Source organism: Halopenitus malekzadehii, from assembly GCF_900108505.1.
Taxonomy (GTDB): Archaea; Halobacteriota; Halobacteria; order Halobacteriales; family Haloferacaceae; genus Halopenitus; species Halopenitus malekzadehii.
Window position 1 is genome coordinate 1 of sequence record NZ_FNWU01000002.1, and the last position, 57,671, is coordinate 57,671.

A 57,671-nucleotide genomic window follows, 5' to 3' on the forward strand; every position below is an offset into this window, starting at 1 on the left:
GTCGGCTCTCGAGCCGAGCCATTCACCAGCTGGCACAGTAGCCAGTTGTTACTATACGTCCACGAACTCGTTCGCCGAGTTCAGTGGGCGTCTGGATCGCACGTATACACGGTCGTCATCGAATCACCCCGGGTGTGAACGGGCGTGTTCGTCGAACCCTTCCTACCCACGGTTTCCCGGGGTAGTGCATCGGTCGTTGCTTCACTCCCGGTTGCGACCGACCCCACTTAAGGGGACGGTTTCAAGCCGGGCGTGGTACATGGACCCGCTGGGATTCGAACCCAGGGCATCCTCCTTGCAAGGGAGGCACTCTCCCACTGAGCTACGGGCCCGCCCACCGTGCGGTGGGCGTGGTGTGTGTCTGTGTGAGCTCGATGGTCCATCGGTGTCCGGCCTGGCGGCGAGGCGGGCGCGGGATCTGCAATACGCTGCAATGAGTGGTGAGCTCGCCCGTGTGGGCGAGTCTCGGTCTGTAGGAGGTGATCCAGCCGCAGATTCCCCTACGGCTACCTTGTTACGACTTAAGCCCCCTTGCGAAGCCCAGATTCGACTCCCTCTCGGGAGCCTCATCCGGACCTCACTCGGGTGCTTTGACGGGCGGTGTGTGCAAGGAGCAGGGACGTATTCACCGCGCGCTGCTGACACGCGATTACTACCGAATCCAGCTTCATGTGGGCGAGTTGCAGCCCACAATCCGAACTACGATCAGGTTTGTGAGATTACCGTCTCCTTTCGGAGTTGGAACCCATTGTCCTGACCATTGTAGCCCGCGTGTTGCCCAGCACATTCGGGGCATACTGACCTACCGTTGCCCGTTCCTTCCTCCGTGTTGGCCACGGCAGTCTCCGTACTGTCCCCAGCCACGATGAGTGCTGCTGGCAAGTACGGATGCGGGTCTCGCTCGTTGCCTGACTTAACAGGACGCCTCACGGTACGAGCTGACGGCGGCCATGCACCTCCTCTCTGTAGCTCGTGGCGAGGTCATCAACCTGACCGTCATTACTACAGTCGATGCTGGTGAGATGTCCGGCGTTGAGTCCAATTAAACCGCAGGCTCCTCCGGTTGTAGTGCTCCCCCGCCAATTCCTTTAAGTTTCATCCTTGCGGACGTACTTCCCAGGCGGCCTGTTTAGCGGCTTCCCTACGGCACAGCACCCGCTCGTAGCGGGGGCCACACCTAACAGGCATCGTTTACGGCTAGGACTACCCGGGTATCTAATCCGGTTCGAGACCCTAGCTTTCGTCCCTCACTGTCGGATCCGTTCTCGCGACGTGGTTTCCCCATCGGCGGTCCGTCCAGGATTACGGGATTTCACTCCTACCCTGGACGTACCCGTCGCGCCTTCCGGTCCCTAGCCGGGCAGTTTCCGCCGGGCGCCCACGCGTTGGGCGCGTGGATTTCCCGACGGACTTGCCTGGCCAGCTACGGACGCTTTAGGCCCAATAAGATCGGCCATCACTCGAGCTGCCGGTATTACCGCGGCGGCTGGCACCGGTCTTGCCCAGCTCTTATTCGTCGACCTCCCTACGGTCGAGAAAAGCACAGGCACTATGCCTGTGCACTCAGGGTCCCCTTATCGCACTGGCGTGCAGTGTAAAGGTTTCGCGCCTGCTGCGCCCCGTAGGGCCCGGAATCTTGTCTCAGATTCCGTCTCCGGGTTCTTGCTCTCACAACCCGTACCGATTATCGGCACGGTGGGCCGTTACCCCACCGTCTACCTAATCGGCCGCAGCCACATCCTTCGGCGCCGGAGCGTTTCGAGCTTTCGCCATTCCAGGCTGAAAGCTGTATGACGTATTAGCCTCAGTTTCCCGAGGTTATGCGTCTCCGAAGGGTAGTTTGGCCACGTGTTACGGAGCTATATGCCACGAGTGTGAACTCGTGCGACTAGCATGGCTAAATCGGACCCTGATAGCAATGGCCTCCGGCAGGATCAACCGGAATGAATTCCTCGTGCGTGATTCCCCGCACGAGGGGGTGGCGGGATGTCGAACGACCAGATGGTCGTTGTCGATCACCGTTGTATTGCATGGTCCGTGCCCGGTGTCGCCGGCAGTGCCGGATGACACCGGACCATCAAGCTCACATCAGATGTCGGCTGACGGCGGACCGCAGAGGCGACATCCTCATTCAGTGTGGACTCGATGATTCAGGCCGACCGGGCATAAACCCGTCGACCTGAGATCGAGTCCGGCGAAGCCGGGCCGAGTTGAACGGCCCGAGTTCGCGTCGCGTTCTTCGCATTACGTTCCGAGTAGTCGCCCATACATAAGGGCGTCGGAACGAGTTATCGACCGACCGCGGAGCGGTCGACCGGTCGGAGCGCCCCGCGGATGGGGCGTCCGTTGCATTTCTGTCGAGGAGTGGTGATTACTTAACGCCGTCGTTCGATCGGCGCCGCGTCACCCGGTTCCATGGGCCGTCATCCCGCCGACCACGGCGACGATATCCGACCACCGGCGGCGGCGATCCGGGCAACGATCTGGGCGACGCATCGACGACGACGACCATCCCGACCGTTCATATGAGAACAACGCTCGTCAAATCCCGATAGAAAGCCGGTAGAAGGCGTTAAAACCGGGTTTTCGGAATCATCGTTTATAACACCGGCGTTTATAAGGGGGGAGCACACATATAAAGGCGAACAATGACGAATCCCGCAGAGTCGATCGAGATTCAGAACGTGGTTGCATCGACGGGGATCGGGCAGGAACTCGACCTGGAGGCGCTGGCGGAGGACCTTCCCGGCGCGGACTTCAACCCGGACAACTTCCCCGGGCTCGTCTACCGGACCCAGGAGCCGAAGGCGGCTGCACTCATCTTCCGATCGGGCAAGATCGTCTGTACGGGCGCAAAGAGCATCGACGACGTCCACGAGGCGCTTGGGATCATCTTCGAGAAGCTTCGAGATCTCACCATCCCGGTCGAGGACGACCCGGAGATCACGGTCCAGAACATCGTCTCGAGTGCGGACCTCGGACACAACCTGAACCTGAACGCGCTGGCGATCGGCCTCGGGCTCGAGGACGTCGAGTACGAACCCGAACAGTTCCCCGGGCTCGTCTACCGAATGGACGATCCTGACGTGGTCATCCTGTTGTTCGGCAGCGGGAAGATCGTCATCACCGGCGGGAAACACACCCACGACGCCGAGGAGGCCGTCGAGGAGATCGTCGATCGCATCGAGGATCTCGGTCTCCTCGGATAGCACGGCCTCGAGACGGGTCCGGATCGATGATCGGCGACCGACGGCGACGATCCGCCGTAATACCTTTGAGAGTGGACGTCGATGGATCAGGTAGTGGCATCCCGACGAGACGGATCGGGAGCCGGCAAGGCTCTCGATATCGTTCCGGGCGCCCCTGCGGGCGCGAACGAGGGGGCGTCCTCGGCATCGCACGCACGCCGGTCCGCGGTCGATCCCCCGGTCCGGGATCCGACCGCGTACGCGTTCACCGACCACTTTCTCGACCGCGTCACCCAACCCGGACGGTACGTGACCTTCGATGCGGTCCGTGAGGCGATCGTCCACGGACAGCTTCGGTGGAGCACCACCGACGGCTGGCGGTTCGCGTACACCGACGATGGGGTTCGATACGTGATCGTCGTCGAGGACACGGAGACACCGTCCCCGGTCGTCGTCACCGGGTGGACGGAGATCGTCGACCCGGAAGCCGCGCGTACCGCCCGTCGGTTCGACGCGACCGACGTGGAGACGATCGAGCTTCGGTCGGCGCTCAGCGCTCGGTCGGAGGAACGGATCCCCGACGAGATCCGTCCGCGGGAGGTCGATCGACCCTTCACAGTCGGAAACCACCGGGTTCGAACCGACATCGGCGACGGATACGTCGTGTGTGCGGACTGTAACGGTCGGTTTCGGTCGAAGGCGACGCTCACGACGCGTCACTGTCGGTAACGACACTCAATGAGCCCCGGCGACTCCTCGGTACCGAGCCGGCACGCATTTGCGCGAGCGCCACCATCGATCACCGGATGAGCGACGGCACAGACGAGCAGGACGCCGACGGAACGGCGGTCGCCGAAGAGTCGATCTCGCGGGAGACGTTCTTCGACGCGTTACAGGCTGAGGGGCGACCGGTGGCGACGGCCCAGCAGGTTGCTCGCCGGCTCAGTGTGACGCAATCGGCCGCACGCGAGGGGCTCGATCGGCTGGCGTCCGGCGGGGACGTGGCTCGCGTCGACGTGGAGTCGGATCCGGTCGTGTTCTATCCGGCACGGTGGAACGACCTCGCGGCCCGCGAGCGAGTCGTCACCTTCCCGACCCGTCGGGAGATCGTGGTCGACCAACCGACACAGTACACACGCGCGCAGCTGTCGCAGTTCGCGCACCTCGTCGACACCTCGGGGACCGATCCCGGGACACGCGGGTACCTCTACCGGATTCGTCAGGAAGACGTCTGGGCAGCGCCGTTCGACGACGTGTCGGGGCTGCTCGCGAGCCTTCGGTCGGTACTGCCGAACAGACACGACCATCTCGAGGAGTGGATCCGCGACCAGTGGAAACGCGCGCACCGATTCCGGCTGTACACCCACGAGGAGGGCTACGTCGTCCTTGAGGCGGCCAGCGAGTCCCTGCTCGGCACGGTCGCCGAAGACCACCTCGCCGAGGACCACCTGCGGGCGCCGATCTCCGAGACGGAGGCGTGGGTCAACGAGTCGGCGATCGCCGCGATCAAGCGATCGCTCTACGAGGCCGGCTATCCGGTCGAGGACGACAGGGACCTCGAGGAGGGGGATCCGATCGACGTCGAACTGGCGGCGGATCTTCGGGACTACCAGGAGGGGTGGGTCGAAACCTTCCTCGAGAAGCGTTCCGGCGTCTACGTCGGCCCGCCAGGGTCCGGAAAGACGGTCGCGGCGATCGGCACGCTCGCGGCGGTCGGCGGCGAAACCCTGATCCTCGTTCCCTCACGCGAGCTGGCCGAGCAATGGCGAACGGAGCTGCTCACGCACACGACCCTGGACGCCGAACAGATCGGCCAGTACCACGGCGGGGAAAAGGCGATCCGGCCGGTGACGATCGCGACCTACCAGACCGCCGGGATGGACCGCCATCGACAGCTGTTCGACACTCGGGAGTGGGGACTGATCGTCTACGACGAGGCTCACCACATCCCGAGCCCGGTCTTCTCGCGGTCGGCGGACCTGCAGGCGAAGCACCGACTGGGACTGTCGGCGACGCCGGTCCGGGAGACGGGCAACGAGGACGAGATCTACACCCTCATCGGGCCGCCGATCGGCGCCGACTGGGACGCCCTGTTCGAGGCCGGGTTCGTCCAGGAGCCCGAAGTCGAGATCCGGTACGTCCCCTGGCGCGATGACGACGCGCGCAACGCGTACGTGAGCGCGGACGGGCGCGAACGATACCGGCTCGCCGCGAGCAACCCGACGAAGGCCACGGAGATCCGCAGCCTGCTGGAGGCGCATCCGGGCAAGAAGGCGCTCGTCTTCGTCGAGTATCTCGATCAGGGCGAGCGGATCGCCGAGGCACTCTCGGTCCCGTTCATCAGCGGCGAGACGCGCCACGCCGAGCGATCCCGCCTGTTCGAGGCGTTCCGCGAGGGCGACCGGCACGTGCTCGTCGTCTCCCGGGTCGGCGACGAGGGTATCGATCTCCCGAACGCGGAGCTCGCGATCGTCGCGTCCGGGCTCGGCGGGTCGCGCCGTCAGGGCGCACAGCGAGCCGGCCGAACGATGCGTCCCACAGGGTCGGCGCTCGTGTACGTGCTCGCGACGCGCGGATCCGCCGAGGAGGAGTTCGCACAGCGGCAGATGCGTCATCTGGCACAGAAGGGGATCCGCGTTCGAGAGACGACCGTCGATTCGTGACCGGTCGTCGCCTCATCGAGCGAGGCGACGTCGTCGCTGCCCGACCCACCGTCACCGCCTGCGGCGCCGTCACTCCGCCGACTCGTCGATCACGTACCGCAGCGGCTCCTCGTCGACGAGCCGTGCGTCACCGGTCGCAACCAGATCCGTGAGGTGGCTCGCGGCCTCCCCGGCACCCATCTTGGCGTGGATCCCGTACAGCTCGCCGAAGAGGTCCTCCGCGATCTCCCACGGCGTCGCGGGATCCGGCGATCGCTCCGTCAGCGCATCGCGGACGTTTCCTCGACGTTCGCCGTGGTGATCCCGGATCGTTCCGATCCGATCGTCGAGATCGAGCGGCGTGCCGTGTCCCGGATACGCCGTCGTCGTCTCCGGGTCATACCGATCGTCAAGCCGGTCGAGCGTTCGGCGATAGGTCGACAGTGGATCCTCGAGGCGCGTATCTCCCCCGCCGACGTTCGGCGTGTACGTCGCGAGGACGGCGTCCCCGACGAAGAGGGCGCTCCGATCGTCGTCGCGCTCGCGCGTCTCGCCTCCATACGTATCGCTCTCGTGATCACCCTGGTCGGCGATTCGGTCGTGGAACGCGACGTGCCCACGCGTGTGCCCGGACGTGTCGATGACCTCCAAACCGGCAATGACGTCGCCGTCGTGAAGGTCGGACACGGGCGTTCGATCGGGCATCGGTGAGGGCGTGTCGCCGTCGACGACCGCCTCGACGGTCTCGTCGGGAACGCCCCAGTCTCGGAGCGCAGCCGCGTCACGATCGAGGCGACGATCGCGCGCGGTCGCGTACTCCCGGACGAGCGGGGCGTCGTCGGAACCCATCCACAGCGTCGCGTCGGCTGCGTCAGCGATCCGCGGCGCCGATCCGGCGTGGTCGACGTGCCAGTGAGTGACGAGGACGTGCTCGAGGTCTTCGAGGGCGAGACCCGTGTCGTCGATCGCCGACAGGAGCGTCTCGAAGGCCGCCTCACCGGGCGGGCCGGGGTCGATCAGAACGCCGCGCTCGGGTAGCAGGTACGCGCTGTTGGCTCCCTCCGGACTGCCGGCTCCAAACCCGATACGGACGACGTCGGCAGTCATCGTGGCGATCCTCCAGGCGTGGGAAACGGCATAGTCATTAGCCGGCTGTGGGTTCGCGAACGGGTTACGCCTGTCGACCGAGGCGTTGACCGGGACCGCGGTCCGCCCGGTTTCGACGGTGCGATCGACCCACGGGGACGGGACGAAAGAGAACCCTTAAGTCCGGGTCGTCACCTACGTTGGACCGTACCGGACTTAGCTCAGCCTGGTAGAGCAGCCGACTGTAGATCGGCTTGCCCCCCGTTCAAATCGGGGAGTCCGGATCCTTCGTCTTCCAAACCGGTAGCAGCTCGCATCCGTCGACCAGTCTCCACACAGCCACGGTACCCACACGATGGGGCCGATGGGCAAGAGATCAGTTGGTAGTCGGGACGTGACCAGGGATCGGGTTCCCGACGACGGTCGTCCCAGCACGTTCCCTCGCGACACGGCAAAGCGCCCCACGGCGGCCGTGAAACGGAACTGTTTTAATTCGGTCAATCATACCGATGGATGCGTTCAGACGAACGCGCTACACGCTCCGATGGTGTAGTCCGGCCAATCATATTGCCCTCTCGAGGCGATGACCTGGGTTCGAATCCCAGTCGGAGCATCCTAATCCGACTACCTTCTTGCGGTTTTGGCCTGCGTAGGCCAGCTATGATCGACTCAACGCTCAGACCAAGCAAATTCGAAGGATTCACACACAGCCACGCAGTCTTGCGATTTTCCGATTTCGCCGGGCTATCCGGTTCGCAGGAACCAGAGACGACATCGGTGCAGTCGTGCGATTCCGCAATTTGCCCACTGAAACCGGATTCGCAGGGTCGACTCCAAAATCGAAGGACGGTGGTCAGTTTATGATCGACCTCGATGACTACCCTGTCGTCACGGAAAACTCTGAAGAATTCCTCAATCATCGACAACTGCTGGACTATCGATCCGAGCGCGAAGAGTGCCTTCGCTGGTTGCTCACGTTCGGGAAGAAGCCCACCGAAGCAGTCGGCTACGCGAAGGGAACTGTGAAACCCCGTTGCTACCGGATGGATCGATTCTATCGGTACGTCTGGGAGCTCGAAGGCGGCTATACGGTGAATCTCACTCACGACCACGCCGACTCGTGGATGAATCATCTCGCTCAGCGTGACGTGAGCGCGGCCCACAAGCGGAACTGCCAGAAGGCACTCCTTATGCTATACAAGTGGCTCCATCACGAACGAGGGCTCGGCGAGTGGGAACCCGAGTTCCGATTCTCCGCCGACAGTAGTTCAAAGCCACGCGACTACCTTACGAGAGATGAACGACGCGCCATCCGTGACGCTGCCTTGGAATACGGATCTGTTCCATCGTACAATAACCTCACTCCCTCGGAACGTGATCGTTGGAAACAATATCTCGCCCAGCGGTTCGAGAAACCCAAGTCCGAAGTGACTCCTGAAGACTGGGACCGCGCGAATGGCTGGAAGTTTCCGTCTCTTGTCTGGGCCAGTCTCGACACTGGACTCCGTCCGATAGAAGTCGAACGGGCTGCGGTATCTTGGGTCGACACCGACAATAGCGTGTTACGTATCCCGAAGGAAGAGAGCGCGAAAAATAGAGAACATTGGGTCGTTGGAGTGAGAGATAAAACAGCTGAAGTCCTCTCGAAGTGGTGCCAACAACGACAAAATTACCCAGAGTACGATGATACTGACACCCTCTGGCTGACTCGTAAACAGAACCCGTATGGGAAGTCAGCGCTTCGTGGACTATTGCACCGGTTATGTGAAATTGCCGGCATCGAGATTGAGCATCGACAGATGAGCTGGTACACGATACGTCACTCTGTTGGCACTTATATGACGAGAGAAGAAGATCTTGCGGCAGCGCAGGCTCAGCTTCGTCATCGCTCCCCCGAGACGACGATGAAGTATGATCAAACGCCGGTTGAAGATCGACGAGATGCTCTAGATCGGATGGGTTGACATCCCCCTCCGTATACACGCGGAAGAGGATGTCAAGAAGGAAAAGCTGGGCGTGCGACCGGAAGGTCGCCGCCCAGTGCTCTGTCGGAAACACAGCTCATCATCCGACTGCCCAGTGACCAGATCCAAGAAATCACGTCTTACAAGCAGCGCTGCGTACGGTGAGATCTTCACCACGTGTTCGTCGCTCGTGTCGAACTCATCCAAGTTGTACTGCGTCTTCAGCTCACGGAACAACACCTCAACTCCCCACCGACAGCGGTAGATCTGCGCCAAACACAGATCGTTATTCACACGAGATCGATAGCCGATGCGAACTGATTCGTCAACTACTGTTCACAGCGGGTGAGGATGTTACTCCTGTTGAAACAATTAGGTTGTTCTCACGTATTTCTCCATATTGTTCAGAACGTTAGGTTGTTCTCGCTTTACTGTAGAGCATACAGTTTTGACTTGATGACAGAACTCACACGGCGAACTGCGATACGAGTTTGTAGCGGCTCAGCACTTGCGCTGATCGCTGGCGATGGGATACTCACCAATTCGTCTTGTTTCTGACGAGGAAACCGGTATGTCACGCAGCGACTCAGGTGGACTTTTCCACGCAGTGAAGCGAATGTTCTCCCCAGTATCAGCTTGGGCACCCCAATCGTGGGTTGTTCAGCCACGGCCACGTACTGCTGGGTATATTCTGATATTGGCGACTGGGACCGGCCTCAGTGTCACCGGTGCCCTGCTACCGGTTCATTTGTCGTGGTGGTGGCTCGATACCGCTGGGCACGTAATTGGAGGATTCACGCTTACACTCGGGTTGCTGATTCTGTTTTCCCGAATGTACACCGCAATTGGCGTCGTGATACTCTCACTCCTTTGGGAAGCAATTGAATGGAGCATTGGGTACCCGTTTCACGTCACACCTCTCGATACAAAGTTAGACCTACTTGCTGGATGGAGTGGATTAACTGTCGCACTTCTCGGTACAATACTCTATCAGTCTCTCGTCGATCGTATACGTCTTTGACATCCTTCCCCCCAAAGGGCGAGGATTCTCTGTACTTGGGCCGTGACGGATGAAGGATATCAAGCCACGTTCGACACCCCAGTTCGAGTTTCTAATGGATACTTTGAAGTGCCAAGAATCGCATTACTCCGGTACGGTCAGGTCGGAACGGAGCGGATTCCGAACGACCTTCGGAGGTCGGTCGAGAGAGCTTTGCTCTCTCGTGATGACGAAAATTGAAAATTTTCGAACCACGGCCGACCCGCTCTCGTAACGAGGTAGTATCCGAAACGCCGACGCGGTGAACGCGAATCTTCGAAGGGTTCGTCTTGTACCCGTCGGCCTATGCAAGCCTAACGATAACTTCGAGTCCCGCGACGTGTCAGCGACTCCCTACTAGCACAAACAACAGATGGGAGTCAACGACGCTGAAGAAAGGAGTAACGGTCACTTGGCATAGCCAGACAGCCACCGACCACGACGGCTGGGTTAGCTGCGAACTCCCGTCAAGTGGCGGAGTCGTGGTTGCAAACCTGAAACTCTCACCGCTCGGGATTCCGCCGCCTGAAAGCGGGGGAGGATGTCAAGAGTATTCGCGTACTACACGCTAGTGAGAATGGATGAGGTTACCAATGCGTTGTACGTGGGATCGATCGACGATGCTGGCGACCAGTCACGACTTGCGGAGCATCGCATCTCGGTGATTATTTCACTGACGTTTGCGGAACCCGAAACTGGCTTTCCGCCTGACGTGACCGTTGTACGTCTCCCGATGATGGATGGTCCCCAAAATGATCACCAGACATTTGTCAGAGCTGTCAATGAAACACTAACCAGGTGGGAAGCAGAGAACCGTGTGCTTGTCCACTGTTCAGCTGGTGCATCACGGAGTCCGGCGGTTGCTGCGACTGTCGTCTCACTATCGACTGACCGAACGCTGGAGTCTGTCTTCCAGCAACTGAAAGAGGAGCGTGCTGCGGTTGAGCCGCACGAAGCGCTGCTTCGACAGGCTGCCAGTGTCTCCAACCGTGGTAGAGAATACGTCGAACAAGCCAAGAGAACGCGGGACTAACACACTCATCGATCATTCTTCGTCAATGTCATCAACGGGTGATATCCCAACGCTCGGGAATCATCGCCCTTCAGGGCGGAGAGGATGTCAAAACCAATATATCTTATAAGAAAACTCCAAATTCACCTAACCGCGCTGATGATGATAAACACACCTGGTTCTTGTGGGTTCGAAGTAGGTGCACCCGCTCGGTAGTGATTCGCTCGCGCAAGCGCTCGTCAGAAATAGTTGAGCATTTAACCATTCCCCCGCCAGATAACACAGTCCCCCGAATGGTCGACGTCCTCCTCGTGGAAGACACCGATATGCAGCGCGCACTCCTGCGCGGGTTTCTCACCCCCGAACACACGGTCGTGGGGGTCGCCGAGACCGGCGAGGAGGCGATCCGCAAGGCGGACCGCACCGCCCCCGACGTGGTCGTGATGGACATCGACCTGCCCGGCACCGACGGGATCGAGGCCACTCGGACGATCAAACGGGCCAACCCTGAGGTCGCGGTCGTGATGAGCACCGCGATGGTGACCGAGGAGATTCGCGACCGCGCCACCGACGCCGGGGCGGACGCCTACCTCACCAAACCCTTCAGCAAGGACGACCTGCTCGCCACGATCGACGAGGCGTGTGCACGTTGACCGTGGTGAATACTACCGCCCAACACCAACGCTACACGCCAACACACCGAACCCTTCAAACCCTCGAATTCGGCACGTTAGGGTGCCCTAACTAGCCGATACCGGACATTAGGATCCTCTAACTACTGGGTAGGCCGGGCTTACAAAGGGGGTAGGGGTAGATGTATGATATAGAGACGCCGGCCGGGGGCACCGACGCCCGCCGCGCTGACGCGTACACAAGGAGATAACAACTATGGCACGACCCAAAGGAAAGCTGCTTGCGCTGGTATTGGTCTTCGGAGCGATCACGGTCGTCACGGCCACGGGCGCATTCACCACGGTGGAGGCGGAACGGACCGCCGAAGTGAACGTCGCCGGTGACGCGAACGCGCTCGTCGGGCTCGAACCCGGTAGCGGTGCTGGGGCAGACGGATACGTCGACGATAGCGGAGATGAGATCCAGATCGATTTGTCGGGGGGAAGTGACTCTCAGGGTGTGAACCTGAACGCCACAACGGAGTTCGATAACATACTGCAGATATCGAACAACGGCGAGAACGAGGTCAACATCTCCGTCAACACGAACGGTGACAATGAGCAGTACGTGAGCGTGTACAACGGAACGGACTACGACGACAGCTCACAGGAGATCACGAACGGAACGAACAACGCCACCGTGCCGTCCGGAGAGATGATCGAAGTGTCCATCCGGATCGACATCACCGGAGATGACACGCTCTCGAAGAACGATGAGCTCCTCAGCAACATCGAGATCGTCGCCGAGAGCACGGGTAACTAACCCAGTCTCCCCTCACAACGATTCGGCTCGCCCTCACTGAGCGACGTTCGGTATCACGTCTCTCCTGACGGAGGACGGTTCATTACACCACCACTAGCCACCACGCCACAATGAAACTCCGCTCCATCACCGCCGCGCTCGTCGTACTCTTCGCGCTCGGCGCGGTAGTGGCGACCGGAGCGGTGCTGGGGACCGCGGGCTCGCCGACGGAGTCCCTTTTTAACGGCGAGCCGGACGTCGAATTCGGCGCGGCCAACGGGACGAACGGGAACTACGTCGTGAGCGACGACGACGGCGAGCTCCGGATCGACCTCACGGATCCGGGCGTGAACGCGGAGGCGTACACGACCGTCGACCGGGTCTTCTACCTGCACAACCAGGACACCCAGGACGTCCTCGTGTGGGTGACCCACGACGGCGGCGAGCGGGTCTCGATGGCGAGCGACGAGGGCGGCCGGCCGATCGAGGGCGAGGAGAACGCGGTCACGCTCGCGCCGGGCGAGCGCGTGGTCGTGAACGTCGGCCTGGACAGCCGGGGGATCGAGGAGGGCGACCGGCTCCTCACGAGCGTGACGATCCACACCGGCTACGAGCTCGAGGAGGAGGTCGGCGACGGCAACGACACCGACGAGAACGCGTCCGACGGCGGCGGTGGCGTCGGCGGAGGCGGTGGCGGCGGTGGCGGCGTGCCGGACGAGGAGACCCCGGAAACGACGCCCGGCGAGGAGGGCGAACGGGACGAACCGGGTGAGGAGGGCGAACAGCCCGAGGGCGACGCGCCCGGCGAGGACGTGATCGACTCCGAGACCGGCGTGGAGGTCGAGTTCGAGGGCGAGACGGAGGATGGAACCCCCGACGTGGACGGCGGTGAGGGATCCGACGCCGATGCCGGGATTACGGTCCGTGAACTCTCGAACGAGGACCTCGATGCGATCGACGCCACCGCCAGGGACGGCAACCCGCGAGCGGTGATCTCGACGGCGGAGGACGAGGACGGCGACGGCGTCAACGACGAGAGTGACGACTCCGAGGGGGACGCGATCGACCTCGCGGAAGGCACCATCGTGACGAACGTCGGGAAACCGGCCCGGCTCTCGGGCGAGCGGTCGACGATCAGCGTTTCGAGCGGGGTGACGGAGCAGGACCGGATCGTGCGCGCAGTGGACATCGAGCCCCCCGAGAACCGCCGGGACCGGCCGGCCACGGTGCGGCTGCGCGTCGACCGCGACCGGTTCGGCGACGCCGACCCCTCGGGCGCGACCCTCGGCCACCGGACCGAGACCGGCTGGGAGCTGCTCGACACCACCGTGACGGAGACGACCGAGGACTACGTGGTCGTGTCGGCGCGCACGCGTAGCTTCTCCCCGTTCGCGGTCTTCGTCGACCCGGACGTCACCTACCAGTGGACGCTGCCGGACGGGACCACCCAGAGCGGCCGAGTGCTCGAGTACACCTTCGCGGAGCCGGGCCAGTACGATGTCGGACTCACCGTCCGCGACGCCCTCGGCCGCGAGAGCTCGACCACCCGGACGGTCATCGCCAACGACGTGCCGACCGCCGAGGTCTCCGCGGAGTACGACCGGGCGGCCGAGGTGGCGACCCTCACCGCGGACGTCGAGAACGAGGTCGGCGACGCGACGGTGACTTGGACGTTCGCCGACGGGACCACGAAGACCGGCAAGACGGTTACCCATCCCCTCGAGCCCGGCGAGCACGTCGTCGACGTGCGCGTGGCAGACGAGTACGGAGCCGCCACGGAGACCACCGAGCGCGTCGCGGTCGCGACCGGCTGGTCGGTCGTCTCCGAGCTCTCGGCGCTGGGCATCGGCAGCACGATCGTCTGGCAGACGCTCCTGTCGCTGACCGCCCTCGGCCTCATCGTCGCCGCCTACCGGTACCTCCCGTGGGGACGCATCATTCCCGAGGGTCGCGGCCCGCGGATCACGGTCCTCGAGGATCCCCGGGTGACCCTCGAGACGAACCGGTTCGAGATCGGCGCGCTGACCGTCGTCGATCCGCAGGTCGCGCTCGACACGATCTCGATCGATATCGTCGACGAAGAGGGGACGGAGATCGTCCGCAAGCGCCTCGAGATCGTCGGCGATCGCGAGTACACGGCCGAAGACGAGACGATCGTCGTGCCGCCGGGAACCGACCTCGACCCCGAGGGGAACTACCGGATCCGGGTGACCGCCCGCAACGTGCGCGACCGGACCGGGTCGCTCGAGGGATCGTCGATCCGGATCGTCTCCACGCTCACGGACCCGGTGCCGGCGGTTTGATCCGGCGGTTTGCTCCCCGCGGGGAGACCGGCCACTGCGGACCTGTCGATCTGGGTCAGCGGTGACCGGACGTGGTCCGATGGTCGTTCCCGATGAGCTACCAATCGCTGAATATCTACATTATATTAGCGGCTTCCCGTTTGACCTCTGGTAGTGGGTGCACGTATTTTTCAGCAGAGGCCCGGCTCTTCTGCCGAAGTTGATCAGCGACCACCTTGAGACTCTTCGTCTCAGCGAAAACATATGTTCCAATACTGTGCCGAAACGAGTACCAGACCAGATTTCGACCCTGGCTTTTGATTCCGGCTTCATCCATTAGGTTCCGAAGAAGGTCATTCAATGTCCCGGATGAGTATGGGTTCCCCTTGCGAGTTAGCCAGATCACATCGCGCCCATCGTACAGTTCCATCAACTCGCGCTGGTCTAACCATTTGTCCAACGCGAGGGCACCTTCATCAGTCAAATCAGCCCGCCAGTGCGTATCATTCTTCGGAGCTTCACCCTCCGGGATATAGATTGTTTTTTCAGATGGTTCGTACCACTGGACTTTCATCCTACCAACAAGGTCGGGACGCCATCCATGACTGCGTGCTGTCCGGATGAGGGATGGGATATGCCAATCGTTATTGATTCGGTCCCAATCATCGGGGACAACTGTCTCTTTTGGCTTTCCGAGTTCTTGTGCGATGTGTGCCTTCCAGCGGTCGCGTTCGTCAGGTGTTAGATTATTGTAGCTTGGGATGGATTTGTACGTAAGCGAAGTTTCCCACAGTTGCTTTAATTCAGGTCGCGTGAACGGATCCGGCTTGTTCTCCTTTTTCGCTTCGGCATCTGAAAACTCGTACTCTGGAGTCCAGTCGACATTCTGGAACTCAAACCAGTTCCTCAATGCGTCATTGAATTTTCGCTTCGATCCCTCTGCGTATGGTTCACCGTTACCCTTGCAGAATTCGTCTACCTCGAGTGCGCGATTAACTTTGTCAGCGTCATCGGTCGTGATCTCTGTCTTTATCTCGTGCTGGTTCCAGAACCACTTCACAGCTCGGTGAACGCGGTAAACCCGCTTCTCAACTGCAGTATCAGCATATCCGACTTTCTTCTTAGGGTTCTTGCCTTCTTTCTGGAGATAGTTAGCGAACCGAGCAAGTTTCGCGGAGTATATCTCAGACTGACGATTGTTGAGCAGTGATAGCTGCTCAGAAGAGATGACTTCTGATTGATCCCCCGGATTAGAGCTCACAGAGAACCACCTGCAGGCGTGTCTGGCCCCTCTAGTGATTCGAGAATGCGGTGGTTGAGACCAACCAAGAGGACTAACCTTATTTTCCCGCTCCGATACTGGTTCGTCATCGAACTGTGCCGCGGTATTATCCAGGGTGGTTTAAAACTCAGGCTTATACTCAGTATCCACCCAAGATACTGAGCGAAATCATCTACGTACGAGTGATCGAATAACACCTACTCTGTCTCTTTAGAGCCTGAAACCCCGATAAATGACTGTTTCGTTTAATTCATCGGTGTATTCCCTACGTGGGCCAATCTGCGGATTACTGTCACAGAATTAGCAACTGGTGCTATCAGAAATGCACAAAACCGAAAGAAAGCGTAGATATCAGTTGGAAATTCGGATACGTGAGGACAGATTACGTTCCGTGCTGCGTTGCTACTGCTGCCAAGAGTTCCTACAGTTGAGTCAGAACATCACGATGTGACTGCACGTGCAATATGGACCAGATCGATCTCGTATCCTTCAGTTATCCCCATCTGGATATGGTGATCTGTCTTGTCAGAATGTCTTTCCATTATTGCTGAATACGTCTCAGTGACTTCCTGAGTTTGATTTGAATCCCGTGAATCATCTACAATCAGCATCTCATCAATTCCATCACAGTCGTCGCAGAGAACGTATACCAAGGTCTTTTGACCCGGATCCACCACATCAACTCCACACCTGCTATCCGAATCAATCTCATTACAGTTCGTCATAAGCTGAATAACTCTCCTGATTTACGTTCAGACGCTTCGGTCTCGCTAATTTCACTCACATTCAGTTCGTGTAGCTCGGAACAGCCCTTTCCTGGACAGCCTCTAACTCCTGATGGATACACTCCGCTTTCCTGGTCATAGATCCACTCAATCGTCGCCAAACACTTCTGGCACTTGTACGTAATTAGATGCGGCATATCTTCCACTCCGTTATATTGTCATTCTTACTGTGGACGGTACTGAGGGCGTCCGGAGCGAGTAGATCGTTCGAGTCAACCATTCGATACACACTGAGCCAAACGGGGTGGAATGCCTTCAGCAATTGCCGATTGAGTCTTACTGAGACCTCGGTCCGCCGAGGCTGTGTTCAGAGAGAGACTCGTCAAAAAGCAACTGCGCGACAGGAGATGTGATTGCGACAGTTGTTGCCAATGCTAAGAAGTTCCGGTCAGGACGTATCTTTTTCTGATCTGATTGATATTCGATCACACCTAGACTATCAAGCTTTGGGAGATGCGTCTGAATCAACGCAGTATAGACGTTATGGTACCTTGACCCGGTCGCAGAATCCACGCCCGTGTCCTCTTCGACAGCGACGATTTCACGGGCCAGTTGACTTGCGTCTATCATTTCTACCTCATCCGCACTGTCATAAGATAAATGCCGGTTTGACGACAGCATCCGGTCTGCGATGAGTGCGACGATTAATCGTCGACGCGAGGCACGAAGTGCATGGTGCAGTGCCGATAGTGATGGATCAATGTAGCACTTGGGCTGAGGAGTTCGTTGCATTATTCGCTCACCCCTGATGGCGAATTCATAATGTTGATCGCTTGCTCAATGCCGAGGAGCAGAGATTCAAGTTGGTAGACACCGACCTCTGGCTGAACCTTCTTTCCACGTTCGTCGTAGGTTATCACACCAGCTTCGTCAAGTTTCGATAAGTGGTGTTGGATCAGGCTGATATACACCGTCTTTCGATCCGTAGACTCGTTGAAGGTATCCTCAGCGATGTGCTCGGCAACGTCACCAACTGGAATCTGGGGGGTCTCATCCCCGTCGTGGTCACGAACCAGGGCTGCGAGGATGAAAATAAACCGGCGGCGGCGCTTAGAGCTGATGATTTCGTAGACATCGTCTAGATTAAGGCTATACTGTTTATGTTGATCCGGCTGATCACAATCGTGGCTATCACCGCAAACGAACGCGGTCTCACCAGTACAGAGTTGTTTACAGGTCTCTACATCTCGATTGATCGGAACGCCGAATTTTTCACGATCGGCGTGCGTAGTGTCGTCTGCCGTCATACTCGGCGGCACAGGGGTCGGTGCTAGGACACCGGCCCCGGCTTTCTACCGAGGCATCCTGCGCCTATCTGTGTCGACACTCAGTTATCAACTTAAACATACGCTTTTCAGATATGTGGTAGCATCTGGATGGTTTCGTGACACTCTCCAAGACCAGTCGGCCCCACTGCTGAAATTCGTAGCCAAGATCGCGGCACTCTGTGTTAGCGTTAGGCTGGTTGCTCGACGGACTTGTCGACTTGGCGTGCGTGCCGGATGTATGCGTCCAGCCGCTCGAAGAGGTCGGACCGCTGTTTGATCACGGGTTCGAGCTTCCGCAACGCTTGGAGATCCCGGGCGGTTACCTCACCGTCGACGATCATATCCAGCAGGTTCGCCTCTTCGACGATCGCCGGTGTTGCTTGGATCTCCAGCGCGTCAGCGGGGATCGCAGTCCCGCACCAGATACATTCGTCTACGTGGCGCTCTGTCCAGCGGCCACACCCTTCACAGCGCACCGGCGCGATGTTCGTCGTCTGGGCCCCGGGATCGATGTCAACGCCGTCAGCAGCGGCGATACGCTCCTCGGAGCTTTCGTCGAACTTGACGATGTAGTGACGGGGTGAATCTGACTCGCGTGCCCAGCCAAACCGGCGCTCAAGATCGACCTGACTGATGTAGGTCTTCGCGGCGAGATCGCTCGCCCGACTCCGGCGGCAGTGCTGGCCGGTCAGTTTCTTCTGGATATCCGTCTTCTCTTTAGCCGTATCGAAGGGCTTGGTGAACTGGTTGTAGGAGATGCGGTCGTAGACATCTCCGTATCCCGACCGTATGTTGGCCCACAGGGGCATCTCGGGTTGGAGCCCGCCATCGACATTGTGGCCGGGGTGGTTTTCGATCCACTTCACGAGGAATGGCGCACCCGGATGCATATGGACCTCTCGGCTGCCAGTCTTCGTGTCCTCTGGAATTGATAACCGGACAAAGCCGTCCTCGACCTCAACCTCTTCGATCATTAGCTTGTGCAGTTCGGTTTCTGGACGGCCACCGGCAGACCAGCACGTTGCGACTATGGCCTTGTCGCGGATGTTATTCTGGACTTGAATAGCCTTGATCACCTCGGTGGGGTACCGCAGCACGTTCGACGCTTTCGGTGTTGGATCCGCGGGCCCGTTGTTCAGGGTGAGCTTCTCAAACCGATCGGGCTGGTCATCGCCGGGGGTCATCACCTCGCCCCAGATCTTGAAGCAGGCGTAGCGCGTATCCAGCGAGTTCTTCAAGTAGTGGTCATCCATCCAGTCGGCGACAGCATCAACGGCCTGCTCGCCGTCCTCACCGTCCAGGAGTGTCTCCTCAAGAGCGACATCAACGTGTTTGCTCGTGAGGATCATCGTATCGAGCAACGTTAGGATTCGCGCCTTTCCGAAGCGGTTTTCGTCGCGGTTGATTGTTTGAATCCGGTTGTAGAATTCCAACAGTATACCCCGGTCACGGTCGTCGATCTCGGGGTCTGTACTGCCGTCCGACCCAGCATCTGGGTCGATCCGGACGATACGCTTTTTTATTTTCCTCTGTTTACTCACCATGGCAGCGCACCTCTTGGAACCAGGCTCGCGCTTCACCACGGCGTGTGGATGTTCGATACATCTGCACGCCAACTTATCGCTTGCTAATGTAAAAAACTTAGTAGCACCAGTCATAATACTGAAACAGAGGGTACTCCCTCTTCTTGGTTGATTCTATAACGGGGTTAGAGAGACTTTCCTGTACATTTCGCCGAAAAACGCACATCACTCCTTGGACTAGCTACTTATAAACCATCTCTTGACTTATTCTAATGATTACCTATTTATACCCTATGGAAGTCTGGGTTTTTTAATGTATCATCTGAAAGCTGCGCTGGTCGACGAAAGCCGGGCATCACGGCTCGAGAGCGTCCTTTCGAGGACCCAGGTACCGACGCTCGCTAGGAAAGCAACTGAGGCGTGCCGTCACTCTTTCCCCTAAAACACAAGTACCAGCCGCCATACGTTTCGTCTATTATGACCGAGCAGAGTGTATGTGAGTGTACACCCGTGGTAGGGACACGGTTTGAGGATGAACGCGGACGTCCTCCGTCTCTGGCAATTATCGAAGCGGTGGCAGCAGCCGAGGGTGTCGACCCACTGGAACTTGACGTACTGTCCGACACGATCGATTTAGAATCGATCGACAAGTTACTCAAAGGCTCCGACGGTACGCCGATTCATATCCAGTTCTCCGTTAATGAGTGGGACGTTTTTGTTCGTGATGACGGTGCTATCCGGGTATGTGACTCAAACCAGGTAACCGATCCCGCATCGGTGTTCGAAAAACCGGTCCGTGATTGATGGGCACTCTTCAGCGACCGGCTGTTTCATCCCGCTTTGTGTCTGAAGAATAGAATTCCAATAAGTTGGTCATCAGGATTGAATCATACCGCTACATACAACATCTACCTTACAGCTCCTCAAGGAGGCTAAATCCTTCAGTCACGAGCGTATTAGCCTCTTCTAGGTTGCCTGCTTCGGCTTCCCGTGCGCCTTGGACGAAGTTGTCGAACGCTTCGATAACTGTTTCCGCAGTTCCTATCAGTCGGATGCTTTCCTCGTTGAGATTTTGCGGGAGATGATCGTTATCGACGGCAGCCTCGAACTCAGACTTCGCTTCCGTGGCTCGTTCCTGGCCGGTCTCCCACTCTTTACGAGCCTCGATAAATTCCTCATTCTCGTAGTGTCCTTGTCCGGCTTCCAAGTGAACGAATGCGAGGTGTATGTTTTCATAGCCAAGTGCATAGCTTTCGGCTCCATCGAGTGCCCGTCGATCTTCAAGATCAAGGTGGTCGAGTGGGTCGCCCGTGTATTCAAGTTCCGGCTCGTCGAGCGCTCCAGTATCGATTTCCGAGAGAAGGATACCCATATCTTCGATCACGGTTCGAGCGTCTTCGAGTACAGCCTGCGCTTCGACGAAGCTATCGGCGGCTCGTTGGTGGAGTTCGTTATCCCCGAACGATTGTGCTTCTGAGATCACCTGAAAGAAAACGTTCACGCTCTCGTAGTACGCTAAGCTCAACTCCTGAAAATCAGCGACGAGTCGCGCTTGATCAATTCGGATGCTGAGAGTAGTCGACTGCTCTGTGTTTTCTTCAGCAGCGGCAAGCTCTTCACGAGCTATCGTCACTCTTTCTTGAAGGAGGCTTACACGATCAGGCTCGAACGAACTTGCTGCCCACTCATCTAGTTGCTCTTTGTTCTCGACGAGCATCTCTGTTGCAGCCTCAAAGTGCGTTACCGCTTCTTGGTTTGGTGTGGGAGAGACAGTCGGAGAAGCAGTCTCAACGCTTGTTGGAGTATCCCCGCTACTGTCCCCACCACCGTTACACCCGGCAGTAACGCTACTTACCCCTATGGCAAGAACGGAAAGGTATTCTCGCCGTTTAGTCGAGATACTCATACCCTACATCACAATTATTAATTATATAAATTTACCGTGTGTTACTCAGAATTCTGTTGATCAAATACAAGCACGATCATACGTCTGATTCAGCGGCGCAAACTCGGAACCGAAGACCGTGGATCGTTCAGTACAAAAGGGGAAATTCAGCACCGACAGCGGAGTAACTCCAACTGACCGAATCAGGCATCCGGGTCGACTGCGACATAATTGTAAGACTGATAATAGTGAAAAATTTCAATAGATAGCCTGTCTAAATTGCGTTTATGAGTGGTGGGAGAAATCCAGAGGAATTAGCGGACGCAGCTGAGGGGGATATTGACAGTGATAGCCTCTCGAAAACAGGGAGTTTCGGAGGAACGTATCTGTACGACCAACCATTAATGGAGTATCTGGAGGGTGACGAACGACCAGCCTATCTGCTTCGGAGTCTAAATCAAGATCTTGAAGTTGACGAAGATGGAGCGAGTCGGGAGATTCCTGAGACCGGTGAAGAGGGTGGTTCCGAGGGGCGTCGCTATCTGCTTGCCACTGATCAACGATTGCTCTACGTGGCGGGGCAAGAAGAGGGCGATAGAGTTCGGGTATTCGACTACGATGACATCACTGCCGTCGATTGGGATGAATCATTAACTGCGGGCACGCTTTCGTTCACCGATTCGGATGGAGCTACGTACCGCTTTTCCACTAGCGGGGACGCACCGGAACTCCCTGGGACAGCCGATTACATCCGCCAGCAAGCTCCCGCAGTTGACCCGATGGACTCACGAGCTCCCGATAGGGAATGGAATCCGTATCTGGCAGCCGGCCTTGCGCTTCTGTTTCCACCGCTGGGATACCTCTACACACGAGAGATTTGGATCGCATTTGCAAGTTCAATAAGGGTTGTTCTGTCTTACATCGTGATACTCGTGGTAGGAGCGTACAACGCTTTTGTTGGGTCGTTCATTATCCCCGGGCTACTTCCACTACTTACCGCTTTGCTTGTCATTGCCGTATTTCTATACTTTCACGTTGGTCTCGCTAGAGAGGTATACCGTGACACGATTGCACTGAACAACGGCCGCCGTGAGCACACTGTTATTGATGATGCGATGGGCGGATTTGAGGAGAATGATTGAGTGCCACAGTAGACTTTTTCGGTAATCTGCTCTGTTGACTCCGATGACTGCGGCCGAATCGGTGGGTTAGTGTGCAGCGGTTGAGCAGGTGTCGGCGACAGATGACGAGTCGGAACGGGGTTTCGCTCTCCAAAATCATCCCGCCGATCGAAGTCCGAGTATGTGAATCTACCACCACGGAGTCAGCTGGTCCTGTTTTCACCTCCCGCTCCCCGTGAGTCTGCGGATTCAACAGAGCATTACAGTCACTATGCGAAACAATCACGGGAAATAGACTAGTCCGCGCTAGACAGAATCCGAATACCGCGTATCGATCACACGCCCCCATCCACGGACGAAGAGGGTTAGCGATTCAACTACTCGTAGTAACTTACGCGTTCAACAACTTCTGCGAAGGCGACATTCTCACGTACATCAGTGATCTCGATAGTGACGCGTTCGCTCTGTTCAGTGTCGGGAACGATAACGACGAACCCGCGATCAACACGGGTGATTCCGTCGCCTTGATCACCAATGTTTTCGATTTCCACGGTCCGTTGTTCGCCTTCCTCGACGGGGGGTTTCTGTGGTGGTTGCTCAGGCTGTGGAACGGTGTCAGTGTTGTCGGCCTCGTTGGTTGCGGGTGCTGGTAGAACAGCCACACGGTACGTTTCGTCTGCTTGTAGGTCGCCAAGACGGAGTTCTTGCTCCGGTACCTCAATCACATATGACCCATTACGCTCTTCGACCGTGCCCGAGAACAGACACCGAAGTTCCTCTGAAATCTCCATTTGTAGACCTTACTCCGGATACGCGACGACGAACACTTCACTCTGCTGTCTGCTCCGGGGCTACAACGTTCTCACACGCTGGACACTCGGTCCACACGCCCTCGGTGCCGTCGTCCTTCTCGTACTCAACAAGAATCCACGGTTCCGAGATGCCCTCACCACATTCCGGACAGCGACCGAGGACTGATTCGTCAGCATTCATGGAAAGGGGGTGGAAGGAGCGTGTGACAGCGGTCCTTCCAAATGAATGTCAATCGGCCTTCAAGATAAGCTTTTGGCAGCTTTGCGGGTCGAACGCGTCGGATTTCTGGAAGGATACTGATTACCAGTAGCATTAACTCACAGTCACCAAAACTTCGGAACCCAATGAGTGTCCGCGCAGTACTGACTCGGCTACTGCCCGGTGACCAGACAGAGGTAGTCGTGGAATGCCGCCAGTGCGGTGAGACTCTTGCGTCAGGCGCAGACGAGTGTCCCAAATGTGGGTCAGATGAGATGGAGCGTTTCCAGATTTCAGAGTAGCCTGCAGATACAACCACGCTTCATCACGAACCAAATACGGGGGACTGCATCGGGTTGCTTTTAAACAACTCCCCTCATTCCGGTTTGGATATTGTGATGGTCCGTGAACGCCCTCCGCGCTGTCTGTTGATTCGCTGGATACTTAGAGGGGTTTTAGGGTGATAAATCTGGGGGATTACCCTATCGAGACTAGCGTCTGTTGGAGTATTTAATCGACGGTTTTGACCGGGTTCTTATCAGATTCTACACATTATTCTGGGCGCTCTCAGGAAGGTATCAGAGTGGTGTTGCAGACGGGTTACCAGGTGCCGTCTATAGCACGTTGATAGGCCTGTTCAGCCTGGTCGGTGACGGCGTCCCAGTCGTAGCGCTGGGCGCGTTCGCCTGGATAGATCTCCCGAGTGTATGCGACATCCTGGCCCCGAGCGCGGAGGTGCCCTCCTCGGGCACGTTCACATCGGCGAGAATCTGAAATACGACTACTTCGCTTCCTCACTCGACGGCGCCGCGTCCTCACCTCGGAGTTCATCAACGTGTTCGCGTGTTCTTCGCTCGCCGAGACGGCGCGTCTGCGCTGCGTCCCGCTCACGGTCCTCGAATGTGTCGTGGTGTTCGTAATAGTACGCAAGCGCGCCGAACAGGTCCGCCATCGAAATCCCATATTCTCCGGCAACAACGTATGGATCCTCCTCGATGTCGATCACTCGCCGCTTGATGTCTGAGACCGTGATCCGCGTGCCCTCCACCCGTGGCTCACCCGAGCGGATCGCGTCGTCTTGGACAATCGAACTCATACACGTATGTACGATGATGTCGGCTTAGTCCTTCGGGACCGTCGGTACGGTACTGTTCGAATACGTCCGGAGCCGGCGAAACGAGGTGGATGAAGACCCCGGAAGCTCCCGCGTGCTCGGTTGCCGAGACGACGTTTGCACACGAGCGAAGTGAGCGCGCGCAGCGAGTCGCAGGCACCGAGCGCGCGGGGGCTTCCATTCCCGCCCGACGTGTATTCTACGTTCAGCAATCGCGTATTCGAATACTATCCTACTTCGTCGGTAGTTGAATGAATGCCTCCTTTATAAGGATCACGCAGCTGAATCACGGTGGGCTGTACGAGCTGGTGGCTGATCCGCGGAAAGAATAAATACATAGAGACGGGGGCCGTCGACGATTCGAATTGATTATTCAAATACGGGACTGTCAAATGTCACGAGAAACATCTTTTTGAACTTCAATACCGATCAGAACATATGGAACAGCGATCTGGGAACCGTATCCTCCTCTGTTCGGATTATCTTCCTCCAAGTGACGGTGGTGTTGAGCAGGTTGTACAGAAATTAGCGCTTCATCTCGTTGACGAAGGATGCGAAGTCGGGGTCTTCACGTTAGACGACGGGGCCCGAGATTTTGAATTGCAGGATGTTCCCGACGTTTCATTCCACACTGCTTCGGCTCTTGATCTCACCGACATTATTGGGTTACAGAGTATGTTCTCGGTCTCTGCTTTGAGTGAGTTCAGAAGGGTTCTTCGAGAGTTTCAGCCGGATATCGTACACGCTCACAACCGATTCTTCTACACCTCCGTACTCGCTGCGGTCTACTCAATCTGTGCAGATTACAAACTGGTGACTACGCTTCATCTCGGTGATATCGGAATGATATCCGGTTTCGGTGGTGTCGCAGCGAAGACGTTCGAGCAGACAATAAGTCGGTTCGTGATCTCTCGGAGCGAACAGGTGATCTGTGTAAGTGCTGCTGCCGAGTTGATTGCGCAATCACTTGGGGCGAATCGAACGGTGGTAATTCGGAATGTAGTTGACATTAACGAATTTTCACCGAATTCAATAAACGGGAAGTCACTATTGTATATCGGTCGGTTTGTTCATAACAACGGCATCCAGGATCTACTGACCGCACTCCCGTCGATTCTGGACTCGCATCCAGATGCGGAGATCCATCTTGTCGGAAGTGGTCCCTTGGAAGAGGAAGTTTTGGCAACGATTGAATCGTCTGGTCTCTCTGATTCCGTGACCACCTACGATTACGTTGATGACATCTCTGAGATGTATGATCGTGCAAGCGTGTTTTGTCGGCCCTCCTACTCCGAGGGACTACCCCTTACGATGCTTGAGGCAATGGCATCCGGTGTCCCGCCCGTCGTTACGGCTATTGCCGGCGTCCCTGAGGTTGTCACCGATTACGAAACAGGCGTTCTTCTGGAGCCTGGCAATCCAGACGAAGTGGCACAGGCAGTTATCGAACTGTTTGACGACGCCGAGTTACGAGCGAGACTCGCAAAGAATTCCCGTGAATACATCACTGAAAACCTCACGTGGGAGCAGCGGACGGAAAAAGTGATAGAGGTCTACAGTCAGGTGACTACTAATGTCTGATCGACTCGCTAGGACGATGAATAGTCGCGTTCAGTGCTATTTCGGGGGAATCCTCGAATGAAGATTGCTCACGTCTACGACGAACACTACCGCGTTAGTCCAGAGAAGGGTTCTGTCGCAAAGGTGATTTATAACCTTGCGACAGCACAGGTAGAACTCGGGCACGACGTTACTGTACTTGAACGACAATGGTCTGGGCTACCACAACAGGAGAAACAAGACGGAGTTCAGTTCACCCGCTTTCCGCTCTCCATTGGGTCTGATGTTGAAGGTGAGGAGATACCCTATAAGCAGATAAAGAGTCCCACTGGAATCCTGACTATGCTCTTTGATCGGTTTGAACTTGCGCTAAAGCTTCGGAGACACTTCAGGCAGACTGATTACGATATTGTTCACTTTCACGTCCCGTTTGTTGCGAACATCCTCATACACATTTATCCTACAATCAGAAGTAGAGCCGCATATACTGCCCATGTGGGCGAGGAGGACATACGTTTCGGGCTCTCAAGGGAAGGGCTTATCTCGTATCTTCTTTCGATTTTTTCCCCGGATCTCCACCTAATGCGACGTGCGGCTGCTTCTAGTGTTCTGAATGAACGACTAGCGGAAGAACTCCCTCTAAACGATATTGAAATCATTCCGAACGGTGTAGACGTTACTGAATATACTCCTGAGAACACCAACCTTGTCGATGTGAGATCTGAATTCGGTATTGAGACACCGTTTGTCCTTTTCGTGGGAACAATCACACCACGCAAGGGCCCTGATATTCTGCTTGACGCCATCAAAATACTTGATGAGAATGGTACTATTGGCGAGTTTAGCTTCGTATTCGCTGGAAACCAAGAGATTGAAAAGGAGTTTACGGCCGAGTTAGAAGAGCGTGCAGAGAATTTAACGACAGAGATCCATTTTCCAGGGTTTGTCACCCTCGAAGAGCTAAAAGCACTGTATGCCTCCTGTGATATCTTCACACTTCCATCACACGAAGAAGGAATGCCAATGGTCGTTACTGAAGCGATGGCTTCTAAAAGTCCAATCGTGGCTACAAACGTATCAGGAATCCCCGAACAAGTTTACGAAGAAGAGAATGGTTATCTTGTTCCGCCAGACGATTCTATTTATCTCGCAGATAAAATTGGTTATTTAATAAATGACAAAGATAAGCGGATTCAAATGGGCGAAAAAAGCAGAAAATTTACAATAGATGAATTCAGTTGGGAATCAATCGCCGAGAAGTATCTTATTCTATACAATTCAGAAATCATTTAACTCTATATTTGGTACTGCAGTCCCAGTTCACAACCGGATTATGGATACCTCGATCTTCCGGTGACATTAGAAATTCCATCAATCCACCCTTCTAGAAGCGGCTTGAGAGATTCAGTCTTACTGTTATATATAAGAAACCCTACCCGCCAAATCAGCCAGGCATGATAAAATATCATTGATCCTGTCTCCCGATTTTGTGGGAAAGACCGTAAGAAAAGAATGCTGTTTCTCACCATATAGTATGTTGGAGTTGGACCATGAGCACTATCCGAACCCTCTGATACTTTGTGATATATTAACGTATCTGGGAGGGTAGCTATCTTATATCCATTATTTCTCAATACTGTACAATAATGGCGGTCTTCTGTATAGATGAAATACTTCTCTGGTAGTAACCCAATGTCTCTGAAAACCTGGGCTCGAAAAAGAGCACAACAATATGGGACAGTATCATTCTCTAAGATGGTGAACTGCTCTTTGGACGATGTATCTGTTATGTGATCGGTGATGCCAGTCCTCCAATTTATTTTTCCTTGAAGAAACCAAGTTTTATCGGTACCAGGATAATGGTTTATTTTTGGGGTAACAATACCGATTTTTTCATACTGATTTAAAATTGTCACTAACTTGTGAAGGATATTTTTATCTGGGAATAAGATATCATTATTTAAGACCCAGATGTAATCTGCTCCTCTTTGGAGAGCCTCTCTGATCCCCGCATTTATTCCGCCGGCAAACCCTCGATTTGAATCTAGAAATATTGTTTCGATATCCTCAAATTCTTCATCTAGCCGCTCCCCCGAACCATCAGATGAGCCGTTATCAACGAGTATTGGAGATATATTTTCATAATCGATTTCTAATAGAGATTCGATGCAAGATGAGGTATCCTCATAATTATTCCAATTTAGTATAATTGGGATAACTAACTGGTTGGTCATAAGGGGGCCACCATATTACTTAAAAACGATAGATTAGGTGTCTTACAATTCATAATAACCCCAGATCAGTGGGAATTATATCTCCACCTGCCATATAGTTTGGTATTGAACCAGACGTCTTCATCATTTCGCAATATGTAGAAGATTAAACCGGATGAATATAAGAGGGTGGGGTCATACTGTGTTTCCAAGAAGATACTCAAAATATGTCAAGTATCAATACAGCTATAATTGGTTATGGAGTTGCTGGTAAAACAATCCACCATCCGATTCTTAACTCCCATCCTGAAGTTAACCTCATTGCGATCTGTGACAGGGATACATCTCGGTTACGGGATGTGAATTCGGAGTCAATTGAGACATTTTCTGATTTAGAGAATATGCTTGACTCCCAAGAAATAGACTCTGTTCATATTTGTACACCCGCTCAGACTCACCTCCCTGTTCTGGAAACAGTTCTTGAATATCGTATCCCTGTTCTTATTGAGAAACCTGCTGCTCCAACTACTAGTGAAGTTGAAAAAATGGAAAAACTCGCGTCAGACGCTAATACGACTGTATCAGTTGTCCATAATAAGTTATTCACACCTTTTGCAGAAAAAGCACGCCGGTCAATTCAAAATGGAGAGATTGGGGACATTGTCTCTGTCTCTATGATATTTTCTGAGCCCCGTGACCTTACCGAGACTGAACGCGGTGAGTGGGTTTTCGATCTGCCTGGCGGCGAGATTGGTGAAGGTTTCGTACACCAAGCGTACCTCCCTCTTGCTTTCGTAGACAGACTGGGTGGGATTAAAAACATCTCAAAATATAATTTCAAAGGGTATGCAGACCCGATTGAATTCGATGGGGTAAGCATAGAAGCTAGTGATAGATCTGGAGACATATCAATCACAATCAAAATACATACGAATTCAGCTTCACGAGACACTTTACTTATCCAAGGCACAAAAGGAGATATAGAGATTGACTTCATGAAGAAAGATATGTACCTAAACGACACATTCTCAGACGGAAATGCTGTAAATGCTAAGGATTTCCTAATTAATCACCTTCGATTAATTGGCCAACTAACTTCAAATGTGCTTCAAGAAGGAGCAGATAAATTACGATACGAGCTACTGGATGCAAACCCATATGAATCGGAGGGTCATTACCGGCAGATCACTCAATACGTACAATCAGTCAAGAATGGTACTCAACCACCTGTCACACTAGAGGATGCCCATAATTGCGTACAGCTTCTTGAGGAACTCGAAAGATAGTCCAAATATAAACTGATTTTGAGGGCGTTCCCCGACCTTATGCGCCGAGGGCGAAGCCCGACGCTACCTTATGAAATTATACTTACAATAATCTGTGGAGTCATTTTTCGATACGGAAGCACGTTATTCGACTCGCAAAACCACTCAAGGGTTTCGCCAGGTGGCGGGTATACTCACCGACTTAGATATTGATAGATTCCGAGCGGACTGATTTTATCCAGTGGTGAGCGGATTCTTGCACGAAGCTCATCAAGCGTTCCGAAGTACCTATTCCCGAGTGCAGATCTCAATTGTCGCCAACACTCCTCTATTGGATTGAGCTTCGCCATCCTAGTGAAGCCAACGATCTCTACTGCCCACCACCTATGGCGGCACTATACGACCTCTAGAGCGTGGGGTTCACGGTGTGAGGGAGTTACTGCTCCCACACGACCGGTAAGGGAATACGGAGGAAAGTAAATTCACTTGTAGCCATTTAGCTTTCCGTCTTGGGGAGAGGCCAAACGGCGAAGCCCGCGTCACTGTCGCGGGATACTCCATGAGGTCTACGTTCTCGGACACAACATTGTTGGCAAGTTGAGGATGGCTCGAACGATTTGCTTGATCGTTACTGACTAAGTTGGGCAAGAACTCATCGACAATGATGGACGCTCTGAGAAACGGTGTGAGTTTGATTAAATGGGATGCCTCGTTTTGACAGAAGTTACGGTTGCTGGCGAAATGGAGCTCTCGCAAGAGCGAGAACCGACTTCATATTCTTCCGTATGAAACGTATTAACAATTTCAGTTCTTCCTCAATCCTACGGCGTTCGGAAATGTTGTTCCTAGTTAGCGAACCAGATGAAAATACACGAAAAAGTGTGGAGAACCCTCTATCTAGAATTATGTATTTTAATGGTCGTCACTCAAATCGGAATATAACTCTATTAGATTATTACAGATTATATCCCAAGACAGTTCTGACTCGACTTTCTCAGTAATGGCCTGTTCCATATTCTTCTGCGTTCTTGATGAAGAGAGGATCCTGCAGATACCCTCACTCAGTAAGTCCGGTTCATTTGGCGGAACGATAATTCCCGTTTCGTGGTTATCTACTGCTTCGGGGAGACTTCCCACGTTTGTCACCACAACGGGTGTCTTAAACTGATATGAAATAGTAAGGACACCACTTTGGGATCCACTTGTATACGGTAGTACTACGATCTCCGCATTTCGGAAAAGAGGTCCAACCCTCTCATCTGGAATAAATTCATTATAAATAGTAATATAGTCTTCCTTCAAAAGATTGTCTGGCATATATGAGTCAATATCTCCTTTCCCGGCAATTGTAAAGGTTGCTTCCGGACAACGGTTACGTATCTGGGGTATGGCCTTTGCAAGAACACTTATCCCCTTGTAGTCTGCCAGAAGCCCAAAAAAGAGTACATTATTATTGGGCATTGAATCAGTATCTTCTCCGTTATCGACTTCTTCGTAGTAGCGATATGTTCCATGACTAATCACGACGACCTTATCTTCTGGAATACCGCGCGATAATAATATCTCTTTCAAATAATCTCCGTGTACAATAATTTTGTCAGCATATCTTCGCATATGACTTTTCGAAAAAGAATAGATGTTAGTACGGTCGTATAAGGTCACGTCGTTCACTTCCTCTGGCTCATGATCAGTATATAGAATCGGATACTCAGAGATGAATGGTAACACGGGATTTAGCCAAAGAAAACCCTGTGTGATGTGGATTACATCTGGGTCGATTGTTTTTATCTGTTTTATAATACGAACATAGGTTAATGGGTTAAGACACCTGAGGAGTGTTTTGAGGTTGGTTGATATCCCGATCGGATTTATATAAATATTTTCATCGAAAAAGTCTTCGTTCAGATTCCGCTGAGCAACAATTGCATGTACATTATGGCCCTTATCTGCTAGTGAATGTGCGATCTCAGCTGCATAGAGCGGAGTGCCCGACAAGTGGAAAAGCAGTATTTTCATAGTAGAGAATCCTTCACAGGTTTAATGGTCGTTTCGGAATTGATTACGCTTAGGACTGTGCCCGTTCTAGTAGAATCTAGAAGTCAAAGACAAGAGGATGACGGATACACTCTCAAATTGAGAAAACAAGGACTTCATCATCACGGTAAAGATACCTGATAAGAGAAGGATGAATATATTACAACTCTCGCAGACAACAATCTACCCCCCTAAGAGTGGAGGCGAACATCGAACCCATGGATTAGTAACTTCATTTCCTGACCTGGGTCACACCGTTCAAAGATATTGTGTTGGTGGTCTCTTTTCGAATCATTCTTTCCCCGAGATCGAGTCAAAAATACAAATTTCTAGAAACTACACTGAAATACGGCCTATATGTCCCCTTTATGACCTTCCGAGCATTCCTGCATCAGTATTAGAAGTACCTGGGACGTGGACAGGACCAATATTAAAAGTGTTTCCACAGCAAGAACTAATTAACCAGATAGAAGAAGCGGATGTAATCCTTGCTGAGGGACCTCATTTGGTTCGTCCTGCTGTGCAACTTAGCGAGAATAGTGTCATCTTGTATTCAAGCCATAATGTGGAAATAGATCGTTGGAGCCATTTACAGAATACCTATCTTAAAGATAGATACTATAACTCTCTTAAGAAGAGCGAATCATTTGCCGTATCGGAATCTGACGGGGTAATATGTGTCTCGGAACAGGATCTCCAGCGGTTCTCTGAAATATATGGATCGGTGTCTAATCCTGTGATCGTTCCGAATGGAACATACGAGTCAAATATTCATAACAACGTTGATCGGTCAAGTTCTAATGTGCGGAAAGATCTTGGTATTGATTTAGATCAGACCGTCGCTCTATTCGTAGGGAGCGATTATGGCCCGAACGTGGATGCTGCTCGAAAAATTGTAACGTGGTCTGAACAAGCATGTGATGAAAACCAGGATATCCATTTCCTTCTTGTCGGTAATGTAGGGAATAGAATTGACGCTGATAATAACCATCTAACTGTAACTGGTTTTGTTGATAATATCGAACCAATGTACGCCTGCGCCGATATTGCATTAAACCCAATCACAGATGGTGCGGGTTCCAATATTAAAATTATTGACTATCTTGCTCGGGGTCTCCCCGTTATATCAACTCCGTTTGGAGTACGCGGATTTGAATTTGAAGAGAATACCATTATTATTAATGAGATCGAGTCGATATATAACCGGGTTAAAGAGTATGGCTCCGGCAGTAAGCAAATACAACAAAGAAAGATACAAACTGTTGCCTCCAAATACACTTGGCACACCCTATCGAAGAAATTGTTGTCATATTTAGGTGAGAATTTTAATGCTGAATAAAAAATTGGACCTCATCGTAGCGAATTGCGCCTTTGTTATTGGGATTATTGGCGTAAGAGTTCAATCACCTGGTTTGTTGGGTGGTTCTTTGATTGTTCTTTCAACTCTATATTACCTTAACGCATCAACATATCATCTGGGCGGAATTGTACTTCTCTTAGTGCTTATGGCGCCAATTAATTCCTCTGGTTGGCTTTATGGGATTGATTCACATACTGCAGCTGCGCAATCAAAAGCAATAATGGGTGGTTGGCCTCTTACTGGTTCAAATTTAGGCGGTGTTGGAACTGGCTATCCCATTCTATACTTCCTTGCTTCTATAGTATCTATTATAACTGGGGCCGGACTTATTCCAGAAACATCGAATCAACTTCTTACGTCACAGTTACTCCCTATAATATTCGTGTTCCTTGCGGTCTCTGTGGCGGCCTTCTATTCTAAGAGATTGATTTCGGAGTCATCTCTATCGATATCCAACGGAGGAATTATAATCGCTCCTATACTTTGTTGGACTCCAATGTTTATATTCCACACGGTTTTCCAACGCAGATCTCTATCTATATTATTATTGGTTTCTACATCCGCACTTCTAATGCGTTATCACAAGAGCATAGACAGGCGATATCTCCCTCTATTAATTGTTCTTATTATATCAACAATACTCACAAATCACCTATCTGGGTTTCTTTTGCTCCTCCTCGTTGGTAGTCAATTTGCACATATAGTTGTTAAACACTGGGACAATTTGCGTAACAACCTTATGAGGTATTCCCTGATTCTCCTCATAACTTTATTAATTCACCAATTATGGTCTACATTCGCGGGATATGGGGGAGAATATACTCTTGTAGGATTTTTCCAATTAAGATTGATCGAAACGCAAGAAATTCTCGCGTCTCTAGGGCTTGCTCCAAAATTACACTCCGCAGTTTTCCCAAACCAATCGTCACCTTCATCCCTGGTTTATTTCAGGGAATTTATAGCGAGGTGGCTATTCCAGGTATTACTCGCAATTGGAATTTCCGCATCATGCATCTATTCGATACGGAGAGACAAAGACGATTATAGAATTCATATATTTTATCTTGGGATACTTGTTGCTACCTCTGGTGTTGCAGCTGTGATCATCAACCGTGTTCCTAGTATAACAATTTTTGAGATAAACCCGATGCGGGTATTCACAGTCTTTGTATTGGTAGCTGGTGGAGTTGCAATGCATGGCTACGTAGTTTTAGATCGAATTCTTCCGTCTCGACAGATTTTTACTAGAACTGCTATACTTTTGTTCATAGTCTTGGGGGTGATAATGGTCCCTCCGCATTACATCTCCTCTACTCCACCGGACTATCAAAGTGGAAGTTTGGATCCCCGAATTGGGCCCAGATTACATTCTTTATCAGACTTTACGGAAGAATATGGAGAATATAATCAATTGATTGGAGATGTAATTGTCCGTGCTGCGATTCAACCTAAGACTGGTCAGGAGGTGAATGGACATCACGATGAAATTCGGTCCGGTACAATATCGTCAAATTCAGCAATAGTACTAACGGCCCAGAATCGGTATGTCTATTCAGCCAGGTATCAGAAATCGGGAAACCAATTCATTACAATTAATCCCTATAATATATTTAATAAATTCAATAAACATAATAGGATCTATGATAATGGGGATAACTATGTTTATACGAAATGACCATAGCCCATATAATAATCTGTTTGTTAGTATGAAACGGTATATCGTCTTGTGATTAACTACTTGGAGTACCTACCGACGTTCCTCTGTAACGGGCGTCACCTCTAATTCTGACTATGCGAAGAGTTCATCAACTTGTGACGCTGGCCAGGGTGGTCGTCTTTCACAGTGTATCCACCCTAGTAATCGCTCTTGGGTAGAGGATTGATGGTCGGATCTCAGCAATAGCTGGAAGTCACAGCGGGCACGGGCGGCGCGGACGCGCTACCCGACGAAATATGTTCCCGTTGAGGACGTTCGTCTCGGAGCGTCGTGCGGCGAATTTGCTGGCACAGATTCGCTGGCGTGATGGCGTCTATTACCCGCGCTGCCGTGTCAAATCGATAATTTGGTATGCAGCTATCAGGTTTTTCAGCGGTATCTGTGTGAGAATTGCGGACGGAGTTTCAGCGACAAGACTGGCATAGTTTTTGAACACTCGGCAGTAGCGCTCAGAAAGTGGTTTCTTGCTGTCTACGCCTACATCCGATTCAACACCAGCCTTCGGCAACTAGACGTTGAAATTGACGTGTCGTTCAATACGGTGTATCGGCGCGTCCAGCGCTTCCTGCGGGCACTGGACGTGCCTCGAATCACACTGCAAGACCGGTTGAGGTTGATGAGTTGTACGTGAAAGTGGGGAGAAAAGGCGCGAGCGCGACAGACGGTCGCGCTCACGTGGCCTGTCCACACGCGGACGTGGAACGTATCTGGAGGATAAGCCACCGGTCTTCATCATTGCCGACCGCGGGAGTGGAGAGACGTACGTTCACCCGGTGAAAGCCGCCGAGGAATCGACGATACGACTCCTGCTTGATGACCACCAGCAGGAGTCATTGACTGTCTCGCGGACGGCTTTCGAGCCTGCGAGCCACTGGAAGCGGACGACGCCTTCGACCGACAGTGCGTCGTCCACGGCGCGAGAGAATACGCTGATGAAGAGGTGCACGTCAACACCTGCGAGAGTCACGCCTCGCTGACGCGACGGTGGCTCTCGTCACATCGAGGAATGTCTAAAGACAACCCACACCGTACGTGAGAGCCTTTCAGCTACGACAACGCTTCGAGCCAAACTCGGGGATGCAGCGCTCAAAACAATCCTCGAAGCTGCGCTATGATACCACCAACAATCACTTACCCAAGAGCGTATGGAATTTTCTTCAAAACGACCGGCTTGGTCGCACTAAACCACCATCCTTAGTAGAATCCTTTCTCTTGGACTAAAATATGACGGATATTGATCCACTAGTACCACAACTTCGGGCAGAGGTTAAGAATCTAGACCCGAGCGTTAGAAGTAGATTTTTAGAATATCTCGATGTACACGAATCATATTTTCAGGGAATTGTCGCTGCTGTAACTAATAATATTGATGGAAGAATCCTGGAAGTTGGATCAGTACCCTGCCATATAACATTCCTATTAAAAGAAATAGGCTATGATATTAAAGGATTGGACATTGACCCATCAGTCATCGAGGATTTCATGGAACGAAATCAACTAGAGATCTACCAATGTGACGTTGAGAGGGATAAATTTCCAGCAGAAGACAATTCATTTGATGGAGTGATTTTCACGGAGGTACTTGAGCATCTTCATATAAATCCGATTCATACTTTTGAGGAAATTAAAAGGGTATTAAAACCAAATGGGAAACTTATCCTTACTACCCCCAATGTACTTTCTTTCTCCAATCTTTATTCTCTCCTTACAGAAGGAATCATAGTAGACCCATATGAACAATTTATGAAGTTAGAAAAAGTTGGTCATATGGGCCATATTCGAGAATACACAGCAGGTGAAGTAGGGTCTTTACTGGAGAATACTGGGTTTACCGTCGATTCACATAGTTATATGAACTGGATGGATAAGACCTGGAGCGAGAGGTCATTAAGTTCTAACCTTGCTATACTATCATCTAAAATCCTACCAATTGGGAGGTTTCATTTGTTTATTGCCAGTTTATAATTTCTATGAGGGAATTCGTTCTGGATTCTGAATGTGGATTTATCACCTGCGCCTGTAGGCGGTGATTGACCTCAACTGAAAGGGCAGGAGGATTGTGGGCGTAGCCGGCCAAGCGATGTATCCGATACTGCGCACCACTATAAAACATAGCTCCGATACCGCGTGCTTGCATCTAGTGTAATCATAGAAAAGCGTATAGTCTTCGAGAAGGAACTCAACTCATTCCTCAACCAGAACGGCGTTACCTACGATGGCCCTTTGTGAAGCGATGACGGGCATTAATTCCTGTGAACTTACTCCCAGGGTTATGTAGCGTGAGTTTCCTGTTCACTGATATACGCCTAATCCCCAGTCCGGCTCAACCCCGACATTCGGAAGCGGATCGGCAATTCCCTGCGGATTACTCAGATGGCACGTCACGCAAGATAACCAATCTCCTTTAACCGCTTTTTGGCATCCCCCGATATATCAGACGTAGCGGCAGGCTTTTCCTCAACAATAGGTTTCCTTTGAGACGAATCAATCTCAACCCAGGGGACCTCGACAATTTCATCGAGGTGGACGCCCCAAGGGTGTCCATAGATATCGATCAAATCAAGCGATTTTATTAATGGGGCACCCATCGCATTCCCGTGGTCCGACGTCAGGACTGATTTTCCTGGGAGTTCATCCCCCAGTTTGTAAGCCTTCGGGATAACTTTGCGGTGGTTTTCAACGTAAGCGTTCCATACCTCATCTGGGTCATATATCCCGTCTCTCACCATCCGCCAAGGATTAACATCCTCGTGTCGCTCATCCCCCTTGGCATCCTTCCGGAGTTCCTCAACGGACCCCCCAATATTGCTTCCCAAGAATGGATAGTGGGGTTGGAGGAAATGCACGACAAGTCGTTTCTCGGGGTATCGTTCCCCGATCTCCAAGGACTTCTCAACGACCGTGTCTGGAAGAACAGTCCCCTCTTCATCGTCCCAATCCGAGTCCCAGAGTGTGACGACGTTATGGAAGGTGTCGAGTTCGTTATCGTCAATCGACGGGTTTGCAGATATATAGACAGTATCGTTAAACACGCCACGGAAATTCTTTTCCATAAATTCACCGGTGCATGCCCCCCTTGAGCGCCTTTTCTTAACAGGAGTAGAAATAGAGAGATCGTTAAAAACTTCTTTTGTAACGTCAAAACGTGCTGCATCAAGAATTAGTAGGTTATCCCAATCTTCTTCAAATACAGAGACACCGCCATCATTTCGGATGGTATTGAAGTAGAATCCTACTACTTCTTTCCCAATCTTCCATTTCCACCAATCAATATTCTTATGCTTCCACTCAACCATAAGGAAGAATCAGTCATTCAGCTTATTAAGCTTTCCCAGACTCGCTCACATCCTGGACTTTGTGGACGTGGTTAAGGACGACTTCGTAGTTTCGCTCAAAGTCAACAGCGGTCTGAGCAGTCGGCCCAGATTGGTTTTTCTCTACGATATAGAATATTTTGGCCCTGTAGCTTCGGTACACGCCAGTTGATTTCACGGATGTCTCACGCTCTGGCGGAGATTGTAGACGGTGACTTTGAGGATCATCCGGAACTCCAGCCAACTTCGCGCACGCACGCCTGAGTCGAGCGTGCGCTTGATGTGAGTGACGATTATACCGATAACGGTCTATGAGAGCGTTATGATCATACTCGGCGGGTTTATGATCCTGCTCGGCGGACGCAGCGAGATACGCACGCCACGTCGTAGTCGGAATCCGTGCAAACCACGTGCGGAGAACGGTGTAGTGAGGAAGCCGCGTGAGGCCGATCTCGTCGAGGAGGCCGAGCATCTCGCTGAGCAAATCCACCGTAACGCGGTAGGATTTGCCAGCCCGATATGAAGTGTATGGAGCGTGAGCATCGCCCACTCAGTGAACCCGCCACCCCCTTCGGGGTCGGCGGGTTCGTCCGAGATAGCGACAACTGATTAAGCCTTCACCACCGTAACACGTGTGAAGAGACGGATTTCGGATGTCAAACCAATCTGTCTCTTCGCTTTCTACCGAGATAGCGCAGTCGTAGCCCTAGCGTCTAGTGAAACTACAGAGCCGAAAAATTAGGACTACAACATTCGACAGAAGTTGTACCACACCTTAACATTCATATCAGTAAAACTCCCTCAGACGCGCGGTGGACGTGATTAGCGTGGTTACCGCAATCATCACTAAGACATTCACCAGATTATTCCAGTTCCGATTCAGTCCTGAACTGCTAAATTTGACCGACAGACACCCCATAATATCTAACGATTCGTAGCTGAAGCCCCAACTAGTCATACATCACTATCCGAACAAATTAGAATCGTGTTGCGGACATAGTGCCTTTTCACCTCTCATCCCCTAGATTCAAACGTTAGATTTCCTCACAGATGGCATCTAGCAGCTCACAGTTGAAGCCGCAATAACTGACTAATAAGAGTAAAAAGGGAACGAATACGAGAATTTGAGTGGCATACCAGATGAACAAATACCAGGCTGTTAAACTCGCTGCCGACTAGGAATACACAATATCTAAGATGAATCTTACCCGCTCAGCGATTAAGGTATTCACCGCAAAAGGCGCGAGCAGTCTCATTGGTTTCCTCGGAATCGCGTTCTTCGCACGTGAACTTGCTTCCGACCAAATGGGCTCCTTGTTCCTCTTTCAAGCCCTGCTAGGAATTATCGCTATTCCCGCAAACTTCGGCATCAACAATGCCGTGACCAAGCGTTTCAGCGAAGGCGAATCCCCGGAATCAATCCTCTCAACAGCAATTCTCCTCAAAGGTCTGTTACTACTACCGTTCGTTGCAGGAATAGTATTGTTTCAGGGAGCAATAAACAACTATCTCGGCGATGATCTGGCGTTACTTCTCATCCCGGCACTCATCCTCCAAGAGTCCGCAAAACTCACGATACAAGTACTAAAAGGAGAGCTACGCGTCGGCGAAACTGCCGCTCCATCGTTTTTTCGGAGTCTTGTGTACATCTGTGTTGGCGCTATTCTTGTCTGGTCTGGTAGGGGTGTTCGCGGCATCATTTATGGACTTTTTGCTGGATTCGTCGTTATGCTGGTGTGGGGAATGTGGAAGAGTTCGACGACAGTCGGTTTACCGTCGCTCGGACACGCCCGCTCGCTATTCAATTATTCTAAATATGCCTTCATTTCCTCAGTTGGTGGCTACTTCTACAGTTGGGTGGACATCGCCATTATCGGCTTATTCCTAGCGCAATCGGATGTCGGTGTCTACGAGATCGCGTGGCGGGTCACCGCAGTCGTGATGCTCTTCAGCAGTTCAATCGCCACTACGATTTTCCCGCAAGTAAGTCAGTGGGATGCTGAGGGCGTTACTAAACGTATTGAGTCTTTGCTCCCGGAGGCAATTGCGGTAGCACTATTCATAGCCATCCCTGCGTTCTTCGGTGTTGTATTGTTTTCCCGAGATATTCTCGGATTAACGTTTGGAACCGAATATACAGCAGCCTCACTAGTTCTGATCATTCTAACGGGAGAGAAGGTCATTCAGTCGATACACGTTATTCTCGGTCGTTCACTTCAAGCAATCGACAGACCCGATCTTGCAGCGAAAGCGGGTGTCATCTCGATATCGTTGAATCTCGTACTGAACGTAGTTCTCGTTCTCAGCTACGGGATTGTGGGGGCGGCAGTCGCCACCGCCTTTTCATTCATCATAAATAGTATTCTTCACGCTTACTACCTCTCGAAGTTTGTCTCAATTCGGATTCCTTACATACGAATTGGTGGATGTGTAGCCGCATCGTTCGGTATGGCCATTGTCCTTTATATTGTTGAATCAGCCATACAGATTAGCAGTTTACCAATGCTACTGCTGACTATCGGATTCGGAATAACGGTATATGTCGGTTTTGCATTAATAATTCCACCATCACGTGGTGTCATCCTTGACAATATGCGAAGAGCTGTCGATTAATGAGCTCTCGTTGCGAAACTGTTACCTCAAGCGTAAAATAAAATTAATCGAACAATGGCGACTATGCTACAGAAAGCGGCGAAAATCTGGCGTAAGGACGGTCCAATTACGCTAGCGAAGAGGGGAATCCAGTTTGGATACGATTCAGGGTTCCGACCGATACTCCCGAAACGCGTCGTTTCGTACAACAGTATTCCCGTACGTGCTTCCCGGTTGGGGGACTCTATTGTTCCTTGGCACACGCAAGACATCCCTGGATATGAGAATGCCCTCGTTGAAGGGATTCAAAAGTACGTTGAACCTGGTGATACAGTAGTCATTGTAGGCGGTGGGTGGGGAGTATCGACAGTTATGGCAGCTAGACAATCTGGTTCTAACGGTCAGGTTATCACATTTGAGGGCGGTGCAGAATCGGTTACAAAGGTCAAAGACACAGTTCAGTTGAACGACGTTGATGATCGCGTTTCTATTCGACATGCGATTGTGGCGCGAGCGGTCTCGCTTCGTGGGGATAGTGATGATGCCCAAGCAGTTTCACCAACTGACCTTCCCGATTGTGACGTTCTCGTACTCGACTGTGAAGGAGCCGAGATCGGCATCCTAGAAGAAATGGAAATCCGTCCGCGAGCAGTAGTTGTAGAGACACACGGTATATACGATGCCCTGAAAGCAGTTGTCCGCGACAAATTAGATTGTGCAGGATACAAAATAGATGAGTGTATGGTAGCTGAGGAACGATTACGAGATATATGTGAAGAAAACGGCATCTATGTTCTATACTCAATACGACGTTAGATAGGGGGATCGCATCCATCCCTCTGCCGCAAAGCGGCAACCCCTCTTGACCGGCTAAGAGCAGCGAAGCGGGTCTGCGCCGGGTTGCATCCCCTCCAGGTCGCCCCACCCCGCACAGGGGTAGGATAAGTATCGATAAGCCCTTGCTTACTCCTCGCTGGCGTTCGGCTTTTCAAAGCCATCCCGGTACAGGGTAAGCACAAGAACTCGCCATCGCCATCCTAACAGTCACACTCGTCGAACTTTTGCCAGTACGCAGGAGAGAAATCCTCTGTAATCTGATATAGACGGATAGCCACGACGGGACTCATCAATCGCATTGAGAATCATAGTGGTTCAAGCGATACTGAGCTGCTTCAGTGGAATCAGTTATTAGTGAAGGGAGTTCACTAATAATATGACGATGATATCTGGCGTCGAAGTACGAAACCTCCAAGTGAATACGGATGAGCGTGGTCATCTCGTAGAAATTTTTCGAGGAGACTGGAACGAATACGATCCAGAGCCCGCGATGTCCTATTATTCGATGACCTACGCTGGTATTACTCGTGCGTGGCACCGCCACCATCAGGGACAAATAGATCACTTCGTTTGTCCAAAGGGACGAATCAAGATCGGAATTTATGACAACCGCAAGGATTCGTCTACGCAAGGTGAAGTGAATACTTTCGTTATCGGCGAACATAATCAGCAGGTTGTCCGTATCCCCGGCGACTGCTGGCACGGCTTCAAGGCCATCGGCGACGAGCCGGCGTTCCTCATTAACTTTCCCACCAAACTCTACGACTACGAGAATCCCGACGAGGAACGCCTCCCATATGACACGGACGAAATACCTTTAGACTGGGACGAAGAACCAAGTGGATGACAGATGAAAGGCGTCCTACTTTCTGGCGGCACGGGCTCTCGGCTCCGCCCCATAACTCACACCGGCCCGAAACAGCTCATCCCGGTCGCAAATAAGCCGGTTCTCGAATATGCGATAGAAGACCTCAAGGAAGCGGGGGTCACCGAGATCGGCGTCATCCTCGGGAATAATGGACGAGACGAGATCCAGGAACTCCTCGGCGACGGCTCGAAGTACGGCGTCGAAATCACCTACATCGTCCAGGGGAACCCCCTCGGCCTCGCCCACGCCGCGGGCTGTGCCCGCGACTTCGTCGGCGACGACGACTTCGTGATGTACCTCGGCGACAACATCCTCAAATCCGGCGTCACCGACCTCGTCGAGAGTTTCGAGTCCGGCGACTACGGCGCAGGCATCGCCCTCCAGGAGGTCGAGGATCCCCAGGCGTTCGGCATCGCCGACGTTGACGACGCGGGCAACGTCACCCAGCTCATCGAGAAGCCAGACGACCCGCCGACGAATCTCGCTCTCATCGGGATGTACGTTTTCTCGCCCGCGGTCTTCGACGTGATCGACGATCTCGAACCGTCCTGGCGGGGAGAACTCGAAATTACAGACGCGATCCAGTCGCTGCTCGAAGATGGTCACGCGATCGATTCCCACGTCGTCACGGGCTGGTGGAAGGACACCGGCAAGCCCGAGGACATTCTCGAAGCCAATCGCTTAGTCCTCGAAGACACCGCTCTCGAAACCGAGGGGACCGTCGAGGACGGCGCCGAGACCACGGGTCGAATCGAACTCCACGAGTCCGCGACCATCGAGGCCGGCGCGTCCGTCCGCGGCCCGGTCTCAATCGCCGAAGACACGGTCATCAAGAGCGGTACCTACGTCGGCCCGTACACCTCGATCGGCGCGAATTCGGAACTGGAAGATGTCCATATCGAGAACAGCGTTGTCATCGGTGACTCCACGATCACGGCCTCGGGTCGTATCGTCGACAGCCTCCTCGGGCGGAACGCGAACATCGAGAGCGCCGAGAGACTCCTCCCCGAGGGTCGCCGCCTCGTTGTCGGCGAAAACTCCCAACTCAAACTGTAATAATGAGAATTATCACCCACACCTGTCCGGCCTGTGGAACCATCGTTGCTGCTAACGAACTCGAAGATAACCGCGTGATGAAGTGTCCGGGACTCGGCTGTCAGGAAGTACTTTGCTTCGAGGATCTGCCCGCGGACGCCCGCGAGCATTTCCTCGACAACCTCAATCAGTACCAGATTTAGTCCACCAGCTCCCAGGCGGCCTCAACGTCCTCACGGACCGTTGGCTGCGCCCGCTCAAGTGCGTCTGTTACCTTCCCGACATCCAAACACGTGTACTTCGGCCGTATCGCCGCTCGATCCACATCAGCTATCGACCCCTCGCATACTAATACCGAATCAGTCTCTACCTGCTCAGCGATCACCGTCCCAAACTCGTAGGGTGTCATACAGGAGGCACACGCCACGTGATAGAGCCTTTCTTCCTCCTGAGCAATCAGATCGAGCAGCGTGCCCGCTGCCTGCCCAGCCCGGGTCGGTGTCACCCACTGATCTGTAAACAGCGGGACAGCCTCGCCGGCACGTAACTGGTTGCGCACCCACGCCGGAAATCCAATAAGGTCGCCGGCACTCCGGTGGATACCCCACACGAACGAGAGTCGGGCGATGAGCGCGGTTTCCGACTCACTCCGAACTGCCCGTTCCCCAGCGAGCTTCGACTCCCCGTACGCCTGCACGGGGTTGGGAGTCGTTTCCTCGACATATGGGTCGCGTACCGTCCCGTCGAAGACGTAGTCCGTCGAGATATGAAGGAATTTAACATCGTGGGCTTCGCAGTGAGTGGCCAGCCCGCCCGGCGCATCGCCGTTGAGCAACTGTGCTTGTTCGGGATCACGTTCGCAGCCGTCGACATCCGTCATCGCCGCACAGTTGACGACGACGTCGGGTGTGTACTCTTCCAGAAGAGCCCCGAATGCCTCGTAGTCGCCGAGATCGAACTGTGTCAGCGGCATATCAAAGTCCGGCCGTGTGGAGTGATACGTCCCACAGACATCCCATCCACGCTGCTGACCCGCGTAGACGACGTTGCTGCCGAGAAGTCCGTTCGCACCCACAACGAGAAGCCGCATACCGTAGTGTTCCAACAGCAACATAAATAGGTGCTGCAGCCAAGACTCCTGTATGCGAATTCTCATTACGGGTGGCGCTGGATTCATCGGCTCGAGCTTCGTTCACTACGTTCTCGAAGAACACGAGGTCGACGAAATCGTCACGCTCGACGCACTGACATATGCGGGCTCAAAGGACAACCTCGACGGGGCTCTGGATCACCCACGACACCAGTTCGTTAAGGGGGACATCCGCGACCAGGAACTCGTTACGGACTTGATCAAAGACGTTGACGCAGTCGTCAACTTCGCCGCGGAATCCCACGTCGACCGTTCCATCGAGGGCGCGAAACCGTTCGTCGAGACGAACGTCCGGGGTACACAGACGCTCCTTGACGCGGCCAACGATGCAGGCGTCGACCGGTTCCTCCAGATTTCGACCGATGAAGTGTACGGTCAGATACTCGATGGCAAATTCTCCGAAGACGACGCGCTCAACCCACGGAATCCCTACGCGGCGACGAAGGCGAGCGCGGATCTGCTAGCGAGGAGCTTCCAGACGACCCACGGGCTCCCCGTTCTGATCACCCGCACATCCAACAACTTCGGCCCACGACAACACCCAGAGAAGCTTATCCCGAAATTCATCCAGAATGCCGCAGCCGGCAAGTTGCTCCCCGTATATGGTGATGGGTCGAACGTCCGTGAGTGGATCTATGTCGAGGACAACTGCCGCGCACTCGATCTCGTGCTCCGCAAGGGAGAGATCGGCGAGGTCTACAACATCGGGAGTCACGCCGAAAAGACAAATCTCGAAGTTACGGAAGCGATCCTTGATACCGTCGGTGTGTCGAATGACCTCATCGAGTTCGTCGAAGACCGTGCAGGGCACGACCAACGCTACGCGCTCAAAACTGAGAAGATCGAAGCGCTCGGCTGGGAACCACAGTATTCCTTTGAGGAGGGCCTCGAACGGACTGTCGATTACTACCTCGACTGATGACCGATACGAAAACATCGATCCCTGACGACGAGTGGCGCATAATTGTCGGGAACGTCCCGCTCGTTTCAGTCGACCTCGTGATCGAACACGACGATGGCGTGATCCTTGGTAAACGCGAGAACGAGCCCGCGAAAGGTGAATGGTTCGTTCCCGGTGGGACAGTGCTCAAAAATGAACCTCGCACCGATGCCGTCCACCGCGTTGCCGACGAGGAACTCGGTGAATCCGTCGTCATCGACGACTGTCTCGGTACCTATGAACACTTCTACGAGGCGGCTGCGGCCGAGGGCGTAGACTCGAAACACTACCTTGCGACCGGCTATCGCTGCCACTTCGAGCGCAATGATCCCGATATCGTCGGCGACGAGCAACACAGCGCCCTTCGAGTTGTTCGCCCGCCGTTCGACAAGTTCCACCCGTACGTCGAACGGTATTTCGATGCCTTATGACGCCGCCTGTCACCAACCGCCATTCGGACAGCATACTAAAATAGAGGGTTATCTCTTCGATGGCTTCTGTACTACTTAGCCAGAAGTAATCGGTATGGTTCCGCAGACGTCCTAACCACAGTCGACACGCGGTCGCGGTTCCGAGAGCGACGAGTTGGTCAAAAAATTGGTGGGGATGGGCTGTCCGTTGATCTCGGCCATCTTCTGACCCAGTAAATATTCAATCCACGGAGCCGCGTCCCGCAAAAACACCGGGGAACCCCCGAGGCGACTCGACCAATTCCTCGATCTCGTCACCACCAATTTCCCCGGCCCGAACGAGCGCACCGATCTCAGCATCGGTCAGCTCTTGACCGTCCTCGAACCTCCGGTACAATTTCTCGATGTCTGTGTTGTAATCGACCCAGATTGAGACGTCTACATTGGTCGCCCGCCCCGACGATTGAAAGAGTTTGTCGACGTTCGCCCCCTGGAGGACGCCGTGCTCGATACACGTTTCGAGCCGGGGGCGATCCCCGTGGAGCCCGAGGTAGCCGAACGCGACCATCGCAGCGAGTACGTCGTCGGTCTCCTCGGGGCCAAGCTCCTCGAAGATCTTCTCTCGTTCATCCGGTTCGAGGAACAAACTCAGTAACACGAAGTCCTTGAGTCCGTTAACCACTCGTTCGCGAATATCCTGCCGCCGATTGGCATCAGTCTGCGGCTGGGCGTACTCCTTGAGCCCACAGAGGTACTCCCGATCGGTCGGGGTGAGTATCCCCCGTGGTCGATCCTCGGGTGTGAGCAGCGGCTCACGCTCGCTGTCATCGTCCCTGACGTCATCGACGCCGGTGAACAGTTCGTCAGCCGGTCGATCCGAATTGTTATTCATACATAGGCTATTATAACCTAATTCTAAATAACTTTTCACTCGTTAATACTTTACCGAAACGAGCCGAATACAGTACTTGGACAGAGAAGATGACCGTCTCACTCACTTACAAAACGGTTCCTCGCCGATCTACGCCGCAACCGAGAGCACTCGGGGAACGACTCGTATCGAACCCGGGGAAACACGCACAGCACCAGTTCTGGAATCGCCGAGTAACCCACAGTTACAGGCTCCATACTCGTAGAACCCGGTCGACTATACCACCCATCGATCACCAATTCACCGACCAACATCCGCCATCATCGACGGATGATTTTGGATCGAATTGGTCGACCAATTCCGAGAAAATGGTCGAGGGATGGGTAACCGGAATCGCGGAACGGGCTGTTCGGCGGAAACGGACTACGCGTGATATGGATGACTCCCCCGAAGCCACCCCGACAACAGACGCCCATAGCTCCGAAGTTGGTCGGGCCACCCGGGACGACAGAGGAGTAACAACCCACTCAATGCTCATTCCAGGGAGCAAGAAATCTCGTTCCGGGGGGATCAGCGCGTGACCGACACGAACGAGACTCCCGACGACGTCGACGTCACCGACCAATCTGAGACAGACTCCGACGACCAAAACCGCGAATTGCGGACCGATGGAGGAACGGTCGCTACCGAGTCGGTCAATAGCAGTCATCCCAATGGGACTGTAACCCCGGAGAGCACGGCGGAGCAAGGAACACCCAGAGTCGACACGACGACCGTCCCACAAACAGATCCCAGTCCCGACCCGAACGAACCCCCAGCGACGAACGATCCCGAAAAGCCGACTAATTCCGAACCCAACGAGGTCCGGAACGGAGACGAGTTGTTCTCGGGGGCTGTCCCGGTGAACGACATCCTCGATTTCTATCTCGAAACGAACCCGTGGGGGGTGGCGGAAGGTACCATCAGTTCTTACCGGACGCGACTGCGACACTTCCGGCAGTTCTGTGCGGAGGAAGATATCGAGAACCTTCGTGAGATCCAGCCATCCCGAATGGACGAGTTTCACAACTACCTCCGCAAACAACCGCAGATCGGGGCCCGATCATCAATCAAAGGGTGTCTATCGTCCCTGCGGAAGTTCATCCGGTACTGCGAGCGCCGCGGGGTGGTCGACCGTGGCTTCCACGAGCTCATCATCCTCCCGACGCTCTCAGATAGTAAGGGGGACGACGAGACGTGGCTCCCCCGTGACGACGCAAAGGACATTGTCGCCCACTTGGCGAAGTTCGAACCGTTCTCGAAAGCGCACGTGATCTGGGTACTCCTTGCCGAAACGGGGATCCGGCAGTCCACGCTGTACGCTTTCGATCTCGACGATTACGACGCTACCGAACGCTACATCGAGGCAGTCAACCGTGAGGACACGGGAACGCGGTTGAAGAACGGTGCGAAGGGCGAACGCGAACTCAGCATATCGAGCGAGGCCGTACAGGTCCTTGACGGATACATCCAAGCGAACCGAAACGCTGTCACCGACGAATACGACAGAGACCCGTTGCTAACGACGAGAAACGGCCGTCTCCAGAAGAGCACGATTCGCAAGTACGTGTATGCCTGGTCCCGTCCGTGCGCGATTGGCAAGGACTGTCCGGTCGAAAAGGAGCCGGAGACGTGTGAGGCGGCGCAGACGAACAATGACGCGTACAAGTGTCCGGAGTCCGTCTCACCGCATCCGATCCGGCGGGGCTACATCACCCACCTCCGAGCCAACGGAGTCCCTACCGAAGACGTGATCTCGAAACGGTGCGACGCCAATCCCGACACGATCGAACGGTGGTACGATATGAGTACGAAAGCAGAACGTCGTGAGGCGCGGCGTGCCTTCGTTGAGGATCTCTAACAGTCCCGGTACGGGTTCGTTGTCACAGTCAACCGCCTCGGGGTCAAGCCCCGAGGCTTATCCGCTGACTCCCGTTCTACTCGAGTAGCTCGGTCGGCGTATACTCGTCGTTCACGTTCAGTATCCCTGACTTGAGGACCAGTTGACTGGATCCAACGTGAGACTTCTGCCCGCGATGGATATTCCCGCAATACCGGTTCGCAATATTCAGGTGGTATTCTTTCCACTGGATATTCCCAACTACCGCTGTTTTCCCCCGCTTGGCGTATAGGTCTCTTTAACGTACTCTCGACCGAACGGATGTTTTACTAGCCCCCAGTAGACGAAGATTCTGTGGACCCGCTGTAAGAGCCTCCGCCGGATCAGTGTCCGACCCATACCAGTTCTCTATCAACTTTCTATATCGTAATGAAGTTCTTACTCGTCGAAACGAGTTGTTCACCCTTCGGAGATGTCAGCACTCCTGAGACGGCTCGTAACAGAACATCCGATTGTTACAGCGTTCACGCTGATTTCCGTGTGTCTCTATCGGCACTTCACGAGAGCCAAGAACCAGTCCAGCAAGCCGGAATGTGTTGCGGTCACCGGCGGCCTTCACGCCCTGCTGAGGTAGCTATCGATAACGAACCCTTCGTCGGAGAGGAGCGTCCGGGCCTCCCGTCGCACAGATTGGTTAGTTGGTCGGTCTTCCTGCTCTTGAATGTGTGTTTTGATGCTTTCCGCGACTCGGTCCACTATATCGGACCCTGCACAGTCGGCGACGCTTTCCAGCGTGCTCGCGTATCCCTGCTCGGCCGCATGGAATCCTTGTCTCGTATCAAGCACGTCGTCGTTGACTATGCCGACTTCGTAGAGATGCCCTTTGATGCGGAGATCCAGATCTCGGTCCATATTTAGTGGCTGGTTGGCTCTTGCATATATCCCAGGCCTCGGATGACTTTCGATCGCGACAGTGCTTTCATCAGCTATCGCGGGATTGCTAATCCACGCAGTCCCGCGATAGCTAAGAAACAGCCTATCGTAGCAATTCCGGCATTGCCAATCGTACCACTCCCGCGATTGCTAACTGCCGCTATTCCGTTGATCCCTACAATTGGCGATACCGAGAATTGGCTTAGGTGGGATTTTCCATATTGCTAATCAGGACCAGTGAATCGATACGGCCCCGACAGAGTTCACACGTCGAAGCCGTTCCGCCTGAGAGCCTCCACCAGGTCACTGTCAGGGTCAGCCGTAAACTCAACTAACGATGACTCCGGTCGTGTTGTCGTATATAGGTCAGAGTCAATGTTGTCAGGAATCTCGTTCGCGTGTGTCTGTTCAACAACGGCAACCGATATCTTGGACTTCGTCCCCGTGTCTGTTGAGTCGCTCATTATTTACTTGTACGATGGAGCGACGTTTGGACTTTGTCATTCGAGTATACGACTCTTCACCACAAGAGCGTTTGACGGCTTCTCAGGTGGTCGTAGAGGCGGCGAGGAGCAGACCGTAGTCAAATACGAAGGAGTGTAAGTCGGCGCTTGTTTCCCATCATCTTCGTGGTATCGGCGGTGAAGAGTTCCAGCCCAACTCCGGAGTCAATTTGGCTCGTGATCTCTTCTCGTACTGTTTCAACTTCTCCAAGTGTCAGGTCGGTACCGGCGTGGAGGAAGCTGATGCACCTCTCAGCGTGGTTGCGGTCGTCGGTGTAGAGCGGGTTCGCAAGTGCGTTTGTGACCAAGTCTGCTGCTAGTTCGTGTCCCGAAATCTCCGAGTTGTCGTGGTGCTGTCCCCGGAATCCTTGCACCAGCCCGGCTGTCTGTAGTTCCCGGTAGAGCTGTGAGGGTGGGGAAATCTGGACTTGGGCAGTCAGGATAGTCAATAGATCCGTTGCCAGTTCTTGGATGAGTGCTTGTTTGCAGGGAATAGTGGCATCAACAGCGTCAATCTCGTGGACTCGTTTATCCTCTACAGGGGCGGGGAGAGCGATACTGGTGGTTTCCTCGGGCAGTGTTTCTCCGATAGTCTCTACGAGGCTACGGCATTCCGTACTACCAGCAAGTATAACGTAGTCTGCCTCTGTCGCAGCAGCTGGTAGCTCTTCCACGTTTTGCGCACGGTACGTGTTTGCTTCCGAGTATTCGAGTTGTGAATAGCGGCTATCCCATCCTCGCCGCTCGATTTCTGCTCCGAACTCACCGTATCCGAGAAGGAGAAACTGAGGATCTCCGAACTCATCGACAGCCGCCTCTTTGTCGTGTTCCGGGTCTTCGTGGTTTTCCAGAGCGGCCTCTACGAGATCCCTCATATCAGCCGATTACAGGAGAGTGTATGATAGAACTTCGTCAGACACGCGGCACAGATATTATGGCTGTCCTCGTTTGTTTTCACGATCTCCAAACGGCGTGGGGAAGTACCCGCGTTAGCACCTACTGCTAGACGTTCCCCAGATACGCCCGTCGCTGTTCCATTCGCTCCCGGTCGGAACGCTCGTCGTAGTGCTTCTCGATCACCCGCTCAGAGACGTCAGCACGGCTTGAGACGGCTTGTGATGGGACATCCGACCGTAACCAGTGGGTAATCGACCCGCGCCGAAACGGATGGGGTGAGAACGATTCGGGACAGGTACTGGAATTACTAGGATTGGTCGCCTCGCAGGTTTTCGGATCTCGGCCAAGTGGACACGTTCCGTCGTGCCGACACGGTTGCGTGTACTTGTACGCATACCTCGCGATCGTGCTCCGAGCGATACGTCCCTTCGTGGTTGTAAGGAGCGGCTCTCGGCCATACTTATCGGTTACCTCGGGACGTTTGTTCTCGATCCAGTCATCGAGAAGGTCGGCGATCGACTCCGAGATGGCGACGTGACGCTGGGACTTCGTCTTGTTCTTGAGCGGTGTGTCGGTGTCGGGCCGATGTTTGAACTGGAGATACCGCTCATCAGGGTTGTAGTCCTCGACATCAAGGGATCGGACGGCACCGCACCGAGCCATCGTGTGCCACATCACTGCGAGCGTCACGTGCGCCCGGCTGCAGTAGTGGTATCGTTCGAGGTTTTCCAGTACTGATTGGGCTGTCTGGGAGTCGAGTTCCTCGTGTCGCGCATTGTCCGTATCGTCGACGACGGGCGACTGTACGCGCTGGGCGAGTCCGCTCTCGACGGCCTCGATGCTCTCACACCAGCGAATGAAGACGCGAGTCGTGTCCATCATCGACTTCTCCGTCGCCGGAGCCCAGTCACCCTCTTTACGGCTCTCGATCTGGTACTCCTTGATGAGGCGCCCGGTGAGCTCGTTCAAGTTGGTGATGTCCCGTTCGTCGAGCCAGTCGACGAACGTGGAGAGGCGTGACCGGTGGGAGTTGATGGAGCTTCGCGAGAGGTTTCCACTGCGATCATCAAGGTACAATTCGAGTGCTTTGCTCGGGTCGATAGGTTCTATGTCCGACATATTTACCACTTAGTTTTATTCGTAGCAAATCGCCAGACAGCCCGAGAGTAACGGATCGTATTCGCAGGGATCGCACCCTGCAGATACTCTCACTCACCATCACAAACCTGATACGGGAAACAGCATCAAGGTAGAACCCAACGCTCGGGGATCCTCATTCTTCAGAAGGACGTTAATCGACTTGGTCGCCGATGAATCAGAAGAGGAATAGGTAGGGCGACGAATACATAGGTATGTGGCCGTGGGGACACCTCGCATTTGCGTATCTTTGTTTGCTTCTGGTGTCTCGAATTTCCGAACGCGTAACGCAATCGGTCGGTGTGGTGGTTGCGCTCGTGTTTGGAAGTCAGTTTCCGGATCTGGTTGATAAACCGTTAGCGTGGTCAGTGACAGTGCTTCCGTCCGGTCGGTCTCTTGCGCATTCACTGCTGACGGCAGCTGTCGTGCTGTACATTCTTTCACGACTGTCAGCGCGGTATGATCGACAGGATCTTGTCGCTTCGTTTGGCGTTGGGTGGGTTTCACATTCTCTCAGCGACTTAGGGCCGGGAGTCATTATTGGGTTGTTTCGTGGGGATATGAGTCAGATACAATGGACGACATACTTGTTATGGCCGGTCCTTGAATCACCACCGTACCCAAACGATGATTCTTTCGCAGTCCATTTCTCGGAGCTCCAGATGACTCCATATGTAACCGCACAGTTCCTTTTACTTGGACTCGCGGTTGGAATCTGGTTTGTTAGTGGTGCAGAGAGTGCACGAACCGTGCGTGTATGGCTTCGATCAAATATTCAGCGGTTTTGAAGAAACCACGAGAAGGGTATCGAATCGGTGGTTGATTTTGAGGTTGAAAAACCATAAGAATCAAACAGGTTGTCTGTGAGATAAGTAACATATGAAGGCGGTTGTCCTCGCCGGCGGGTACGCGACGCGGCTATGGCCGATCACGAAGGATCGACCCAAGATGTTCCTCCCGATCGGCGACCACACGGTCATCGACGAGATCTTCTCGGATCTCGAGGCCGACGACCGGATCGACGAGGTGTTCGTCTCCACCAACGAGCGCTTTGCGGGGGAGTTCGAGACGTATCTCGCGGAAACGGCGTTCGAGAAACCCACCCTCTCCGTCGAGGACACCACCGACGAGTCCGAGAAGTTCGGCGTCGTCGGCGCGCTCGCCCAGCTGGTCGACCGCGAGGGCATCGACGAGGACCTCGTCGTCGTCGCCGGCGACAACCTCATCAGCTTCGACATCGCCGAGTTCGTCGACTTCTTCGCGGACGCCGGCGAGCCAGCCCTGGCCGCCTACGACGTCGGCTCCCGCGAGAAGGCCAAGTCCTACGGCCTCGTCGAACTCGAGGGGGACCGCGTCGTCGACTTCCAGGAGAAGCCCGACGACCCCAAGAGCACGCTCGTCTCCATCGCCTGCTACGCGTTCCCCGCCGAGCGCCTCGAGGATCTGCCGACGTACCTCGAGGCGGGCGAGAACCCCGACGAGCCCGGCTGGTTCATCCAGTGGCTCCAGCAGCGCCGAACGGTGCGCGCGTTCACCTTCGACGGCGCCTGGTTCGACATCGGCACGCCCGAAAGCTACCTCGACGCCATCGAGTGGTCCCTCGACGGCGGCACGGTCGTCCACGAGGACGCGACGGTGACGGACTCGCAGCTCGGCGAGACCGTCCACGTGATGGCGGACGCGACCGTCGAGGACGCGACCCTCGAGCGGGCGGTCGTCTTCCCCGAGGCCACCGTCCGGAACGCGGAGATCCGCGGGTCGATCATCGACCGCGACACGATGATTGGGAGTTTTGATCTCTCAGGTGCGCTGATCGGTGCGCACACCTCCATCACCGACGGCGGCCAGTTCTAGGACGACCACTATTCCGTCAGGAAGGTTCGGAGACAGTGATCCAGAGGTGGACTTCGCGGTAGGCGTTGTCGGTTGATGGTTGACTTGGAGGATCGTCTTTGTACAGGAGATATGTGAGGCGGAGATCCTCGCCGGTCATCGGTGGTGCGATGGTGTGTTGGTGGTGCCAAGTTTCATTATGCTCAAGGTCAGCGTGGAAGCGTTGCAACTGCTGTTGGTCTAGAACGGTGGTTGAGTTATTTGAGATGTTGACGCGTTGCAACAGTACGATGACGGTGTATGATTCCGTCGTATGTTCTTGGTTCCCGATTCCGACAGTTAGTGAGCGTTCTTGGTTGGCAGTAAAGTTCTGAGGATAGTTATCTGCGACAAGCTCACCGTCGTCTGTTTCGGTCAGTAAGTACAGTTCGGAGAACGATTCGCCAGTCTGTGGGACTGCGACGGCGTAACCGACGCTACTTACTGCTAACAGTACACTGCAGACCAGTAAGACGTTCAGGACCATATCTGCCCGGTCATCCGGTTCGAGGAACTCTCGACGTGCAGCCTGAATCCACGATCGATATGGAACGCGGAATCGGTATGCATCGGGGAGTGCCGCTCGTCGGTGGTATGCGATGAATGTGAGGAGAAACGTGACGCCGGTCAGACTAACTACAATCGGAATGAGACGAATACCCCACGGAGTGAAGTTCAGGACGAGTCCGATCAGCGGGACGATCGCAATGCTTGTACCGAATGATAGCGCAACGCGTTCAATCCCGTCGATCCCGCCGCTTTCAGCCTTGATTGCCGTAGTGACTGACTCAACATCACGATCTGATGACTGCGCCTCGTTTGGGCTGGGGTCTGCGTCGGCTGCAGCGTCAGTCGCTGAAGTATTAGATTCCGGGAATAACGCTGCGATGAATGCGTAGCCGGGAATAAATAACACGAACGGTAATCCAAGCACGACTCGAATCGGTGTGTCTCGAATCCCGGGAAGAAAGATCGCGGCAATTGTCACGCACAGATACATACACACGGCAGCGAGATCAGGTGGGATGTCTTCGACGGAGTCGGGGAGAATACCTGTACCGTTATCCCGCCGTGCCATTAGTCGGATAACCCTCTTGAGAGATATAAACTCCGCGTTCGTATGGAGCAAGAACCGATACACTCAGGCATCCGGAGTCAGGACACAGTACTACAGCGTTGGAGTGACGAATGCCTCCAAAACCCCAACTGTTCGTGTATTATCTCACTGCGTGGATGCTAGCAACGCTGATCGTCCTCACAGTGCTGAATGCCCTAACACTAGAATTATACTTCGTCGTGGCACTCATCGGGTTGCTGGTCGTTACTGAGTTAACAATGCCGGTGAATATACAGCCACAGTGGCGTTACCGGCTTCGATGGATCATCCTTGCTGGATTAATCATATTCGGATATATTGTTACCAGACGTATTCTGGAGATCCTGCCATCTGATGTGCTTTGATCAACAGATTACTTGCTTGCTCTAGTGTTCGATTGAGGGAGAAAACGGCCTCTTATTAAACGTGTGTTTCTTTTTTTTTTTTTCTAGATTTTCTTTTCGATAAACTTCTCAAAGTCCGTTTCCTCGCTTTCGTAGACATCGCGGTGATCGGCTGCTATCTGGCCTTTCTCTGTAATAATATAGAGTCCACTATTCGGTGATGGACCAATTCGCTCTACCAGTTCATAGTCCGCTAATACTGGCAGTCGCGTGTTGATATATCCACGATCACGATCAAGGATATATGCTAAGTTGGCACCGTTGTTTCGGTAACCATCGGACAAAGCAGTAAGTATCTGAAAATCAATTGGAACTTTCAGTTTCATACTATCTGGGACATCATCTACCTATGTATATTTTCCGTCATAGCCACTTCGAACGTGTTTGAGAATCGTGCGGCGCCGTATCCTCTCTCTGCTCGCATCTCCCATTCAGTCGGCGCTTGCTGGGGAAGAGGACTTAGCGTCTGCATTCAGCTAAAAAATGCTAGGAAGAGAGATCAATCGCATCCAGTAATGTTATATTGCTGACTGAATTCCGGATGAGTATGCAGGATCAACAGGTGCTGGTTACTGGCGGCGCCGGGTTTATTGGATCTAACCTAGCGAATACCCTCGCAGTTGAAAACGATGTTATCGCGCTCGACAACGGATATTTAGGAACGGCTGAAAATCTCGATGCGGATGTCACGTATGTTGATGCTGATGTTCGTAACGATGGTCTCCCGACGGATGTCGATGTCGTCTACCATTTAGCAGCATTGTCAAGTCGACAGATGCTTGAGGAGAACCCGCGTGAGGGAGCACGCGTTAACATTGAGGGTTTCGTGAACGTCGTTGAGCAGGCATATGCTGATGACTGTGAGACGATCGTGTACGCGTCGACATCGTCGGCGTATGGCAGTCGTACTGAGCCTAGTCCTGAGGATATGGACTTGGAGGCGGCGACGGGCTATGATGCGTCGATGCTGGGGCGGGAACGGTATGCTGAATACTACAACAATTTCTATGAGAATCTCTCGTGTGCGGGGATGCGGTTCTTCTCAGTGTATCAAGGTTACGGTGGGAATGAAGCGCATAAGGGCGAGTACGCGAATACGGTTTCGCAGTTTGCGGACAAGATCGCGTCTGGGGAGCCACCTGTGTTGTGGGGGGATGGCTCTCAGACGCGAGACTTCACTCACGTCGACGACGTTGTCCGCGGACTAGTACGAGCCGGTGAAGAAGAATTGGCTGGCGTTTATAATCTCGGGACAGGGGAGCCATACTCGTTCAACGAGATGGTCGCACTCATCAACGAGGCGTTGGGCACAGATGTTGAACCCGAGTACGAGCCGATTCCACTAGAAAACTACGTCCACGATACGTGCGCGGATATCTCGAAAATCAGGGAGGCGACTGGCTGGGAGCCGCAGATTTCTTTCGAGGAAGGTGTCAAGCGTGTCGTCAAACCCTACCGATCTGAGGCGTAGTGACTGCTCAAGATGTGACATATTCTGATCCGGTCGCGGTCAGTACAGGCTGCATACGGAGAAACTCGGTTGGCTTGCTAATCAAACCATTCTTGGTACTCATCGCATTCGTCACATTCAGCCTGGGTTACCCACTCGTCGCCGCGATCGTGATTCCAAGGCGCTACTTTCGTAACACGAACGGAAAGTGCCCCACAGTCTGGGCACTCCGCTGGAGGTTTTCCAGCCATGTCCATTATTGATCGTTGTATATGAATATCTATAGAAATCATTAATAAAATTTCCCGATCTGACACGGTCGTGTTTAGTTTGGAGCATTAAGCCAGGCAGCAAATGCTTGGAGCCAATTTTCAGCAGTTTCAGGCTGTACGTGGCTGAAACAGTTTGAGAACGAGGACGTTCGGCGCTTAAGTTCTCGAAAAATTCGTTCGATGACGTTTCGATTTCCATTTCGTTTAGTTTAAAATCGGAGCCCGGCTCTGGCCAGCGTAGTTTGGAGGTGTTGAACGCCATCAACCAGAAACACGGTGGATTCGACGGTGTGTTTCTGGCGGAGTTCGCGGAGAAAGATCTCGGTTAATGCAGTCGTTGTCGTTGAAAATAACCGCAGATGCAGCAACTTGTCTGTCCCTGGATCAGCTGCTGCATACAGCCAGAACTGCCGATCGTTGATTCGAATCACAGTTTCGTCAACAGCG

The 57,671-nt window shown here is 53.7% G+C and carries 49 protein-coding genes, 3 tRNA genes, 1 rRNA gene and 5 pseudogenes (1 of these 58 running past the window's edge); 31 read left to right on the plus strand and 27 right to left on the minus strand.

Annotated elements, in window-relative coordinates; translation table 11 throughout:
- Positions 1-260: 260 nt before the first annotated feature.
- Positions 261-332 (minus strand) — tRNA-Ala (locus BLW38_RS05445).
- A gap of 142 nt (positions 333-474) precedes the next feature.
- A 16S ribosomal RNA gene (locus BLW38_RS05450) occupies positions 475-1,945 on the minus strand.
- Positions 1,946-2,648: 703 nt separating this feature from the next.
- Between BLW38_RS05450 and BLW38_RS05455 the strand changes: the two genes are divergently transcribed.
- The 3 genes from BLW38_RS05455 (at position 2,649) to BLW38_RS05465 (ending at position 5,851) form a co-directional block, all read left to right on the plus strand.
- Entirely contained in the window at positions 2,649-3,209 is a 561-nt protein-coding gene (locus BLW38_RS05455) for a TATA-box-binding protein (RefSeq protein ID WP_092815717.1), read from the plus strand.
- 93 nt (positions 3,210-3,302) lie between these two features.
- Complete coding sequence (locus tag BLW38_RS05460) at positions 3,303-3,917, plus strand: hypothetical protein (RefSeq protein ID WP_245710080.1); 615 nt, start codon at positions 3,303-3,305, stop codon at positions 3,915-3,917.
- A gap of 77 nt (positions 3,918-3,994) precedes the next feature.
- A complete protein-coding gene (locus BLW38_RS05465; RefSeq protein WP_092815720.1) occupies positions 3,995-5,851 on the plus strand; it encodes a DEAD/DEAH box helicase in 1,857 nt (618 codons plus the stop codon).
- Between the two features lie 69 nt (positions 5,852-5,920).
- Here the strand turns inward: BLW38_RS05465 and BLW38_RS05470 are convergent, their stop codons facing one another.
- Positions 5,921-6,937: an MBL fold metallo-hydrolase gene (locus BLW38_RS05470; RefSeq protein WP_092815723.1), complete on the minus strand. Its 1,017-nt coding sequence runs from the start codon at positions 6,935-6,937 to the stop codon at positions 5,921-5,923.
- 189 nt (positions 6,938-7,126) lie between these two features.
- On the opposite strand from BLW38_RS05470, the gene BLW38_RS05475 reads away from it, so the two are divergent.
- The 3 genes from BLW38_RS05475 to BLW38_RS05485 all read left to right on the plus strand — a co-directional run bounded on the left by BLW38_RS05475 (position 7,127) and on the right by BLW38_RS05485 (position 8,880).
- Positions 7,127-7,200 (plus strand) — tRNA-Tyr (locus BLW38_RS05475).
- A gap of 254 nt (positions 7,201-7,454) precedes the next feature.
- Positions 7,455-7,529 (plus strand) — tRNA-Glu (locus BLW38_RS05480).
- 247 nt (positions 7,530-7,776) lie between these two features.
- The gene (locus BLW38_RS05485) at positions 7,777-8,880 is read left to right on the plus strand and encodes a tyrosine-type recombinase/integrase (RefSeq protein WP_092735372.1); all 1,104 of its coding nucleotides are present in this window, start codon (positions 7,777-7,779) and stop codon (positions 8,878-8,880) included.
- A gap of 28 nt (positions 8,881-8,908) precedes the next feature.
- On the opposite strand, the pseudogene BLW38_RS05490 reads toward BLW38_RS05485, so the two are convergent.
- Positions 8,909-9,156 (minus strand): annotated as a pseudogene (locus tag BLW38_RS05490) (transposase); the annotation flags it as partial.
- Positions 9,157-10,496: 1,340 nt separating this feature from the next.
- On the opposite strand from BLW38_RS05490, the gene BLW38_RS16795 reads away from it, so the two are divergent.
- The 4 genes from BLW38_RS16795 to BLW38_RS05510 all read left to right on the plus strand — a co-directional run bounded on the left by BLW38_RS16795 (position 10,497) and on the right by BLW38_RS05510 (position 14,647).
- Positions 10,497-10,952, plus strand: a complete 456-nt coding sequence (locus BLW38_RS16795) for a dual specificity protein phosphatase family protein (protein ID WP_394327076.1) — start codon at positions 10,497-10,499, stop codon at positions 10,950-10,952.
- Positions 10,953-11,224: 272 nt separating this feature from the next.
- Entirely contained in the window at positions 11,225-11,584 is a 360-nt protein-coding gene (locus tag BLW38_RS05500; RefSeq protein WP_092815729.1) for a response regulator, read from the plus strand.
- 235 nt (positions 11,585-11,819) lie between these two features.
- A complete protein-coding gene (locus BLW38_RS05505; RefSeq protein WP_092815732.1) occupies positions 11,820-12,365 on the plus strand; it encodes a DUF1102 domain-containing protein in 546 nt (181 codons plus the stop codon).
- A 110-nt stretch (positions 12,366-12,475) separates the two neighbouring features.
- Positions 12,476-14,647 (plus strand): PKD domain-containing protein, encoded by a 2,172-nt coding sequence (locus BLW38_RS05510; RefSeq protein WP_092815735.1) that lies wholly within the window; start codon positions 12,476-12,478, stop codon positions 14,645-14,647.
- Positions 14,648-14,762: 115 nt separating this feature from the next.
- Here BLW38_RS05510 and BLW38_RS05515 read toward each other — a convergent pair whose 3' ends face one another.
- The 5 genes from BLW38_RS05515 to BLW38_RS05525 all read right to left on the minus strand — a co-directional run bounded on the left by BLW38_RS05515 (position 14,763) and on the right by BLW38_RS05525 (position 19,505).
- Entirely contained in the window at positions 14,763-15,887 is a 1,125-nt protein-coding gene (locus BLW38_RS05515) for a tyrosine-type recombinase/integrase (RefSeq protein WP_092815738.1), read from the minus strand.
- A gap of 461 nt (positions 15,888-16,348) precedes the next feature.
- Positions 16,349-16,633: a hypothetical protein gene (locus tag BLW38_RS15660; RefSeq protein WP_143040799.1), complete on the minus strand. Its 285-nt coding sequence runs from the start codon at positions 16,631-16,633 to the stop codon at positions 16,349-16,351.
- Positions 16,634-16,969: 336 nt separating this feature from the next.
- Entirely contained in the window at positions 16,970-17,425 is a 456-nt protein-coding gene (locus tag BLW38_RS16920; protein WP_449404965.1) for a DUF7344 domain-containing protein, read from the minus strand.
- Positions 17,425-17,940 carry a DUF7344 domain-containing protein gene (locus tag BLW38_RS05520; protein WP_092815741.1) on the minus strand — a complete coding sequence of 172 codons (516 nt, stop codon included), beginning with the start codon at positions 17,938-17,940 and terminating at the stop codon, positions 17,425-17,427. Before BLW38_RS05520 ends, BLW38_RS16920 begins: the two co-directional genes overlap by 1 nt.
- A 209-nt stretch (positions 17,941-18,149) precedes the next feature.
- The gene (locus BLW38_RS05525) at positions 18,150-19,505 is read right to left on the minus strand and encodes a tyrosine-type recombinase/integrase (protein WP_177167438.1); all 1,356 of its coding nucleotides are present in this window, start codon (positions 19,503-19,505) and stop codon (positions 18,150-18,152) included.
- A gap of 456 nt (positions 19,506-19,961) precedes the next feature.
- On the opposite strand from BLW38_RS05525, the gene BLW38_RS15670 reads away from it, so the two are divergent.
- Positions 19,962-20,288 carry a HalOD1 output domain-containing protein gene (locus BLW38_RS15670; protein ID WP_143040801.1) on the plus strand — a complete coding sequence of 109 codons (327 nt, stop codon included), beginning with the start codon at positions 19,962-19,964 and terminating at the stop codon, positions 20,286-20,288.
- Positions 20,289-20,397: 109 nt separating this feature from the next.
- Here BLW38_RS15670 and BLW38_RS05530 read toward each other — a convergent pair whose 3' ends face one another.
- A complete protein-coding gene (locus BLW38_RS05530; protein ID WP_143040802.1) occupies positions 20,398-21,390 on the minus strand; it encodes a hypothetical protein in 993 nt (330 codons plus the stop codon).
- Positions 21,391-21,656: 266 nt separating this feature from the next.
- Between BLW38_RS05530 and BLW38_RS05535 the strand changes: the two genes are divergently transcribed.
- Positions 21,657-22,511 carry a PH domain-containing protein gene (locus BLW38_RS05535; protein ID WP_092815750.1) on the plus strand — a complete coding sequence of 285 codons (855 nt, stop codon included), beginning with the start codon at positions 21,657-21,659 and terminating at the stop codon, positions 22,509-22,511.
- A gap of 356 nt (positions 22,512-22,867) precedes the next feature.
- Here the strand turns inward: BLW38_RS05535 and BLW38_RS05540 are convergent, their stop codons facing one another.
- The 3 genes from BLW38_RS05540 to BLW38_RS05545 all read right to left on the minus strand — a co-directional run bounded on the left by BLW38_RS05540 (position 22,868) and on the right by BLW38_RS05545 (position 24,597).
- Positions 22,868-23,281 carry a TRAM domain-containing protein gene (locus BLW38_RS05540; protein ID WP_177167439.1) on the minus strand — a complete coding sequence of 138 codons (414 nt, stop codon included), beginning with the start codon at positions 23,279-23,281 and terminating at the stop codon, positions 22,868-22,870.
- A 37-nt stretch (positions 23,282-23,318) separates the two neighbouring features.
- Entirely contained in the window at positions 23,319-23,483 is a 165-nt protein-coding gene (locus BLW38_RS16175; RefSeq protein WP_177167440.1) for a DUF7837 family putative zinc-binding protein, read from the minus strand.
- 799 nt (positions 23,484-24,282) lie between these two features.
- Complete coding sequence (locus tag BLW38_RS05545) at positions 24,283-24,597, minus strand: DUF433 domain-containing protein (protein ID WP_092815753.1); 315 nt, start codon at positions 24,595-24,597, stop codon at positions 24,283-24,285.
- Positions 24,598-25,053: 456 nt separating this feature from the next.
- On the opposite strand from BLW38_RS05545, the gene BLW38_RS05550 reads away from it, so the two are divergent.
- Together BLW38_RS05550 and BLW38_RS05555 are read left to right on the plus strand one after the other, a co-directional pair.
- Positions 25,054-26,196: a glycosyltransferase family 4 protein gene (locus BLW38_RS05550; RefSeq protein ID WP_092815756.1), complete on the plus strand. Its 1,143-nt coding sequence runs from the start codon at positions 25,054-25,056 to the stop codon at positions 26,194-26,196.
- Positions 26,197-26,253: 57 nt separating this feature from the next.
- A complete protein-coding gene (locus tag BLW38_RS05555; protein ID WP_092815759.1) occupies positions 26,254-27,468 on the plus strand; it encodes a glycosyltransferase family 4 protein in 1,215 nt (404 codons plus the stop codon).
- Between the two features lie 38 nt (positions 27,469-27,506).
- Here BLW38_RS05555 and BLW38_RS05560 read toward each other — a convergent pair whose 3' ends face one another.
- A complete protein-coding gene (locus tag BLW38_RS05560; protein ID WP_092815762.1) occupies positions 27,507-28,409 on the minus strand; it encodes a glycosyltransferase family 2 protein in 903 nt (300 codons plus the stop codon).
- Positions 28,410-28,615: 206 nt separating this feature from the next.
- Here BLW38_RS05560 and BLW38_RS05565 point away from each other — a divergent pair, with 206 nt between their 5' ends.
- Positions 28,616-29,674 (plus strand): Gfo/Idh/MocA family protein, encoded by a 1,059-nt coding sequence (locus BLW38_RS05565; RefSeq protein ID WP_092815765.1) that lies wholly within the window; start codon positions 28,616-28,618, stop codon positions 29,672-29,674.
- Between the two features lie 173 nt (positions 29,675-29,847).
- Here BLW38_RS05565 and BLW38_RS15680 read toward each other — a convergent pair.
- Together BLW38_RS15680 and BLW38_RS05570 are read right to left on the minus strand one after the other, a co-directional pair.
- Positions 29,848-30,009: pseudogene (locus tag BLW38_RS15680) on the minus strand (IS630-like element ISHwa16 family transposase); the annotation flags it as partial.
- Between the two features lie 556 nt (positions 30,010-30,565).
- Complete coding sequence (locus BLW38_RS05570) at positions 30,566-31,669, minus strand: glycosyltransferase family 4 protein (protein WP_092815768.1); 1,104 nt, start codon at positions 31,667-31,669, stop codon at positions 30,566-30,568.
- A gap of 454 nt (positions 31,670-32,123) precedes the next feature.
- Between BLW38_RS05570 and BLW38_RS05575 the strand changes: the two genes are divergently transcribed.
- The 4 genes and pseudogenes from BLW38_RS05575 (at position 32,124) to BLW38_RS05585 (ending at position 36,729) form a co-directional block, all read left to right on the plus strand.
- Positions 32,124-33,026, plus strand: coding sequence for a glycosyltransferase family 4 protein (locus tag BLW38_RS05575; protein ID WP_177167441.1), 903 nt, complete (start codon positions 32,124-32,126; stop codon positions 33,024-33,026).
- Positions 33,016-34,722 carry a hypothetical protein gene (locus BLW38_RS15685; RefSeq protein WP_143040803.1) on the plus strand — a complete coding sequence of 569 codons (1,707 nt, stop codon included), beginning with the start codon at positions 33,016-33,018 and terminating at the stop codon, positions 34,720-34,722. Before BLW38_RS05575 ends, BLW38_RS15685 begins: the two co-directional genes overlap by 11 nt.
- A gap of 278 nt (positions 34,723-35,000) precedes the next feature.
- Positions 35,001-35,879: pseudogene (locus tag BLW38_RS05580) on the plus strand (IS1595 family transposase).
- Positions 35,880-35,988: 109 nt separating this feature from the next.
- Positions 35,989-36,729, plus strand: a complete 741-nt coding sequence (locus BLW38_RS05585) for a class I SAM-dependent methyltransferase (RefSeq protein ID WP_092815774.1) — start codon at positions 35,989-35,991, stop codon at positions 36,727-36,729.
- A gap of 416 nt (positions 36,730-37,145) precedes the next feature.
- Here BLW38_RS05585 and BLW38_RS05590 read toward each other — a convergent pair whose 3' ends face one another.
- Together BLW38_RS05590 and BLW38_RS05595 are read right to left on the minus strand one after the other, a co-directional pair.
- Complete coding sequence (locus tag BLW38_RS05590) at positions 37,146-38,060, minus strand: hypothetical protein (protein WP_143040804.1); 915 nt, start codon at positions 38,058-38,060, stop codon at positions 37,146-37,148.
- A gap of 192 nt (positions 38,061-38,252) precedes the next feature.
- Positions 38,253-38,738 (minus strand): annotated as a pseudogene (locus BLW38_RS05595) (hypothetical protein).
- Positions 38,739-39,275: 537 nt separating this feature from the next.
- On the opposite strand from BLW38_RS05595, the gene BLW38_RS05600 reads away from it, so the two are divergent.
- The 5 genes from BLW38_RS05600 (at position 39,276) to BLW38_RS16800 (ending at position 43,613) form a co-directional block, all read left to right on the plus strand.
- Positions 39,276-40,691, plus strand: a complete 1,416-nt coding sequence (locus BLW38_RS05600; RefSeq protein ID WP_092815780.1) for an oligosaccharide flippase family protein — start codon at positions 39,276-39,278, stop codon at positions 40,689-40,691.
- A 63-nt stretch (positions 40,692-40,754) separates the two neighbouring features.
- On the plus strand, positions 40,755-41,486 hold the full coding sequence (locus BLW38_RS15690; protein WP_177167442.1) for a class I SAM-dependent methyltransferase: 732 nt from the start codon (positions 40,755-40,757) through the stop codon (positions 41,484-41,486).
- A 397-nt stretch (positions 41,487-41,883) separates the two neighbouring features.
- A complete protein-coding gene (locus BLW38_RS05605; RefSeq protein WP_394327075.1) occupies positions 41,884-42,354 on the plus strand; it encodes a dTDP-4-dehydrorhamnose 3,5-epimerase family protein in 471 nt (156 codons plus the stop codon).
- A 3-nt stretch (positions 42,355-42,357) separates the two neighbouring features.
- Positions 42,358-43,431, plus strand: coding sequence for a glucose-1-phosphate thymidylyltransferase (locus BLW38_RS05610; RefSeq protein WP_092815783.1), 1,074 nt, complete (start codon positions 42,358-42,360; stop codon positions 43,429-43,431).
- A 2-nt stretch (positions 43,432-43,433) separates the two neighbouring features.
- Positions 43,434-43,613, plus strand: a complete 180-nt coding sequence (locus BLW38_RS16800) for a hypothetical protein (RefSeq protein WP_092815786.1) — start codon at positions 43,434-43,436, stop codon at positions 43,611-43,613.
- Here BLW38_RS16800 and rfbD read toward each other — a convergent pair.
- Positions 43,610-44,500: a dTDP-4-dehydrorhamnose reductase gene (gene rfbD / locus BLW38_RS05620; protein WP_092815789.1), complete on the minus strand. Its 891-nt coding sequence runs from the start codon at positions 44,498-44,500 to the stop codon at positions 43,610-43,612. The two genes, BLW38_RS16800 and rfbD, sit on opposite strands and share 4 nt — an antisense overlap.
- A 52-nt stretch (positions 44,501-44,552) precedes the next feature.
- Here rfbD and rfbB point away from each other — a divergent pair, with 52 nt between their 5' ends.
- Together rfbB and BLW38_RS05630 are read left to right on the plus strand one after the other, a co-directional pair.
- Positions 44,553-45,479, plus strand: coding sequence for a dTDP-glucose 4,6-dehydratase (gene rfbB, locus BLW38_RS05625; RefSeq protein ID WP_092815792.1), 927 nt, complete (start codon positions 44,553-44,555; stop codon positions 45,477-45,479).
- The gene (locus BLW38_RS05630) at positions 45,479-45,931 is read left to right on the plus strand and encodes an NUDIX domain-containing protein (RefSeq protein WP_092815795.1); all 453 of its coding nucleotides are present in this window, start codon (positions 45,479-45,481) and stop codon (positions 45,929-45,931) included. Before rfbB ends, BLW38_RS05630 begins: the two co-directional genes overlap by 1 nt.
- 220 nt (positions 45,932-46,151) lie before the next feature.
- Here the strand turns inward: BLW38_RS05630 and BLW38_RS05635 are convergent, their stop codons facing one another.
- Positions 46,152-46,802, minus strand: a complete 651-nt coding sequence (locus BLW38_RS05635; RefSeq protein ID WP_092815798.1) for a hypothetical protein — start codon at positions 46,800-46,802, stop codon at positions 46,152-46,154.
- Between the two features lie 556 nt (positions 46,803-47,358).
- Between BLW38_RS05635 and BLW38_RS05640 the strand changes: the two genes are divergently transcribed.
- Positions 47,359-48,681 (plus strand): tyrosine-type recombinase/integrase, encoded by a 1,323-nt coding sequence (locus tag BLW38_RS05640; protein ID WP_092815801.1) that lies wholly within the window; start codon positions 47,359-47,361, stop codon positions 48,679-48,681.
- 594 nt (positions 48,682-49,275) lie between these two features.
- Here BLW38_RS05640 and BLW38_RS05645 read toward each other — a convergent pair.
- The 4 genes from BLW38_RS05645 to BLW38_RS05660 all read right to left on the minus strand — a co-directional run bounded on the left by BLW38_RS05645 (position 49,276) and on the right by BLW38_RS05660 (position 52,112).
- On the minus strand, positions 49,276-49,572 hold the full coding sequence (locus BLW38_RS05645) for a hypothetical protein (protein ID WP_092815804.1): 297 nt from the start codon (positions 49,570-49,572) through the stop codon (positions 49,276-49,278).
- Between the two features lie 284 nt (positions 49,573-49,856).
- A complete protein-coding gene (locus BLW38_RS05650) occupies positions 49,857-50,057 on the minus strand; it encodes a hypothetical protein (protein WP_092815807.1) in 201 nt (66 codons plus the stop codon).
- Between the two features lie 119 nt (positions 50,058-50,176).
- A complete protein-coding gene (locus tag BLW38_RS05655; protein ID WP_092815810.1) occupies positions 50,177-50,971 on the minus strand; it encodes an FtsZ/tubulin family protein in 795 nt (264 codons plus the stop codon).
- Between the two features lie 127 nt (positions 50,972-51,098).
- Positions 51,099-52,112 (minus strand): tyrosine-type recombinase/integrase, encoded by a 1,014-nt coding sequence (locus BLW38_RS05660; RefSeq protein WP_092815813.1) that lies wholly within the window; start codon positions 52,110-52,112, stop codon positions 51,099-51,101.
- A gap of 233 nt (positions 52,113-52,345) precedes the next feature.
- Between BLW38_RS05660 and BLW38_RS16805 the strand changes: the two genes are divergently transcribed.
- Positions 52,346-52,918: a metal-dependent hydrolase gene (locus BLW38_RS16805; protein WP_092815816.1), complete on the plus strand. Its 573-nt coding sequence runs from the start codon at positions 52,346-52,348 to the stop codon at positions 52,916-52,918.
- Positions 52,919-53,009: 91 nt separating this feature from the next.
- The gene (locus BLW38_RS05670) at positions 53,010-53,984 is read left to right on the plus strand and encodes a sugar phosphate nucleotidyltransferase (protein WP_092815819.1); all 975 of its coding nucleotides are present in this window, start codon (positions 53,010-53,012) and stop codon (positions 53,982-53,984) included.
- A 16-nt stretch (positions 53,985-54,000) separates the two neighbouring features.
- On the opposite strand, the gene BLW38_RS05675 is transcribed toward BLW38_RS05670, so the two are convergent.
- The gene (locus tag BLW38_RS05675) at positions 54,001-55,080 is read right to left on the minus strand and encodes a DUF1616 domain-containing protein (RefSeq protein WP_092816425.1); all 1,080 of its coding nucleotides are present in this window, start codon (positions 55,078-55,080) and stop codon (positions 54,001-54,003) included.
- A gap of 110 nt (positions 55,081-55,190) precedes the next feature.
- Here BLW38_RS05675 and BLW38_RS05680 point away from each other — a divergent pair, with 110 nt between their 5' ends.
- Positions 55,191-55,463, plus strand: a complete 273-nt coding sequence (locus tag BLW38_RS05680) for a hypothetical protein (RefSeq protein ID WP_092815822.1) — start codon at positions 55,191-55,193, stop codon at positions 55,461-55,463.
- An 83-nt stretch (positions 55,464-55,546) separates the two neighbouring features.
- On the opposite strand, the gene BLW38_RS05685 is transcribed toward BLW38_RS05680, so the two are convergent.
- On the minus strand, positions 55,547-55,828 hold the full coding sequence (locus BLW38_RS05685; RefSeq protein ID WP_092815825.1) for a helix-turn-helix domain-containing protein: 282 nt from the start codon (positions 55,826-55,828) through the stop codon (positions 55,547-55,549).
- A 221-nt stretch (positions 55,829-56,049) separates the two neighbouring features.
- Here BLW38_RS05685 and BLW38_RS05690 point away from each other — a divergent pair, with 221 nt between their 5' ends.
- On the plus strand, positions 56,050-56,973 hold the full coding sequence (locus BLW38_RS05690) for an NAD-dependent epimerase/dehydratase family protein (protein WP_092816427.1): 924 nt from the start codon (positions 56,050-56,052) through the stop codon (positions 56,971-56,973).
- Positions 56,974-57,277: 304 nt separating this feature from the next.
- Here BLW38_RS05690 and BLW38_RS05695 read toward each other — a convergent pair.
- Positions 57,278-57,671, minus strand: a pseudogene (locus BLW38_RS05695) (IS6 family transposase); its annotated part runs 134 nt beyond the window's last position; the annotation flags it as partial.

What these genes read in the sequence shown, in the direction of transcription:
- rfbB (WP_092815792.1), top strand. Translation starts at nt 44,553, where the DNA reads ATGCGAATTCTCATTACGGGTGGCGCTGGATTCATCGGCTCGAGCTTC.
- BLW38_RS15685 (WP_143040803.1), top strand. Translation starts at nt 33,016, where the DNA reads ATGCTGAATAAAAAATTGGACCTCATCGTAGCGAATTGCGCCTTTGTT.
- BLW38_RS05660 (WP_092815813.1), bottom strand. Translation starts at nt 52,112, where the DNA reads ATGTCGGACATAGAACCTATCGACCCGAGCAAAGCACTCGAATTGTAC.
- BLW38_RS05610 (WP_092815783.1), top strand. Translation starts at nt 42,358, where the DNA reads ATGAAAGGCGTCCTACTTTCTGGCGGCACGGGCTCTCGGCTCCGCCCC.
- BLW38_RS16805 (WP_092815816.1), top strand. Translation starts at nt 52,346, where the DNA reads ATGTGGCCGTGGGGACACCTCGCATTTGCGTATCTTTGTTTGCTTCTG.
- BLW38_RS05455 (WP_092815717.1), top strand. Translation starts at nt 2,649, where the DNA reads ATGACGAATCCCGCAGAGTCGATCGAGATTCAGAACGTGGTTGCATCG.
- BLW38_RS05485 (WP_092735372.1), top strand. Translation starts at nt 7,777, where the DNA reads ATGATCGACCTCGATGACTACCCTGTCGTCACGGAAAACTCTGAAGAA.
- BLW38_RS05645 (WP_092815804.1), bottom strand. Translation starts at nt 49,572, where the DNA reads ATGGACCGAGATCTGGATCTCCGCATCAAAGGGCATCTCTACGAAGTC.
- BLW38_RS05680 (WP_092815822.1), top strand. Translation starts at nt 55,191, where the DNA reads ATGCCTCCAAAACCCCAACTGTTCGTGTATTATCTCACTGCGTGGATG.
- BLW38_RS15670 (WP_143040801.1), top strand. Translation starts at nt 19,962, where the DNA reads ATGACCGAGCAGAGTGTATGTGAGTGTACACCCGTGGTAGGGACACGG.
- BLW38_RS05530 (WP_143040802.1), bottom strand. Translation starts at nt 21,390, where the DNA reads ATGAGTATCTCGACTAAACGGCGAGAATACCTTTCCGTTCTTGCCATA.
- BLW38_RS05565 (WP_092815765.1), top strand. Translation starts at nt 28,616, where the DNA reads ATGTCAAGTATCAATACAGCTATAATTGGTTATGGAGTTGCTGGTAAA.
- BLW38_RS16920 (WP_449404965.1), bottom strand. Translation starts at nt 17,425, where the DNA reads ATGCAACGAACTCCTCAGCCCAAGTGCTACATTGATCCATCACTATCG.
- BLW38_RS15690 (WP_177167442.1), top strand. Translation starts at nt 40,755, where the DNA reads ATGCTACAGAAAGCGGCGAAAATCTGGCGTAAGGACGGTCCAATTACG.
- BLW38_RS05585 (WP_092815774.1), top strand. Translation starts at nt 35,989, where the DNA reads ATGACGGATATTGATCCACTAGTACCACAACTTCGGGCAGAGGTTAAG.
- BLW38_RS05470 (WP_092815723.1), bottom strand. Translation starts at nt 6,937, where the DNA reads ATGACTGCCGACGTCGTCCGTATCGGGTTTGGAGCCGGCAGTCCGGAG.
- BLW38_RS05535 (WP_092815750.1), top strand. Translation starts at nt 21,657, where the DNA reads ATGAGTGGTGGGAGAAATCCAGAGGAATTAGCGGACGCAGCTGAGGGG.
- BLW38_RS16800 (WP_092815786.1), top strand. Translation starts at nt 43,434, where the DNA reads ATGAGAATTATCACCCACACCTGTCCGGCCTGTGGAACCATCGTTGCT.
- BLW38_RS05690 (WP_092816427.1), top strand. Translation starts at nt 56,050, where the DNA reads ATGCAGGATCAACAGGTGCTGGTTACTGGCGGCGCCGGGTTTATTGGA.
- BLW38_RS15660 (WP_143040799.1), bottom strand. Translation starts at nt 16,633, where the DNA reads ATGACGAACTGTAATGAGATTGATTCGGATAGCAGGTGTGGAGTTGAT.
- BLW38_RS05605 (WP_394327075.1), top strand. Translation starts at nt 41,884, where the DNA reads ATGACGATGATATCTGGCGTCGAAGTACGAAACCTCCAAGTGAATACG.
- BLW38_RS05520 (WP_092815741.1), bottom strand. Translation starts at nt 17,940, where the DNA reads ATGACGGCAGACGACACTACGCACGCCGATCGTGAAAAATTCGGCGTT.
- BLW38_RS05545 (WP_092815753.1), bottom strand. Translation starts at nt 24,597, where the DNA reads ATGAGTTCGATTGTCCAAGACGACGCGATCCGCTCGGGTGAGCCACGG.
- rfbD (WP_092815789.1), bottom strand. Translation starts at nt 44,500, where the DNA reads ATGCGGCTTCTCGTTGTGGGTGCGAACGGACTTCTCGGCAGCAACGTC.
- BLW38_RS05465 (WP_092815720.1), top strand. Translation starts at nt 3,995, where the DNA reads ATGAGCGACGGCACAGACGAGCAGGACGCCGACGGAACGGCGGTCGCC.
- BLW38_RS05550 (WP_092815756.1), top strand. Translation starts at nt 25,054, where the DNA reads ATGGAACAGCGATCTGGGAACCGTATCCTCCTCTGTTCGGATTATCTT.
- BLW38_RS05590 (WP_143040804.1), bottom strand. Translation starts at nt 38,060, where the DNA reads ATGGTTGAGTGGAAGCATAAGAATATTGATTGGTGGAAATGGAAGATT.
- BLW38_RS16795 (WP_394327076.1), top strand. Translation starts at nt 10,497, where the DNA reads ATGGATGAGGTTACCAATGCGTTGTACGTGGGATCGATCGACGATGCT.
- BLW38_RS05560 (WP_092815762.1), bottom strand. Translation starts at nt 28,409, where the DNA reads ATGACCAACCAGTTAGTTATCCCAATTATACTAAATTGGAATAATTAT.
- BLW38_RS05685 (WP_092815825.1), bottom strand. Translation starts at nt 55,828, where the DNA reads ATGAAACTGAAAGTTCCAATTGATTTTCAGATACTTACTGCTTTGTCC.
- BLW38_RS05540 (WP_177167439.1), bottom strand. Translation starts at nt 23,281, where the DNA reads ATGGAGATTTCAGAGGAACTTCGGTGTCTGTTCTCGGGCACGGTCGAA.
- BLW38_RS05675 (WP_092816425.1), bottom strand. Translation starts at nt 55,080, where the DNA reads ATGGCACGGCGGGATAACGGTACAGGTATTCTCCCCGACTCCGTCGAA.
- BLW38_RS05500 (WP_092815729.1), top strand. Translation starts at nt 11,225, where the DNA reads ATGGTCGACGTCCTCCTCGTGGAAGACACCGATATGCAGCGCGCACTC.
- BLW38_RS05635 (WP_092815798.1), bottom strand. Translation starts at nt 46,802, where the DNA reads ATGAATAACAATTCGGATCGACCGGCTGACGAACTGTTCACCGGCGTC.
- BLW38_RS05650 (WP_092815807.1), bottom strand. Translation starts at nt 50,057, where the DNA reads ATGAGCGACTCAACAGACACGGGGACGAAGTCCAAGATATCGGTTGCC.
- BLW38_RS05505 (WP_092815732.1), top strand. Translation starts at nt 11,820, where the DNA reads ATGGCACGACCCAAAGGAAAGCTGCTTGCGCTGGTATTGGTCTTCGGA.
- BLW38_RS16175 (WP_177167440.1), bottom strand. Translation starts at nt 23,483, where the DNA reads ATGAATGCTGACGAATCAGTCCTCGGTCGCTGTCCGGAATGTGGTGAG.
- BLW38_RS05510 (WP_092815735.1), top strand. Translation starts at nt 12,476, where the DNA reads ATGAAACTCCGCTCCATCACCGCCGCGCTCGTCGTACTCTTCGCGCTC.
- BLW38_RS05570 (WP_092815768.1), bottom strand. Translation starts at nt 31,669, where the DNA reads ATGAAAATACTGCTTTTCCACTTGTCGGGCACTCCGCTCTATGCAGCT.
- BLW38_RS05525 (WP_177167438.1), bottom strand. Translation starts at nt 19,505, where the DNA reads ATGGTGAGTAAACAGAGGAAAATAAAAAAGCGTATCGTCCGGATCGAC.
- BLW38_RS05630 (WP_092815795.1), top strand. Translation starts at nt 45,479, where the DNA reads ATGACCGATACGAAAACATCGATCCCTGACGACGAGTGGCGCATAATT.
- BLW38_RS05670 (WP_092815819.1), top strand. Translation starts at nt 53,010, where the DNA reads ATGAAGGCGGTTGTCCTCGCCGGCGGGTACGCGACGCGGCTATGGCCG.
- BLW38_RS05600 (WP_092815780.1), top strand. Translation starts at nt 39,276, where the DNA reads ATGAATCTTACCCGCTCAGCGATTAAGGTATTCACCGCAAAAGGCGCG.
- BLW38_RS05655 (WP_092815810.1), bottom strand. Translation starts at nt 50,971, where the DNA reads ATGAGGGATCTCGTAGAGGCCGCTCTGGAAAACCACGAAGACCCGGAA.
- BLW38_RS05555 (WP_092815759.1), top strand. Translation starts at nt 26,254, where the DNA reads ATGAAGATTGCTCACGTCTACGACGAACACTACCGCGTTAGTCCAGAG.